The organism is Ruegeria sp. BB10 (genome assembly GCF_056535725.1).
In genome coordinates this window covers 2,191,656-2,249,181 of the sequence record NZ_JBQFIW010000001.1, presented here as the reverse complement: position 1 = coordinate 2,249,181, position 57,526 = coordinate 2,191,656, and the positions used below count along the sequence as shown (strand labels likewise).

At 54.2% G+C, this 57,526-nt stretch carries 54 protein-coding genes (2 of these 54 only partly in view); 27 read left to right on the top strand and 27 right to left on the bottom strand.

All coding sequences use genetic code 11. The annotated features are described in order from the left end of the window. On the top strand, window positions 1-55 hold the final stretch of the coding sequence (locus ACR3EP_RS11575; protein ID WP_170352067.1) for a GlxA family transcriptional regulator. Its footprint begins 977 nt before the window's first position; the window shows 55 of its 1,032 coding nt (coding positions 978-1,032); the start codon falls outside the window, past its left edge; its stop codon occupies window positions 53-55. On the opposite strand, the gene ACR3EP_RS11570 is transcribed toward ACR3EP_RS11575, so the two are convergent. From ACR3EP_RS11570 to ACR3EP_RS11540, 7 genes are read right to left on the bottom strand one after another with little or no spacing between them, the layout of a single operon-like run. Next, window positions 33-965 (bottom strand): 3-hydroxyacyl-CoA dehydrogenase NAD-binding domain-containing protein, encoded by a 933-nt coding sequence (locus ACR3EP_RS11570; protein WP_480637927.1) that lies wholly within the window; start codon window positions 963-965, stop codon window positions 33-35. The genes ACR3EP_RS11575 and ACR3EP_RS11570 overlap by 23 nt on opposite strands. After that, complete coding sequence (locus ACR3EP_RS11565) at window positions 965-1,699, bottom strand: SDR family NAD(P)-dependent oxidoreductase (protein ID WP_480637926.1); 735 nt, start codon at window positions 1,697-1,699, stop codon at window positions 965-967. Before ACR3EP_RS11565 ends, ACR3EP_RS11570 begins: the two co-directional genes overlap by 1 nt. Further along, window positions 1,699-3,117 carry an aminobutyraldehyde dehydrogenase gene (locus tag ACR3EP_RS11560; protein WP_480637924.1) on the bottom strand — a complete coding sequence of 473 codons (1,419 nt, stop codon included), beginning with the start codon at window positions 3,115-3,117 and terminating at the stop codon, window positions 1,699-1,701. The genes ACR3EP_RS11565 and ACR3EP_RS11560 overlap by 1 nt, the downstream gene beginning before the upstream one ends. 10 nt (window positions 3,118-3,127) lie before the next feature. Beyond that, window positions 3,128-4,060, bottom strand: coding sequence for a 3,5-dioxohexanoate:acetyl-CoA acetone transferase (gene kce, locus ACR3EP_RS11555; protein WP_170393431.1), 933 nt, complete (start codon window positions 4,058-4,060; stop codon window positions 3,128-3,130). Continuing rightward, complete coding sequence (locus tag ACR3EP_RS11550; RefSeq protein WP_480639020.1) at window positions 4,060-4,851, bottom strand: SDR family NAD(P)-dependent oxidoreductase; 792 nt, start codon at window positions 4,849-4,851, stop codon at window positions 4,060-4,062. Before ACR3EP_RS11550 ends, kce begins: the two co-directional genes overlap by 1 nt. Continuing rightward, window positions 4,851-6,386 (bottom strand): choline-sulfatase, encoded by a 1,536-nt coding sequence (gene betC, locus ACR3EP_RS11545; RefSeq protein ID WP_480637922.1) that lies wholly within the window; start codon window positions 6,384-6,386, stop codon window positions 4,851-4,853. The genes ACR3EP_RS11550 and betC overlap by 1 nt, the downstream gene beginning before the upstream one ends. Then, complete coding sequence (locus ACR3EP_RS11540) at window positions 6,383-7,504, bottom strand: aromatic ring-hydroxylating oxygenase subunit alpha (RefSeq protein WP_480637920.1); 1,122 nt, start codon at window positions 7,502-7,504, stop codon at window positions 6,383-6,385. The genes betC and ACR3EP_RS11540 overlap by 4 nt, the downstream gene beginning before the upstream one ends. 651 nt (window positions 7,505-8,155) lie before the next feature. Here ACR3EP_RS11540 and ACR3EP_RS11535 point away from each other — a divergent pair. Continuing rightward, the gene (locus tag ACR3EP_RS11535) at window positions 8,156-8,503 is read left to right on the top strand and encodes a DNA polymerase beta superfamily protein (RefSeq protein ID WP_480637918.1); all 348 of its coding nucleotides are present in this window, start codon (window positions 8,156-8,158) and stop codon (window positions 8,501-8,503) included. Here the strand turns inward: ACR3EP_RS11535 and ACR3EP_RS11530 are convergent. The 6 genes from ACR3EP_RS11530 to ACR3EP_RS11505 all read right to left on the bottom strand — a co-directional run bounded on the left by ACR3EP_RS11530 (window position 8,449) and on the right by ACR3EP_RS11505 (window position 10,906). Then, entirely contained in the window at window positions 8,449-8,661 is a 213-nt protein-coding gene (locus tag ACR3EP_RS11530) for a hypothetical protein (protein WP_480639046.1), read from the bottom strand. The two genes, ACR3EP_RS11535 and ACR3EP_RS11530, sit on opposite strands and share 55 nt — an antisense overlap. Further along, complete coding sequence (locus tag ACR3EP_RS11525) at window positions 8,642-8,788, bottom strand: YdhR family protein (RefSeq protein ID WP_480639019.1); 147 nt, start codon at window positions 8,786-8,788, stop codon at window positions 8,642-8,644. The genes ACR3EP_RS11530 and ACR3EP_RS11525 overlap by 20 nt, the downstream gene beginning before the upstream one ends. Before the next feature lie 47 nt (window positions 8,789-8,835). After that, window positions 8,836-8,955, bottom strand: a complete 120-nt coding sequence (locus tag ACR3EP_RS11520) for a YdhR family protein (protein ID WP_480637917.1) — start codon at window positions 8,953-8,955, stop codon at window positions 8,836-8,838. A 30-nt stretch (window positions 8,956-8,985) separates the two neighbouring features. Continuing rightward, a complete protein-coding gene (locus ACR3EP_RS11515; RefSeq protein WP_480637915.1) occupies window positions 8,986-9,363 on the bottom strand; it encodes a hypothetical protein in 378 nt (125 codons plus the stop codon). Window positions 9,364-9,585: 222 nt separating this feature from the next. Then, window positions 9,586-9,813 (bottom strand): hypothetical protein, encoded by a 228-nt coding sequence (locus ACR3EP_RS11510; protein WP_480637913.1) that lies wholly within the window; start codon window positions 9,811-9,813, stop codon window positions 9,586-9,588. 439 nt (window positions 9,814-10,252) lie between these two features. Further along, window positions 10,253-10,906 (bottom strand): GntR family transcriptional regulator, encoded by a 654-nt coding sequence (locus ACR3EP_RS11505; protein ID WP_170378491.1) that lies wholly within the window; start codon window positions 10,904-10,906, stop codon window positions 10,253-10,255. Between the two features lie 213 nt (window positions 10,907-11,119). Between ACR3EP_RS11505 and ACR3EP_RS11500 the strand changes: the two genes are divergently transcribed. The 12 genes from ACR3EP_RS11500 (at window position 11,120) to ACR3EP_RS11445 (ending at window position 25,191) form a co-directional block, all read left to right on the top strand. Then, window positions 11,120-12,205, top strand: coding sequence for a Gfo/Idh/MocA family protein (locus ACR3EP_RS11500; protein WP_480637911.1), 1,086 nt, complete (start codon window positions 11,120-11,122; stop codon window positions 12,203-12,205). An 88-nt stretch (window positions 12,206-12,293) separates the two neighbouring features. Then, entirely contained in the window at window positions 12,294-13,304 is a 1,011-nt protein-coding gene (locus ACR3EP_RS11495; RefSeq protein ID WP_480637910.1) for a sialic acid TRAP transporter substrate-binding protein SiaP, read from the top strand. A gap of 30 nt (window positions 13,305-13,334) precedes the next feature. Beyond that, complete coding sequence (locus ACR3EP_RS11490) at window positions 13,335-13,910, top strand: TRAP transporter small permease (RefSeq protein ID WP_480637908.1); 576 nt, start codon at window positions 13,335-13,337, stop codon at window positions 13,908-13,910. After that, the gene (locus ACR3EP_RS11485) at window positions 13,907-15,202 is read left to right on the top strand and encodes a TRAP transporter large permease (RefSeq protein ID WP_058282995.1); all 1,296 of its coding nucleotides are present in this window, start codon (window positions 13,907-13,909) and stop codon (window positions 15,200-15,202) included. The genes ACR3EP_RS11490 and ACR3EP_RS11485 overlap by 4 nt, the downstream gene beginning before the upstream one ends. Beyond that, window positions 15,202-17,094, top strand: a complete 1,893-nt coding sequence (locus ACR3EP_RS11480) for a bifunctional sugar phosphate isomerase/epimerase/4-hydroxyphenylpyruvate dioxygenase family protein (RefSeq protein WP_480637906.1) — start codon at window positions 15,202-15,204, stop codon at window positions 17,092-17,094. The genes ACR3EP_RS11485 and ACR3EP_RS11480 overlap by 1 nt, the downstream gene beginning before the upstream one ends. Continuing rightward, window positions 17,091-17,927: a citryl-CoA lyase gene (locus tag ACR3EP_RS11475; RefSeq protein WP_480637904.1), complete on the top strand. Its 837-nt coding sequence runs from the start codon at window positions 17,091-17,093 to the stop codon at window positions 17,925-17,927. Before ACR3EP_RS11480 ends, ACR3EP_RS11475 begins: the two co-directional genes overlap by 4 nt. After that, window positions 17,917-19,104, top strand: a complete 1,188-nt coding sequence (locus ACR3EP_RS11470; protein WP_480637902.1) for a Gfo/Idh/MocA family protein — start codon at window positions 17,917-17,919, stop codon at window positions 19,102-19,104. Before ACR3EP_RS11475 ends, ACR3EP_RS11470 begins: the two co-directional genes overlap by 11 nt. Then, complete coding sequence (locus ACR3EP_RS11465) at window positions 19,094-19,768, top strand: hypothetical protein (RefSeq protein WP_480637900.1); 675 nt, start codon at window positions 19,094-19,096, stop codon at window positions 19,766-19,768. Before ACR3EP_RS11470 ends, ACR3EP_RS11465 begins: the two co-directional genes overlap by 11 nt. Beyond that, on the top strand, window positions 19,761-20,951 hold the full coding sequence (locus ACR3EP_RS11460; RefSeq protein WP_480637899.1) for a Gfo/Idh/MocA family protein: 1,191 nt from the start codon (window positions 19,761-19,763) through the stop codon (window positions 20,949-20,951). The genes ACR3EP_RS11465 and ACR3EP_RS11460 overlap by 8 nt, the downstream gene beginning before the upstream one ends. Before the next feature lie 154 nt (window positions 20,952-21,105). Next, a complete protein-coding gene (locus ACR3EP_RS11455) occupies window positions 21,106-22,020 on the top strand; it encodes a sugar phosphate isomerase/epimerase family protein (protein ID WP_480637897.1) in 915 nt (304 codons plus the stop codon). Next, window positions 22,001-23,410 carry an aldehyde dehydrogenase family protein gene (locus ACR3EP_RS11450; protein WP_480637895.1) on the top strand — a complete coding sequence of 470 codons (1,410 nt, stop codon included), beginning with the start codon at window positions 22,001-22,003 and terminating at the stop codon, window positions 23,408-23,410. The genes ACR3EP_RS11455 and ACR3EP_RS11450 overlap by 20 nt, the downstream gene beginning before the upstream one ends. After that, window positions 23,410-25,191, top strand: a complete 1,782-nt coding sequence (locus tag ACR3EP_RS11445) for a thiamine pyrophosphate-binding protein (protein WP_480637893.1) — start codon at window positions 23,410-23,412, stop codon at window positions 25,189-25,191. Before ACR3EP_RS11450 ends, ACR3EP_RS11445 begins: the two co-directional genes overlap by 1 nt. Window positions 25,192-26,027: 836 nt before the next feature. On the opposite strand, the gene ACR3EP_RS11440 is transcribed toward ACR3EP_RS11445, so the two are convergent. From ACR3EP_RS11440 to ACR3EP_RS11395, 10 genes are all read right to left on the bottom strand, one after another. Then, a complete protein-coding gene (locus ACR3EP_RS11440) occupies window positions 26,028-27,182 on the bottom strand; it encodes a Gfo/Idh/MocA family protein (protein ID WP_217353337.1) in 1,155 nt (384 codons plus the stop codon). Then, on the bottom strand, window positions 27,182-28,237 hold the full coding sequence (locus ACR3EP_RS11435) for a sugar phosphate isomerase/epimerase family protein (RefSeq protein WP_480637891.1): 1,056 nt from the start codon (window positions 28,235-28,237) through the stop codon (window positions 27,182-27,184). The genes ACR3EP_RS11440 and ACR3EP_RS11435 overlap by 1 nt, the downstream gene beginning before the upstream one ends. A 27-nt stretch (window positions 28,238-28,264) precedes the next feature. Beyond that, window positions 28,265-29,323, bottom strand: a complete 1,059-nt coding sequence (locus tag ACR3EP_RS11430; RefSeq protein WP_425082605.1) for a LacI family DNA-binding transcriptional regulator — start codon at window positions 29,321-29,323, stop codon at window positions 28,265-28,267. Window positions 29,324-29,330: 7 nt separating this feature from the next. Further along, window positions 29,331-30,953, bottom strand: coding sequence for a dihydroxyacetone kinase subunit DhaK (locus ACR3EP_RS11425; RefSeq protein WP_480637889.1), 1,623 nt, complete (start codon window positions 30,951-30,953; stop codon window positions 29,331-29,333). 11 nt (window positions 30,954-30,964) lie between these two features. Then, window positions 30,965-31,957, bottom strand: a complete 993-nt coding sequence (locus ACR3EP_RS11420; RefSeq protein WP_480637887.1) for an ABC transporter ATP-binding protein — start codon at window positions 31,955-31,957, stop codon at window positions 30,965-30,967. Beyond that, window positions 31,950-33,047 carry an ABC transporter ATP-binding protein gene (locus ACR3EP_RS11415; RefSeq protein WP_170351996.1) on the bottom strand — a complete coding sequence of 366 codons (1,098 nt, stop codon included), beginning with the start codon at window positions 33,045-33,047 and terminating at the stop codon, window positions 31,950-31,952. Before ACR3EP_RS11415 ends, ACR3EP_RS11420 begins: the two co-directional genes overlap by 8 nt. Before the next feature lie 2 nt (window positions 33,048-33,049). Continuing rightward, a complete protein-coding gene (locus ACR3EP_RS11410) occupies window positions 33,050-33,238 on the bottom strand; it encodes a hypothetical protein (RefSeq protein WP_010442360.1) in 189 nt (62 codons plus the stop codon). Continuing rightward, the gene (locus ACR3EP_RS11405; protein ID WP_425082609.1) at window positions 33,235-34,173 is read right to left on the bottom strand and encodes a carbohydrate ABC transporter permease; all 939 of its coding nucleotides are present in this window, start codon (window positions 34,171-34,173) and stop codon (window positions 33,235-33,237) included. The genes ACR3EP_RS11410 and ACR3EP_RS11405 overlap by 4 nt, the downstream gene beginning before the upstream one ends. Beyond that, window positions 34,170-35,117, bottom strand: a complete 948-nt coding sequence (locus ACR3EP_RS11400) for a carbohydrate ABC transporter permease (RefSeq protein WP_170332156.1) — start codon at window positions 35,115-35,117, stop codon at window positions 34,170-34,172. Before ACR3EP_RS11400 ends, ACR3EP_RS11405 begins: the two co-directional genes overlap by 4 nt. A 79-nt stretch (window positions 35,118-35,196) precedes the next feature. Continuing rightward, window positions 35,197-36,516, bottom strand: coding sequence for an ABC transporter substrate-binding protein (locus ACR3EP_RS11395; protein WP_480637885.1), 1,320 nt, complete (start codon window positions 36,514-36,516; stop codon window positions 35,197-35,199). Window positions 36,517-36,903: 387 nt separating this feature from the next. On the opposite strand from ACR3EP_RS11395, the gene ACR3EP_RS11390 reads away from it, so the two are divergent. From ACR3EP_RS11390 to ACR3EP_RS11375, 4 genes are all read left to right on the top strand, one after another. Next, entirely contained in the window at window positions 36,904-37,683 is a 780-nt protein-coding gene (locus ACR3EP_RS11390; protein WP_480637883.1) for an MOSC domain-containing protein, read from the top strand. A 230-nt stretch (window positions 37,684-37,913) separates the two neighbouring features. Next, window positions 37,914-39,371: a xylulokinase gene (gene xylB, locus ACR3EP_RS11385; protein WP_480637882.1), complete on the top strand. Its 1,458-nt coding sequence runs from the start codon at window positions 37,914-37,916 to the stop codon at window positions 39,369-39,371. Further along, window positions 39,368-40,315, top strand: coding sequence for an aldose epimerase family protein (locus ACR3EP_RS11380; protein ID WP_480637881.1), 948 nt, complete (start codon window positions 39,368-39,370; stop codon window positions 40,313-40,315). The genes xylB and ACR3EP_RS11380 overlap by 4 nt, the downstream gene beginning before the upstream one ends. A 1-nt stretch (window position 40,316) precedes the next feature. Next, window positions 40,317-41,618: a cytochrome-c peroxidase gene (locus ACR3EP_RS11375; protein ID WP_480637879.1), complete on the top strand. Its 1,302-nt coding sequence runs from the start codon at window positions 40,317-40,319 to the stop codon at window positions 41,616-41,618. Here the strand turns inward: ACR3EP_RS11375 and ACR3EP_RS11370 are convergent, their stop codons facing one another. Together ACR3EP_RS11370 and ACR3EP_RS11365 are read right to left on the bottom strand one after the other, a co-directional pair. Next, on the bottom strand, window positions 41,619-43,130 hold the full coding sequence (locus ACR3EP_RS11370) for a CRTAC1 family protein (RefSeq protein ID WP_480637878.1): 1,512 nt from the start codon (window positions 43,128-43,130) through the stop codon (window positions 41,619-41,621). Next, window positions 43,120-44,337, bottom strand: a complete 1,218-nt coding sequence (locus tag ACR3EP_RS11365) for an ROK family protein (protein ID WP_480637876.1) — start codon at window positions 44,335-44,337, stop codon at window positions 43,120-43,122. The genes ACR3EP_RS11370 and ACR3EP_RS11365 overlap by 11 nt, the downstream gene beginning before the upstream one ends. Before the next feature lie 151 nt (window positions 44,338-44,488). On the opposite strand from ACR3EP_RS11365, the gene xylF reads away from it, so the two are divergent. The 4 genes from xylF to xylA all read left to right on the top strand — a co-directional run bounded on the left by xylF (window position 44,489) and on the right by xylA (window position 48,990). After that, window positions 44,489-45,508: a D-xylose ABC transporter substrate-binding protein gene (gene xylF, locus ACR3EP_RS11360; RefSeq protein ID WP_480637874.1), complete on the top strand. Its 1,020-nt coding sequence runs from the start codon at window positions 44,489-44,491 to the stop codon at window positions 45,506-45,508. 63 nt (window positions 45,509-45,571) lie between these two features. Next, window positions 45,572-46,870 (top strand): sugar ABC transporter permease, encoded by a 1,299-nt coding sequence (locus tag ACR3EP_RS11355; protein WP_170685390.1) that lies wholly within the window; start codon window positions 45,572-45,574, stop codon window positions 46,868-46,870. After that, window positions 46,870-47,673, top strand: coding sequence for an ATP-binding cassette domain-containing protein (locus tag ACR3EP_RS11350; protein ID WP_480637873.1), 804 nt, complete (start codon window positions 46,870-46,872; stop codon window positions 47,671-47,673). Before ACR3EP_RS11355 ends, ACR3EP_RS11350 begins: the two co-directional genes overlap by 1 nt. Before the next feature lie 9 nt (window positions 47,674-47,682). Next, on the top strand, window positions 47,683-48,990 hold the full coding sequence (gene xylA, locus ACR3EP_RS11345; protein WP_480637871.1) for a xylose isomerase: 1,308 nt from the start codon (window positions 47,683-47,685) through the stop codon (window positions 48,988-48,990). Window positions 48,991-49,889: 899 nt separating this feature from the next. On the opposite strand, the gene ACR3EP_RS11340 is transcribed toward xylA, so the two are convergent. After that, window positions 49,890-51,224: a tetratricopeptide repeat protein gene (locus ACR3EP_RS11340; protein WP_170399537.1), complete on the bottom strand. Its 1,335-nt coding sequence runs from the start codon at window positions 51,222-51,224 to the stop codon at window positions 49,890-49,892. 99 nt (window positions 51,225-51,323) lie between these two features. On the opposite strand from ACR3EP_RS11340, the gene ACR3EP_RS11335 reads away from it, so the two are divergent. The 3 genes from ACR3EP_RS11335 to ACR3EP_RS11325 are packed head-to-tail and all read left to right on the top strand — an operon-like array spanning window position 51,324 to window position 54,029. Then, on the top strand, window positions 51,324-51,542 hold the full coding sequence (locus ACR3EP_RS11335; protein ID WP_170346907.1) for a hypothetical protein: 219 nt from the start codon (window positions 51,324-51,326) through the stop codon (window positions 51,540-51,542). Between the two features lie 25 nt (window positions 51,543-51,567). Beyond that, on the top strand, window positions 51,568-53,034 hold the full coding sequence (gene gntH, locus ACR3EP_RS11330) for a guanitoxin biosynthesis MBL fold metallo-hydrolase GntH (protein WP_425082620.1): 1,467 nt from the start codon (window positions 51,568-51,570) through the stop codon (window positions 53,032-53,034). 14 nt (window positions 53,035-53,048) lie between these two features. After that, window positions 53,049-54,029, top strand: a complete 981-nt coding sequence (locus tag ACR3EP_RS11325; RefSeq protein WP_170399540.1) for a CobW family GTP-binding protein — start codon at window positions 53,049-53,051, stop codon at window positions 54,027-54,029. Window positions 54,030-55,409: 1,380 nt separating this feature from the next. On the opposite strand, the gene ACR3EP_RS11320 is transcribed toward ACR3EP_RS11325, so the two are convergent. Continuing rightward, complete coding sequence (locus ACR3EP_RS11320; RefSeq protein ID WP_480637868.1) at window positions 55,410-55,964, bottom strand: TetR/AcrR family transcriptional regulator; 555 nt, start codon at window positions 55,962-55,964, stop codon at window positions 55,410-55,412. Window positions 55,965-56,159: 195 nt separating this feature from the next. Here ACR3EP_RS11320 and gntH (ACR3EP_RS11315) point away from each other — a divergent pair, with 195 nt between their 5' ends. Then, on the top strand, window positions 56,160-57,284 hold the full coding sequence (gene gntH, locus ACR3EP_RS11315) for a guanitoxin biosynthesis MBL fold metallo-hydrolase GntH (RefSeq protein ID WP_480637866.1): 1,125 nt from the start codon (window positions 56,160-56,162) through the stop codon (window positions 57,282-57,284). A gap of 153 nt (window positions 57,285-57,437) precedes the next feature. After that, window positions 57,438-57,526, top strand: the start of a protein-coding gene (locus tag ACR3EP_RS11310) for a hypothetical protein (protein WP_480637864.1). 1,720 nt of this gene lie beyond the right edge of the window; only the first 89 of its 1,809 coding nucleotides appear in the window; it begins with the start codon at window positions 57,438-57,440; its stop codon lies beyond the right edge, outside the window.

Sequence of the window (57,526 nt, the reverse complement as noted above, 5' to 3'; positions counted from 1 at the left end):
GTTTCGCGCCTGGCCAATGTTCAAGCCTGACATTAGGTCCGAAGGTGTCTCGTAGCCTTCTGCATAGCTGTGAGCATCTCATCACGCTGCGCTGAGAGTTCCTCGGTGCTTTGCCCGTGTGCATGCGCTGTCATTTCATCGACCAGTTTTCTGATCACATCATCGTCTAAGCGTGGATCACCCAGATCGTCCCACCAGCTGTTGAACGTGTCTTTGAAGTGGTCACAAAAAGCCTGCAAACCGCCTGCGCCCGCGCCCAAGTGAAAAAGAGTGGTTGGTCCCATTGCGGCCCAACGCAATCCCGGTCCGGCCCACATCGCTTTGTCTATGTCTTTGACGCTGGCAACACCTTCAACGGCCATATGAACGGCCTCTCGCCAAACTGCGGCCTGCAACCGGTTGGCTACATGCCCCGGCATGCCTTTCTTGATGCGGATCGTGACTTTCCCGATGTCATTGTAGAACGCTTCTGTGCGGTCCAGAATGTCTGATCCGGTGGCTTTATTCGCTGTCAGTTCCACCAGCGGGATCAGATGCGGCGGGTTGAAGGGGTGGCCAAGAATAAGCGGCGCGGGATCGCGCCACCCTTCTTGGAGCGCTTCGAGCGTCAGACCCGATGTCGAGCTTGAGACAATTGCGTCAGCAGCCAGCGCGGCCTCAATCTCCGCATAGATTGCATGCTTGATGGGCAACCGCTCAGGCGCGTTTTCCTGAACGAATTGCGCCTCTGTGACGGCCTCGGCAGCGGTCGCCACAAAGGTGATGGCGTCAGGTGTCGCGCGCTCAGTTAGGCCTAGGTCTTCCAGCGCAGGCCATGCGTTTTCAACGTAGGATCGCACGGTGTTCTCAGCGTTTTCGTCAGGATCAAAGACAGTTACGTTCCGGCCCGAGGCGAGGAACAATGCGGCCCAGCTTGCCCCGATCACACCGGCTCCAAGAATGGCGGTTCTTTCAATCTGAGACATCAGAACAACCCCGGATTAAGAGGAGAGGCCGCTGTCATGCCACCGTCAACAGTAAACAATTGGCCCGTTGCAAACGATGCATCGTCAGAGGCCAACCACAAAGCCATTGCTGCTATGTCAGCAGGTTTGCCAAAGCGTTTGACCGCGTGCCGCGCCAATGCGTCGGTCTTCGCATTCTGAGGGTCTTGGGCAAGCTCAAACCCTGCATCCAGCATGCCGGTTTCAATCCAGCCAGGACAGATCGCATTGCAGCGAATTGCCGGTCCGTGATCCACCGCGATGGACCTGGTGAGCCCGTGCACAAAAGACTTTGACGCATTATAGAGTGCCATCGACGGGTCCGCGACATTGCCCGAGATCGACCCGATGTTGATAATGGAGCCACCCTCCTGCATTTGCGGAATGAGTGCCCGGCAGACATTGAAAACGCCCTTTGCATTCGCTCCCATAACCAAATCCCAATCGGCATCAGTGCTGTCCACAACAGTCTTTTCAACCTGGACGCCGGCGTTGTTTACGATGACGTCCAATACACCCAGCTTTTGCGCAGCTTCGCCAACGGCGGCGGCATCTGACACATCCAAAGATATCCAATCAGTACTCAAACCATCCGGCTTTGGTCCCCGACCACAGGTGATAACGTCCGCACCCTCGGCCATGAAGGCCTCTACGATAGCGCGCCCAATGCCCTGCCTGCCGCCTGTAACGAAAGCGCGTTTGCCAGCCAACCGCATCAGTGCGCGACCATCACATGGCGCACGGCGGTATAAGCGTCCAAGGCGTAGACCGACATATCACAACCAGTGCCAGAGCTCTTCATTGCGGCCCAAGGCATTTCAGGCGTGGCAACACCATGCGTGTTCACCCACGTAAAGCCATAGCGCAACTTCGAAGACATCCGCATCGCGCGACCGGTATTGTTGGTCCAGACGGATGAGGCCAAACCAAACGGGCCTGCATTTGCCACCTTGAGCGCCTCTTCTTCGTCGCCAAACCGCGAGATGGTCACGACAGGACCGAAGATCTCGTTGCAGAATACCTCGGCATCATGCGCCACATTGATCAGCACGGTGGGTTCATAAAAGAAACCTGGTCCGTCGATCATGTTGCCTCCCAATACAACGTCGCAGTTATCGCGCGCTCGGTCGACAAACCCCGCTACAGCGTTGCGTTGCGCGGCCGAGATGATCGGCCCCATTTCGGTGCCTTCGGCCTTTTGAGCCCCAACTTTGATCTGGCTGACCTGATCAACAACGGCGGCGACGACCTTGTCATAGACCTCATCAGCGACAAGCAAACGGCAGGGCTGTGCACAGTCCTGACCGGCGTTGAAGAACGAACCATAGCGCACAGTTTCGGCAACCGCCTCGATATCAGCATCGTCAAAAACAATGACCGGGGCTTTCCCGCCCAGTTCCAGATGCACATGGCGGATTTGACGAGAGGCTGCAGCCATCGCGGCAGAACCCGTCGCGTTGGAACCCGTGATCGAGATCGCCTCGGTCCGTGGATCGTTGATCATCTGCTCGCCAATCTCACGACCGGGGCCGTGCAGCACGTTTACCACCCCTTTGGGCGCAACACCTGCGATCAGCTCGGCGGCTTTCAGCGTGGAAAGCGGCGTCAGCTGCGAGGGCTTCAGCGTGACCGGGCAGCCAGCTGCCAATGGCGCTGCCAGTTTCCAAGCCGCCATCATCAGCGGATAGTTCCATGGCGCAATCGCGGCTACGGGGCCAACCGGATCTTTGCGGATCATGCTGGTATGACCGGCCACATATTCGCCCGCAGCAACGGCAGACATCGTGCGCGCCGCACCGGCAAAGAACTTGAATGTGTCCAGCGTCAACGGCATTTCGTCATCCAAAGCCGAAGGCCAGGGTTTACCGGCATCCAAGCTTTCCAGCTCCGCCAGTTCCTCGACATGCTCTTCCAAGACAGTTGCGATATTGGTCAAAAGCTCAGAACGTTCTGCAGGGCTGGTCTGGCCAAATGTCTCAAAGGCTTCGTGGGCCCCTGCGGCCGCAGCGCTTGCCTGTTCGGACGTCGCGGAATTGATCTTGCAAATCTCTTCGCCCGTGGCTGGGTTCACGACAAAGATCGGCGCGCCGCCCCCTTCAACCATTTCGCCATTGATTAACATCTTTGTCTGCATGTGGTCCTCTCTAAAACCCAACCCGATCGCCGCCTTTTAGTGCGAGGCGTTCGCGTGCCTCTGCCGGTGTCGCAACTGAAAGGCCCAGATTTTCGATGATTGTGCGAATGCGGCTCACTTGCTCGGCATTCGATGTGGCAAGCTCTCCCTTGCCGATAAAGAGACTGTCTTCGAGCCCGACACGCAGATTGCCACCGCGCATTGCGCTTTGTGTAGCGAAAGGCATTTGGTGTCGTCCTGCTGCCAGTACAGACCATTCATAGTTTTCAGCGCCAAAAAGTTTGTCCGCCGTATTGTGCATATGGGTCAGATGGTCAGGGTCAGCGCCAACGCCTCCTAAAATGCCAAAGACCATCTGGATGAAGAACGGCGGTTTGATAAGCCCTTGATCCACGAACCATTTGACGTTGTAGAGATGGCCCAGATCGTAGCATTCAAACTCAAACTTGGTGCCATGATCACCCCCCAGTTTCTCAATCGCATATCGAATGGTCTTGAACGTGTTGGGAAAAATGAAGTCTTCCGTCATCTCAAGGAATGGACGTTCCCAATCGTGCTGAAATTCCGTGTATTTCTGAAGCATCGGGAAGATGCCAAAGTTCATGCTGCCCATATTGAGCGAGGCCATTTCCGGGCTCGTCGAAGTCGCGGCCAACAGACGTTCGTCCATCGACATGCCCAATCCGCCGCCGGTTGAGACATTCACCACCGCGTCAGTGGATTGTTTGATCACAGGCAGAAATTGCTGAAACAATTCAGGTCTGGGATCTGGCTTGCCGGTCTCGGGATGTCGCGCGTGCAGATGGATGATAGACGCGCCAGCCTCTGCCGCTTCAATGCTTGCTGTTGCAATTTCGGCAGGTGTGATCGGCAGGTGGGGCGACATTGACGGCGTGTGAATGCCGCCCGTTGGCGCACAAGTGATGATGACTGACTTGGGCATTACAATTTCATCTGTTGCACTTGCGCAGACAGCCCCCCGTCCAAAACCCAAAGCTGGCCAGAGGCATAGCGCGCCTCGTCGCTGGCCAGCCAATTGACCAGATTGGCAATGTCCGTTGGCGTTCCGTAGGTACGCATCGGGTGCACGTCCCGGACAGCTTTTTGAAGTGTTTCGATGTTGCCCCCCCCGCCGCCAGATCCGTCGCCGTTGAAGAAACTCTGCAGCATAGGAGTATCAATATAGCCGGGGCAGATCGCATTGACGCGGATACCCTCAGGGCCATGGTCGCAGGCCATTGCACGGGTTAGCGCATGCACCGCCCCCTTGGTTGCACAATAAGCGGCAAGGCCGGGGTCAGCGATGAACCCATCGTAAGACCCAAAGTTGATCAAGCTAGCGCTGTTGCCAGATTTCGCGGCTTCGCGCATCAATGGAATGGCGTATTTTGAGGTTAGAAAAGTACCCGTGGAATTCACCGCAAAGCTTTGGTTCCATTCCTCCAGCGTGGTGTTTTCGACCGTCTTTTCAATCTCGATCCCTGCCGCGTTCACCAAGACGTCAAGCTTGCCATGAGCGTTGCGGACCTGATCCATCGCGGCGATTGCGTCCGCCTCCTGTGTTACGTCGAGCTTTAAAAAGTGGCTGCCGTCATCGTCATGCCTGTCCAGTGACCCTTCGAGCGTCAGGTCTGCGGCGTAAACTGTCGCACCTTCTTTGACGAAACGCGCCACAATCGCACGTCCGATTCCACCCCTTGCCCCTGTAACGAGGGCAATTTTTCCGTTCAGCATCATTGGTCTTGGTCCTTCAAAGGGGGATAACGGTAACGCTTGGCCGCAATGGTCCAATCCATATCGTTACGCACATATTGCTTGCTCGCGTCGGATGGTGGGTTGTAGTCCCAAGGCACACTTGCGCCTGCTTCCATCGCGGCATGCAGCGCGCGGCGGGATTTTTGGGTTGCAATGATCTTTGTACGCAATGCCTTGCCATCCCACCGCGCGGCAACTTCATCAGCAAAGGCTTGAGCAGCCTCATTGTAACTGAGGTCGGAGGCCAGATTTCTTGTCTCCAACGGATCAACGCTCAGATCATACAGCTGTGGTGGATCGCTATCGCAGTGGATGTATTTCAATGAACCACGCCGGATCATGATGACGGGAAAGCCCGTCATTTCAGCGCAATACTCGCCGATTGCCTCATCAACGGGGTCGTCCTCGCCCCGCGCCAAGGGCATAAGGCTTCGGCCATCTATAGGTTCGCCGATCATGCTTTCACTACCGCCAGCGATCTCAATAAACGTTGGCAACATATCCACGAGCGACACAGCGTTTCGCGCTGTCCCAACCGCCACGCCAGGTCCCGCCATGACCAACGGCACGCGGGCCGAATGTTCAAAGAAATTCATCTTGTACCACAGCCCACGTTCGCCCAGCATGTCGCCGTGATCTGCCGTGACGATCACGATTGTATTGTCCAGCTCTCCAATCTCTTCGAGCGTTTGAACCAGTTCGCCGATCTTGCTGTCAAAGTAGCTGACATTCGCCAGATATGCGCGGCGCGCGCGGCGCACCTCTTCCTCTGTCAGCGGCACATAGGACGCTTCGATCCCATCCATCAGGCGGCGCGAGAATGGGTCCTGATCATCCAAAGCAGGCGTAAAGGCCGGCATGTCGATGTCGTCGTCTGAATAGAGGTTCCACCATTCGGGGCGGGCGACATATGGATCATGCGGATGTATGAAGCTGGCAACCATCGCAAAGGGCGCATCATGCCCTAGCGCTTTGTCACGTGCCGCATCGAAAAGCCACCGTTTGGCGGCAAAGCCAACCTCATCATCGTAATCAATCTGGAACGTCGCATGCGCCAGACCGCTTTCCTTGACGGTCTGCATGTTATGATACCACTTATCGATCCGCTCATCGGGGGCTTCCCAGTCGGGCGTCCATGCAAAGTCCGACGGGTAAATATCGGTCGTCACGCGGTCTTCGAACCCGTGCATCTGATCAGGGCCGACAAAGTGCATCTTACCTGACAGGCACGTGCGATAGCCCAGCGACTTTAGGTAATGCGCGAAGGTAGGAACAGACGCCTTGAATTCTGATGCATTGTCAAAGGCCGCGATACGGGAGATGTGTTGGCCCGACATAAAGGCGAACCGCGACGGCGCGCAAAGCGGCGAATTGCAATAGGCCGCATCAAAGCGCATCCCGCGCGCCGCTAGCGCATCAAGATGCGGGGTCTTGGCAACGCTATGCCCGTAAGCCCTCGTGAAATGTGGGGCCAACTGATCCGCCATGATCACAAGGATATTTGCCCGCGTCACGTTGCACCCTTGGCGTAGGCATCCAGAACCAGCCCATGAAAGTGATGCACCGCATGCTCAGATTTGCCCGACCCATCCGGGTCATTGACGATCCTGCCTTGAGTGAAAGCAGGTGTGCTCATACCGCGCTGCACAGATTCGACAAGACTGATGTCTTCAACCTGCAGCACCTCATCCAAATAGCGAATGGCATCCAGCTCCATCGCGTCGGGCTCAGGCGTTTCGAGGAAAAAGTCATAGGTCTCCAACGTCCGGTCCGGCCCGACAGGGATGATGTTGAGCACGATCATGCTGGACCGACCCGGATACCGCATCAGACAAGTTGTCGGATAAAGCCACCAAACCGCATGGGTTTTGACCGTAGCGTTCGACACGTCATATGCGGCATTGGGGCTGTTTCCCGCATCGGCCATGTGACTGGAATAAATGCCATAGGTTGTGACCTTGTAAGTATCCATGTCAACAAGATCACAGAAATCCTTATGCGCCGTCGGGCAGTGATAACACTCAAGAAAGTTATCAACGACGTTCTTCCAGTTTGATTTGATGTCATAGGTCAATCGGTGCCCGAAGGTCAGTTGATCCACGTCCGGTGCCCAGTGGCGCACTTCAGTTTCCAGATTGCCTGACTGCTGCGCCAAAGAGGGTGCCTTTGGGTCCAGATTGACGAATACAAATCCGCAAAACTCTTCGACTTGCACCGCGTCGAGGCAAATCTCATCGGTGCGAAAATCTTCTAGGTTCTCGGTGTGGGGCGCGCGGGCCAACTGCCCGTCCAACTTGTAAACCCAAGCATGGTAAGGGCACATGATCCGAGTTGTGTTTCCTTCGCCAGAAAGCAGTTCGTGGGCGCGGTGCTTGCAGACGTTGTAGAAAGCGCGCAACGTGCCCTCCTTGTCGCGCACAACGGCAATAGGCTTCCCTGCAATCTCGATTGTAACGTAGGACCCTGGCTCGCGGGTTTTTTCCACATGACAGACCCACTGCCAAGTCTTGGATATGATGACCTTGAGATCAGCGTCAAACCACTTTTCTTCCGTGTAGGCCTCCGCTCGCAGTGAACTGGAACGCGATGGATCGTGATCATAGCCAAGAGAAATCGTATCAGAATCTGTCATGTGGTTCCTCCAGTGTTGGCATAGAGTATTCCATTTGCGAATCTGAGATATGCATAATTGGTCAGAATTTTGATGTTTTTGGATTGAGCCGGACGGCCGAAATCATAGTCAAGACATTGGTTGCATTTGCGGGTCCAGATTTCACTGGTGACTACGGAGCGGTCATTTGTTCAAAGCGCAGCACCGGTGAGTATGAACTTTATTGAGACCTTAGCCGCAGTGTTGATGAAGGACCGCTATTCAGATTGGGTCAGAAATGCTTGACGTTTGGGTCAGAATTGAATGACGCGATTTACAGAATTATTGAGGTTTTGGCTGTCGATTGAGCCAAATATCAGTGACGTTCCACAATTCCTGTGTCAGGCGACACATAGTTCTGCCACCAGCGACAGAACCTTGCCATTTTCGCCTCACTTCCTTCATCCAGCACCTAGACCGATTTCAATGATCCTGACTTCCTTTTTGGGAAAATCAGGGCTGATTTGCAGATCAGACGCCGAAGGCGCCTGTTCCTGCTGATCTGCCACGTGGCGAACGCGGATGGGGCGAGGCAATGCTATTCGACAATAGTGGTGCGGCCCGCAGGCGCAGCCGAGGACACGGTGTTGTCTAATAGGGTTGCCCGAGGGGGAAGGCAGCGTCTTACCCCTGATGGCCAGGGGCGTTTGGCTTGTCCAAATCCCGCTGGCCGAAAAACAGGTACGGCGGTGCGGGCTACTGAGCTTCAAAACGTATTTCTACACACTTAGACCCGCCTTGGCGATCTCCTGGATCAGGCAGATACCAGACACGCCACCGCCGATGAACCTGCATGATCTCATTAAAGATCAGGACCTGTCACCTAACCTCATTGGGCATATTGACAGGCTTCTGGTGTCAAAAAACAAAACCAAGGAAATGGGCCGCGGACAGCGCATAGCGATAATTGACGATTACATACAAGATCAAATGGCGTGGGCAGTTGTGGTGAAAAGAACAAAGATCGTCACGAACTCATGATCGAGGGTAATAGCTTGCTGAGGCACATCGTTTAGGAATTTGCCAAGGCTTAAGATGCCATTCAGCCGTGCGAGGCGTCCGGTTTGCGCAACAAACCGGACATCAACTCTTACCATGCCAATGTCCGGTTCTTTTAAGTCAGCTTTCAAGCGGTGCATTGTTGATGCGGCTGACATCCTCCATGATATCGAACACATGGTTGGCGGTCACCGTGATCCCAATCGCTTCAAGTCGCTTCAGGTGCATACTCTTGTAACTTTCAAGATATTCGCGGTTCCGAAACAGGTATGTGGACCCATAGTGATTGGTGCCATCTTCGACAGTCCAGATTTTCAGATTACTCCCGGCTCCTCCGCAATACTCTCAGCTAGTTGCTCGGTTCCGGCGAGAAATTCTTCGGTTATTGGACCATCGTAGGTCATATGCAGGTCCCAGATTTTCAGCGTGCTCATATTCAGCTTCCTTTGCGAGGTTGAAGAGGTTCAGCGGTTCTTCCCAAGCTGGACAACGCTCAGGACCGCAAGCAGTGCGAAGAAGATGGGATCAGACCAACCAAACCCGGTGAAGACCCCTGTCAGGCAGGCATAAAGCGTGATGATGACACCGAGCAGATTGGTCCACATCAGTCCCGAAAGAATGGCCAGAGCGGCGTTACTGCCATGTTCAGCATCCCGAAATAAAAAGCTGATGATCCCGATGCCACCCAGAAAGATCGAGTTATGCTGTGACAGGAACACCGCGTATTGGTCGTTCAACTGCAGGCCGTAGTTCGGCCAGAGGATGGCCGGGGCAAAGAACAGCGCGAGCGCGAAAAACATGTAGATCACGCCATGCGCGGTCAGGAAGGTTTTGTTTGTCATGTCAGGTCTTTCTAAGGTTGAGGCAGCTTTTTCGGAGCTGGTTGAGTGTCTTAACCGTCTGGCGCTTATCCTGCGCGCTGAGATCTCCAAATATCTGGTCCAGAGCATGATTGTGGATTGGTAAGAACTCGGCCACTTTTTGTTGTCCGGCTGCAGTTAGGCGCAGAACGCGCGCCCGTCTGTCAGTTTCATCGACGCTCTTTTCCACCCATCCGGCTTGGATCAGGTTTTGACGACATCCAGATTACCAGAGGTAGATAGGGTCAGTCGCATCAAATCATTGATCGACAACGGACCCTTGTTGCTTAGCGTTTCAAGTGCATCCCATTGCGGCGCAGTAAGCCCCGCCGAACGAAACGCTGGTACCATGGCGCGCATGAACAATTGCTGACTTCGAAGCAGGGCCAGCACCAGGGCCTGGTTCTCTCGGGTTTGATTATAGTGTCTCATATCGCGCACATATCCCTAGTTAGGGATAAATTCAAGTGTGCCCCATAGATTTGACCTAAACCGCTCATTCGCTTGATGTACAGCATTGTGTAAACTTGGTTTCATCGCTGACGTTCTCTGCATACGGGATCAATGTCTGCTGCCAGGCAGACTGAAGTGATTGTGCGAGGAAACCGCAGATCGGCCATCACTTAACCAGAGATCGCTTCACATAAAACCGCTTCAAGGATGTTCGCGGTTTGTTATGGTGGTGCAAAGCAACCCTTGGTTGCGGAAGCTTAGCGTTCTCATCCCTGTTTAAACGGCTGCCTGATGTAGCGGGTTCGGATGTTGAATCATAAACTTACGGAATTCGTCTGGTAAGCACAGTAATTAAACTTGCCTTTCAGGTCCCGTGCCGCTGATTCAGGTGATGGAGATAGGCGGCAACAACAGCGAGCTACATAGCCTCCAGCGTATGTGAAAGACCGTTTCGGATGTGATCTACCAACAGCTTCTTAGCGGTGCCCGCGTCTCTGGCCAATGCGGCATCGAACATGCCCTTATGCTCCTTGACGGCCTCTTCGCCGCGATAGGTCAGCACGAGCATCTGATACCGCAAATACTTGTCGTAGATGATCGAGTGCAGAGACAGAAGGTTCTTGGAGTTGCAGGCCGCGATCATCGCTTGGTGAAACTCCCAATCATATCGTTTCCAGGTTTCTTTCTCGGACTCGTCGCCCTTGAGAAGCTGCTGTTCCATCAGGTGCAATTTGTGGTGCGCGGCAACGAGGTTGCCTTCCCAGTCCGTGTCGCCATTCGCAATGGACAACTCCAACGCGTGGCATTCCAGCAGGACACGCAACTCTGATATCTCGGTCAGGTCTTCGCGAGAGACCGGCGTAACCAGGAAGCCTCTTTGTTCGGGAGCTTCGACAAAACCGTCGCTGGCAAGCCTGTTCAGGGTTTCACGAAGTGTCGAAAGGCTTGCCGAATACCGGTCTTTTAAGGCGTCCAGTTTCAGTTTGGAGCCAGGCTGCAATTCTCCAAAGATAATATCTCGCTTTATGCGCTGATAGGTGCTTGCACCTATCGTAGACGGCTGTTTCGCCATGCGTTTCACCCGATATTTTTAGATTCCTCCTTCAAATACCACTTTACAGAGTTATCAGCAATCCAATGTGATGTATGGTAGAAATAAAAATATCATACATTATTGTGGAATCGCAAAAACCCCAATACGGTCGAGTTCAAGTTGGGCAAAGCAGCTCAGTCATAAACATTGGTTTCGGAGTTTCTGAACCCTCTGGAAGGAAGCAAATTGTCAATGAACTTTCGCATTGCCATTGTCGGCATTGGCCTTGTTGGACGCCGCCACGCAGACGCGATACGCGCGTTGCGTCATGTCGATCTTGTTGCGGTTGTTGATCCCAGTGACGAAGGGCGCACCTACGCTGCGGAGCATGGCGTTGCGTGTTACGAGACCCTCGAGGATATGTTTGCAAATCAGACGCCGGACGGAGCTGTGCTCGCGACGCCCACGACGCTTCATGTCGAACAAGGGCTCACATGTGTTCGGCATGGTTGTCCCGTACTCGTCGAAAAACCGATCGCCGTGGAAGCCTCCGCTGCACTGGAGCTTGTCCAAGAAGCGGAGAAGGCCAATGTGCCACTGATGGTCGGACATCATCGTCGGCACAATCCTCTGATCAAGTCAGCGAAGGAAGCCATTGTCGATGGGAAGATTGGAGATGTGCGCGCTGTCCATGCGAATTGCTGGTTTTACAAGCCCGATGAATATTTTGACGCCGCACCCTGGCGTAAGAAACCCGGTGCGGGGCCCATCTCGGTCAATCTTGTCCATGATGTCGATCTTCTGCGGTACCTGGCCGGAGAGGTCGTGACCGTACAGGCGCAGTCGGCTACCTCGCAACGCGGCTATGACAACGAAGATGTCGCCGGAGCGCTATTGACGTTTGAAAGCGGAGCGATTGGGACCATTAGCGTATCCGACAGCATTGTTGCTCCGTGGAGCTGGGAGATGACGTCTCAGGAATATCCAATCTATCCGTCGACCACTGAGAGTAGCTACATGATCGGTGGCTCTCATGGGTCGTTGTCTGTCCCCGATCTAAGACTATGGACCTACCAGGGTGAGGAAAGGGATTGGTGGATTCCAATTTCGTCAACCGCGCTGAAGAAGGGTTCCTCTGACCCACTGGTCAATCAACTTGGGCACTTTGTTGACGTTGCTCGGCACGAAGCAGATCCGATTGTGTCCGGATGGGAAGGCTTCAGAACACTTCAAGTCATTGAAGCCATTCAGAATTCCTGCAGAACTGGCGAGACTGTCAGGATAAGAAACCTTCAGGAAATGCAACAACAGAAATTGCAGGTAATGAAAAATATCTGATATTTTGCAAAAAATCTTGCAAAAAGTCCAAAATAGGTCAAAACTCAGAATCGGAAAAATGCATCATGATGTCTCAGGGAGGAGCAAAGTGATTACCAAACTTACCCGCCGGGCTGCTGTGTCAGCCCTGGTTGCAACCGGTGTTCTGTTTAGCGCAACAAGTGGTGCGCTGGCGGAAGACAAAGTGCAACTTCGCCTCGCAACATCAGGATCGGAGACCGACCAGCGTTCGGTTGCCATGGCCGAGGTTTTCGCGCCCATGGTCGCCGATTTCGCAAATTATGAGCCCAGCTATAACGGCACGATCTTCGCGCAAGGCACTGAGCTGGACGCTATCAGTCGCGGCAATCTGGAGATGTCGATCACCTCGGCGCAGGAGCTGGCACAGTTCTTCCCCGAGTTTTCGATCTTTACCGCAGGCTATGTCCACCAGGACGCCGCGCATCAGGTGGCTGTCTTCAACGATCCCTTGATGGATGCCTTCAAGCAAAAGGCCGAAGAAGAACTGGGCGTCAAACTGCTGTCGGTCATGTATCTGGGCCGTCGTCAGGTGAACCTGCGCCAACCCAAGGATGAACTGACCGTCAGCACTCCGGCTGATCTGGAGGGTGTGAACCTGCGGATGCCGGGCACCGATGCGTGGCAGTTCCTTGGCAAAGCGCTGGGTGCCGCACCGACACCAATGGCCTTCTCCGAGGTTTATACCGCGCTGTCGACCGGTGCCGTTGACGGTCAGGACAACCCATTGCCGACTGTGGTTGATGCCAAGTTCTACGAAGTAACCAATCAGATCGTCCTGACATCGCATCTGGTCGACCTGAACTATATCGCCATCGGCAAAGAGGTTTGGGACGGTTTGACCCCGGAACAACAGGCAAAAGTTCAGGAAGCGGCAGATGCTGCGGCTGAATCGGGACGCCAGAAACAGCTGCAGAAGGAAGAGGACCTCGTCAGCTTCCTCAAGGAGCAGGGCATGGAGGTCTACGAACCCGATCTCGCAGCGTTCCGTGATCAGGTACAGACCATGTATCTGGAAAGCGAATTTGCCGGGTCATGGCCGGATGGCGTTCTCGAGCAGATCAACGCTCTGGGCAACTAAGACCACTTGGACAAGGGAGGGAGAACCACAATGAAAAAATTCATCAAGGGGTTCTCCCGATTGACCGAAGCGATTGCCGGCGGGATGCTGGCGGCAATCTTCCTGATCTTCCTTCTGCAAATTCTATTGCGCTATTTCTTCACCCCTGCCGGATGGACGCTAGAACTAATCGGCATCCTCTGGGTCTGGGTGATCTTCTTTAGCTGCGCTTTCATCGTGCGCGAGCGGGATCACGTAAAGTTCGACATCATCTACCTTTCGGTACCGATGCGGGTGCGCCAGGTATTTGCGATGCTGGCGGCCGCGGCAATCGTGGTCGGGATGCTCTACAGTTTCCTGCCGACGTGGGATTACATCGATTGGATGAAAATCCGCAAGACCGCGACGGTACGCAATCCCTTTTCGGGTGAGAAGATACCGCTGCGCACCGTGTTCTCGATCTATGCCGTGTTCATGCTGGTCGTAGCCGCGCGGTATGCATGGCTGTTTTTTGACATCATGCGCAACGGCCCACCAAAAACCGAACTTGAAATGGTCGTGGGATACAACGTGGTCGACGAACATCCCCGTGTTGATGTGGAAGACGACGAGGACGCAAGCAAATGAGTTTCGAACTTCTTTCCTGCCTGCTCACACTCTTTGTTCTGGCAGGCATCGGGACTCCTATCGGGTATTCCATCCTGCTGGCGTCACTTATGTATCTGGGTGTTGCTGGTCTGGACGTTGCACTGGCGGGTGAGAAAATTCTGCAAGGCTTCTATAAAAGTACGATCCTGCTTGCCGTGCCTTTGTTCATCGTTGCCGCCAATATAATGAACGCGGGATCGATCACCGACCGGTTGCTGAACTTCTGTGTCGCTGCGGTCGGGCGCTTCAAGGGTGGTCTTGGGCACGTCAACGTTGTGGCGTCTCTGATCTTTTCCGGCATGTCCGGTTCGGCTGTCGCGGATGCCGCGGGAATCGGCAAGATCATCATTGAGATGATGACCAAAGATGGTCGCTACAGCCGAGGCTATGCTGCTGCGATTACTGCGGCATCGGCAACAATCGGCCCGATCATTCCGCCGTCGATCCCGATGGTTCTGTATGCGCTGGTCTCAAAGGCGTCTATTGGGTCGCTGTTCCTTGCTGGCATTCTGCCGGGTCTGATCATGGGCATCGTCCTGATGGCGATGAACTATTATCTGGCCGGAAAGCGGAACTTTGCATTGGAAGAACCTGTTCCGCTGCGCGAGTTGCCGGCTAAAACCGCCAACGCGTTCCCGGCACTGCTGATGCCCGCAATTCTGCTGTACGGCATATATGGCGGCGTCACTACTCCGACAGAGGCCGCCGCAGTTGCTGCATTCTACGCCCTGCTACTGGCAGCGTTGTTCTACCGCGCACTGACCTTCCGTGGCCTTTACCAAGTGTTCGTCGACAGCGCGCGCTCTTCCGCCGCCGTCGGGGTGGTCATTGGTGGCGCGTTCATTCTGAACTTCATCGTCATTCAGGAACAGATTCCACAGTCGATCTCGGCCTTGCTGGAGGGTTCGGATGTCAGCCCGATTGTGTTCCTGATCCTCGTCAACCTGCTAATCCTCGCACTAGGGTGCGTATTGGACGCAACGACGATCATTCTTGTGATTGTGCCCCTGTTCATTCCCACCTGCGAAGCGCTTGGGATTGATCTGGTGCATTTCGGAGTGCTGGTCGTCGTGAACTCGATGATCGGTCTGATCACGCCGCCCTATGGCATTCTACTCTTTGTGATCAACGCCGTGACGGATATTCCGCTGCGCGAAATCATCTCGGAAATCTGGGCCTTCCTGGCGGTTCTCATCTTCGCCTTGGTGATCATGATGCTGATGCCTGATCTGGTCCTGTGGTTGCCGCGTATGTTTGGATATCAGGGATAATGTGCCTTTCGGTTTCGACAACGTCGATCCCCGGTGACCTGGCTGAAAAGCTGAGTGCTATCGCTGACGCGGGATTCGGGGGTGTCGAACTACACGAACCGGATTTGACCGCTTTTGATGGGCCGCCATCGCAAATCCGGAATATTGCATCAGACCTCGGCCTGAAGATTTGCCTGCTACAACCCTTCCATAACCTCGAAGGTCAATCCGGCAGCGGTCGGCAGCGCGCTTTTGATCGGCTAAAGCGCAAACTCGACCTGATGAGCGAGTTGGGAACAGAATTACTGCTAATCGGGTCTGCTTACGAGGTCGATGCCGCTGCAACCGAAGAACAGGTAATCGCGGACCTTGGCGAGGCGGCCAAGATCGCGAAAGAGATGGGGTTGTGTCTGGCCTATATGGGCTTGCCATGGTCGAATCTTGTTCACTCGGATGAGCAGGCGTTAGGCGTCGTTGAAGCCATCGACAGCCCTCATTTGGGGTTGGCCTTGAACTCATTCTTCTCGCTTGCCGACGGGTCCAAACCCGCCCGCCTTCGGGACATTCCCGGAGAGCGGCTGTTCCATGTGCAACTGTCAGATGCACCCCGGCTTGAGATGGATATACGTCGGCTCAAACGGCACTTTGGGCTTCTGCCGGGGCTCGGATCGCTGAACCTTGCAGGTTTCGTGCGGGTGTTGTCCCGCGCCGGGTATAAGGGGCCTTGGTCCATTGCGCGCGTCAACGAAGCAGCTCCTCAACCCGGTGGCCGAACACTGGCCCGAGACAGCTATAGGTCGCTGGTGAACCTCTTGGACGAGGTGTCGCGGACCGAGCCCGGAACGAACTTTGGTATCCCGAAGTTGCCTGAACGCGTTTACGCCTCAGGCTTCGAATTCGTTGAGTTTACAGCCGACGAAACTAGTGGGACCCAATTGGCAGACATGCTGTCAGCAATGTGTTTTCGAATGGAGCGAAAGCACGTCAGCAAGTCCGTCGAGCTGTGGCGGCAGGGGGCTATCAACATCGTAGTAAATACCGAAAAGGACGGTTTTGCCCAGTCGGCGTTCCTGGGCCACGGCCCCTCGGTTTGTGACATGGGATTGCGTGTCAAAGATGCGGATCAGACAGTCCAGCGTGCGACCGCGTTGGGCGCTCCGAATTTCTCGCAGCCGGTGGGAACAGGAGAGCTGGATATTCCGGCCATCCGTGGTGTCGGCGGCAATGTCGTCCATTTCATTGATGAGAAATCCGATCTGCATCGGGTTTGGGATATCGAATTTGAGCCGGTAGCGAAAACCAAAGCGACCCAGCCCGCCGGTTTGCGCCGTATCGACCATCTGGCACAGACGATGAGCCACGATGAAATGCAAAGCTGGCTACTGTATTACATCTCGACTTTTGAGATGGAGAAGTCGCCTATCGTGAATGTCGCCGACCCGTCCGGCGTCGTGCAAAGCCAGGCCATCGAAAGCCCCGAAGGCGAAGTGCGCCTGAACCTGAACGGGGCAGTTGGTCGCCGAACTCTGGCGGCTTCGTTCCTTGAAGATGGCTTTGGGGCCGGTGTTCAGCACATCGCCTTCCAGTCTGACGATATATTTGAAACTTCAGACCAATTGCTCAACTCCGGCTTTCCCAGCCTGTCCATCCCAGAAAACTACTACGCTGATCTGCAAGCGACTTTCGGATTGGATGACGATTTGATCGCCCAACTGCGCCGAGGCAACATTCTCTACGATCGGGCAGCAGGTGCCGAGTATTTTCAGATATACAGCCGCCCCATCTTTAACGGCTTCTTCTTCGAAATTGTTGAACGCCGCATGGGCTATGCCGGTTATGGCGCGCGTAACGCACCCATTCGCCTCGCCGCGCAAAGCAAAATCCAGACCGCGAAAGAGGTGCAAACTCAATGACTGTGCTGGATGAAAACATGACTATGGATGAGCGCGCCGTTCGCCAATGGTGGCGCACATCCATCGTCGACATGAAACCCGGAAAGATCGCTTTTCGTGGCAATGCCATAGAGGACCTGATCGGGAACGTATCTTTCCCGCAAATGATCTGGCTGATGGTACGGGGCGGTTTGCCCAGCGACGCGCAAGCGCGCCTGTTCGAGGCCGCTTTGGTCGCAGGCGTGGATCATGGTCCACAGGCTCCCTCGATCGCGGCTGCGCGTATGGCCGCCACCTGCGGGGTGGGTCTCAATAATGCGATGGCGACTGCGGTGAACATGCTGGGCGACGTGCATGGTGGGGCAGGAGAGCAGTGCGCAGAGCTGTACTATGATATCGCGGCCCGCATGGATGCGGGAGCTTCACTGAATGACGCTGTTCGGGATGGCTTGGACAGCTGGCGTGAGACCTACGGCAAGATCGTTTCGGGCTTTGGTCACAGGTTCCACAAGCCCACCGACCCACGTGCACCCCGGCTTATGCAACTAGTTCGAAATGCGGCAAAGGAAGGCACAGTTTCAGGCCGGTTTGCCGACATTGGCGAAGAGGTTCAGGCCGAACTTGCCCGTCAACGCGGAGGTCGACCGATTGCCATGAATATTGATGGCGCGACAGCTGTGATCTTCTGTGAGCTTGGCTTTCCTGCGCCCTTGTCACGAGGGCTGTTCTGCCTGTCCCGCTCGGTCGGAATACTCGCCCACGCTTGGGAGCAGATGGGGGAGGGCGGTCGGAACAAAGGACCGATGCCCCCGAATTACTTACCCCTCTACGAAGACAGGAATGATGACACGTGAGACACCGAAATCCTTCCGGGTCGGCCTTATCGGCTGTGGTCGTATCAGCGATATCTATTTAAAAACACTATCTAAATTCTCCAGCGTCGAAGTCGTGGCTTGTGCAAGCCTTGATCCTTTGGAAAGCCGCGCCAAAGCGGATCAATACGGTGTCGCCAAGGCCTGCACGCCAGATGAAGTGTTTGACGATCCGACGATCGACTGCGTTCTGAATCTGACAATTCCGGCGGCGCATGCCGAAATCAGCCTGCGTGCGTTGGAGGCGGGCAAACACGTCTATTCCGAGAAGCCGCTGGTTATGAATCGAACGGATGGTAAGGCGATCCTGCACATGGCCTCTGAAAAGGGGTTACTGGTCGGCTGCGCACCCGACACGTTTCTGGGCGGTCGCTGGCAGACCGTTCGGCGCTTGATCGACGAGGGTGCTATCGGGAAACCAACAGGGGTTTTTGCCCATGTCGGGACCCACGGGACGGAGCGCCACCATCCCAACCCGGATTTCTACTATCAGGCCGGTGGTGGGCCGTTGCTGGACCTTGGCCCATACTACCTGACCGCCATGATCTGCTGTCTTGGACCAATTGACCGGGTCGCTGGAATGGCACGGAGGACCTTTGAGCAGCGTATGATCGAAAACGGCCCGCGCAACGGCGAATGGATGGAAGTCGAGGTCGACACGCACTCCCTGAGCCTGCTGCAGTTCTCATCCGGAGCTATAGGGTCGATGACCATGAGCTTCGACATTTGGGACAGCGAAACCCCACGGTTCGAAATCTATGGTGAAAACGGAACCATCAGCATCCCTGACCCTGACCCGGTTCATGGTGCCAATGTCTTTCAGGGGGATGTCTGGTTGAAGACGCGAGACACCTCGCGCTGGTCTTATCAGCCCCGTCCAGCCGGTCGCGAAGACTGGCAGGTTGTCGAAAACAAACATGGGTTCAATGAAGACAGCCGCGGGCTCGGCCTTTTGGATCTGGCCCTGGCGGCACAAGAAGGACGCCAACCCCGTGCAAGTGGAGCGCTTGCCTACCACGTTTTCGAGGTCATGGACGCGATTGAACGAGCGCCGAAATTCGGCGCCTATCAGACGATAGAAAGCCGTAGCGTGGCTCCGGAGCCTCTGCCGGTCGATTTTCTGAACGATGAGAAGAAGGAGCTGGTTCATGCCGATTGAGACACTCGACTTTGCCCAGCCATTCTTTCGTGTCCAGCACATTACCGATGAAGACAGAATATCTGTCGAGGGTCGCGCCATTGTTCTTAACCTTGGGGGACTGGAACTCTCGGTCGAGGATCAGGCCGTTGCACCGCTTTCGTCTGTGATCGTGCAAGATAGCGCGCTTATTGGCGTGGAACGCGCAGTAATTGTCCACGGTTTCGACGCCCATGCCGATGACAACGAGTTGTTTGCACGGGTGAAAGATACATGGCCATCTGCTTTTGTTGTTCGCCAAGAGGAGCGTCTGCGTGGTGTCAGCCACTACATGTCACCAAAGGTCTTCGTGGGTAACGTTGGACTGACCATGTACCACTCGGGCTCGGTGCCGCTGAATGTCGGATTGCACAAGGATCATCCGTTCTGCCCGGTACCGGGGTTTCGCGAAGTGCATACGCAAATCGTAGGCTTTGGCAAAATGCAGCAATGCCGCGAACGGGACGTTGAAACCCTTTACCTCGAAGAATTCATGGCCCCCGGCACGACGCACAAGCCGATGTATGACGCTGAAGGCAACTATCCCTGGCATCAATACGAGACAATTACCCCCAGCATTTTCATGGCGGTGGAAATGCTGCCGGAAGGCGTACGGGTCCCGGAAATGAAGGTTCAGAATGGCTGAGAGACTTTTACCCGAAGACCTGAACTTTGACGGACCTTTCCCCCGGTTGTCTCGCCGTTTGCGGCTGGGCGTTGTCGGCGGCGGACGGATCTCTGTCACGCAGGCAACGGCCGCGCGGATGACCGACCGGTGGGAGGTCAACGCAGGAGCGCTCAGTTCTGACGCCGCGCGAAGCAAGGCGCGCGGGGCCGAGTGGTTCTTGCCGACCGATCGGTGCTACGCTTCGTTCGAGGAGATGGCACAGGCCGAGGCGGCGCGCCCGGATGGCGTAGATGCCGTCATGATCACTACCCCGAACCACGTTCATTTCGAAGCGGCCAAAGCGTTTCTGGAGGCGGGCATTGACGTGCTGTGCGACAAGCCTTTGACCAATGAAGTCGCCGAGGCCGAGGGGCTTGAGAAGATCACCGCGCGAACGGGGCAGGTCTTTGCTGTCGGCTATGCGATGTCGTGTTTTCCAGTGATCCGGCAGGCCAAACAAATCGTGGCCGAAGGCGGCATCGGCAAAATCAATCAAATCCATGTTGAGTTCATGCAAGACTGGATGACGCCCGAAGATGTGGCTGATGCGCCTCATGTAAAGTGGCGGCTGGACCCCAAGATTTCAGGCCCGACCAGTTGTGTCGGCGATATAGGCACGCATGCCGCGCATCTTGCCAGTTTTGTCTCGGGCGTGCCGATGACCGACGTGAGGGCCGAGTTTCATGTCTGCGGTGCGCCAAAGCCTTTGGAAGACACAGTTTTCATGTTCACCCGTTACCAAAATGAAGTCCCCGGAACCTTGATGTCAACACGCCTTGCCCCCGGAAATCGGGGTGGGTTGCGGTTGCGGATATTCGGGAGCGAAGGCGGTCTTGAGTGGGGCTTGGAGAATTCGGAACAGCTGAAGTTCAATCGGTTCGGTGAGCCGGATCGTATCATCAGCCGAGGTCACGGGCACGGCATTGGCCCCGGCGCGGAACGTCTGGTCCGTACCGCGCGCGGCTTCCCTGAAGGGATTATCGAAGCTTGGGCCAACCTCTATACGGAATTTGCCATGGCCGTAGCTGCGCGTCGAGATGGCGTTACAGTTCCGGCCGATTGGCTTGCTTATCCCAGTGTCGAACAAGGCGCAGACGGTGTCCGATTCATTGATGCCTCTGTACGCTCTCACCAGTCCGGAGGCGACTGGGTCACTATCTAAAGCTTTGCCAAAACGAAGGTTAAACACGCCCGGGCCATTGCCCGGGCGTTTTCGTTTCCTGCTTAGCATTAAAAGTTGATATTTTAAAAAATATCTGATATTTTTTATTACGTGTGATGAAAATGAGATTCGCAGACGCTTGGAGCTGTCGTTCATGGTGAAACCCGAAGAGGCTGGCGCAAGCCCCTCTCTCTATTCCTTGGCGCATCTGACGCTGATCGGCTGCACGCCGCCCGAGTTGGTCTATATCGCCGCGCGGGCCGGTTACGATGCTGTCAGTCCTCGGTTCATTCCGATGCATGTGCCCGGTGAATTCACTCAATCTCCAATCGACAAGGCGCAGGTGCAGGCCACCAAAACTGCTCTCTCTACCACCGGCTTGAAGGTCCTTGATGTCGAGCTTGCGCGCATCACGGAAGATGTCGACCCGCGCGGTTTTGAGCCTTCGTTGGAGATCGGTGGGGAACTTGGCGCCAAGCGCATGATCATGAGCGCGTGGACCAATACCCGTGATGATCGTGATTTTCTAATCGACGTCTATTCTGAAACCTGCGCACTGGCCGCGCCCTATGGGCTGACGGTGGATCTGGAGTTCCCAAGTTTCTCTCGCTTACGCACTCTGGATGACGCGCTTGATATCGTGCGTGCCTCCGATCAGCCGAATGGCGGTATTCTGGTCGATACACTCTATCTGCACCTCAGCCGCGTGGATTTGGGGGAGCTCTTGCACGTCCCCTCGGACCTGTTTCACTTCCTGCATATCTCAGATTGCCTGCCCGGCATCGCTGATACGCGTGAGGGCATGATCCAACTGGCCCGTGACGCAAGGTTGTACCCCGGCGAAGGCTGGATCGATTTCACCGGCATCATCGAACGGATGCCACCCGTCGACTATTCCATCGAACTGCCCAACCAAAGCCGCGTCGCCGAGTTGGGATATGAAGAACACGCGCGTCGCTGTCTCAGCCACGCCAAGCGGACATTCGGCGCGGCGCGATCTCAGCGTCGTATGACCGATGCAGCAATTCCAAAACACCAAGAGGATCATCATGGGCAAAGAGCTCACTGAGAACGACCGCAACATGGCGGCCGATATGCTGGCGCGCGCCCGCGCTGCCATGGCCGAAATCGAGGATTGGGATCAGGACAGGCTGAACCGCCTGTCTCAGGCCATCGCGTGGTATGCGGGGAACGAGAAAACTTTCACGCGTCTGGCCCAGCAAGGGGTGGACGAAAGCGGTATCGGAGATCGCGAAGGGCGTCCTGCGAAGCGATTCAAGATTCACATGGTACTACGTGATGTCTTGCGTGCGCCTTCGACGGGGATCGTCGAAGTCGACGAAGAAAAGGGGCTGGTGAAATATGCCAAACCTGCCGGTGTGATCGCGTCACTGATCCCCATGACTAACCCAGCGATGACACCACCGGTGACCGGCGTATCCGCCGCCAACGCCCGGAATTCGGTCATCTTCAGTCCACATCCGCGAACCGCCCATACCACCTTTGAAATGGTCGAGGTCATGCGCGCAGCTTGTCGTGCTGCCGGTGCCCCCGAGGACTTGTTTCAATCCATTCGCAAACCGTCGATCCCATTAACGCAACATCTGATGGAGATTTGTGACCTGACGCTGGCGACGGGTGGCAAGCCCATGGTCAAAGCAGCCTACAGCTCGGGACGTCCGGCTTATGGCGTCGGCGCGGGCAATTCTTCCATCGTCATCGATGAGACAGCCGATCTGGATGTCGCCGCTCAAAACACTCGTATTTCCAAGACCTCCGACTTTGGGTCAGGCTGTTCGGCGGACGGCAACATCATCATCCAGCGCTCGGTTTACGACGATATGGTCAAGGCACTTCAAGCCGAAGGCGGTTACCTGTGTTCGGACGAAGAGAAGGCAATGCTCGAAGCGGCCATGTGGGATGAGAAGGGCAACCGTACCTTCCCGACTATCGCCTGTCCGCCTCAGCAAACGGCCAAGGTCGCCGGTTTCTCGATCGCCGAAGATCGCAAATTCCTGATGGTCGAAAATCAGGGGCAAATCGGGCCGCAGCACAAATTCTCCAGGGAAAAACTGACCACGCTGATGGCGCTATATCACTTCGACACATTTGATGACGCGCTGGAAACGGTCAGCCAGATCTACAACACCGGGGGCAAGGGCCATTCCTGCGGCATTTACAGCCACAATGACGATCACATTGACCGGTTGGCACGTCTGGCTCCGGTCAGCCGCATGATGGTGCGACAGCCACAATCCAAGGCCAACGCAGGTGCCTGGACCAATGGGATGCCCATGACCAGCAGCCTGGGTTGCGGCATCTGGGGCGGCAACATCACCAATGAAAACGTCACCATGAAACACATGATGAACTACACCTGGGTCAGCCGTCCGATCCCCGAGGATCGCCCCTCGGAGCCGGACCTGTTCGGTGAGTTCTTCGGGCAGGAGGTCGCGTGATGGACGGAGCGAAACTGGACGGAAAAACCGTAGCTGAACACATTGTCGACTTCCTTGAACGCCGTGAGGTGAAGCATGTGTTCGGCCTATGCGGCCATACCAATATCGCGGTTTTAGCTGCATTGGCGGAAAGCCCAATTGATTTTGTAACGGTGCGTCATGAACAAATCGCCAGCCACGCGGCGGACGCATATGCCCGCGTGACGGGCAAGGCCTCGGTGGTGTTGTCCCATCTCTCCCCGGGGCTGACCAATTGCGCCACCGGGGTCGCCAACGCCGCACTGGACTGTATCCCGATGGTGGTGATCGCGGGCGATATTCCCACGCACTACTACGGCAAACATCCTCATCAGGAAGTGAACCTGCATGCAGATGCCGCTCAGTGGGAGATCTATCGACCCTTTGTAAAACGCGCCTGGCGGGTCGACCGCGCAGATTTAATGGCCGAGATTCTTGAAAAGGCGTTCCATCTGGCTGAAAGCGGTCAGCCTGGCCCCGTGTTGGTCAACGTGCCCATGGATATCTTCTCTGAGGTGATCCCGTCGGACAGTTTCGACCGTATCCGCGACAACACGCGGGCGCTCAGGAAACCGTCGATAGACGATGAAACGGCGCGTGAAATCATTGAGACACTGGTACAGGCCGAAAACCCGGTCGCTTATGTCGGCGGGGGTATCCTTCTGGCACAGGCCAGCGAAGAGTTGCGCAGGTTCGTGGAGCATATGGGGTTGCCCGTCGCACATTCCCTGATGGGTAAAGGCGCGCTTCGGGACGACCATCCGCTGGTACTGGGAATGACTGGGTTTTGGGGTACTGATTTGGTCAATCAGTCCTGCCTCAAGGCGGACTACATCTTTGCTGTGGGCACTCGGTTCAAAGAGGCCGATTGCTCCAGTTGGTATCCTGGTTATACGTTCAACATTCCCGGTTCCAAGGTCATTCACATCGACATTGAACCGCAAGAGATCGGCCGCAACTATCCCACCGAGATCGGCGTCGTTGCCGACGCCAAGGCCGTTTTGCGCGTCCTCAACCGGGTTGCCCGCGAGATGTATCCGGACGGTTTCAACCGCCCCGCGCTGGAAAAAAAGATCGCTGACTTCCGAACAAACTTCAAAACGCGCAATGTGGAAATGGCAACTTCAACTGCGTTTCCGATGATGCCCGAGCGCATTCTTGCAGATACCCGAAAAGCGCTGCCTGAAGATGCCATCATCACGACGGACGTTGGGTGGAACAAAAACGGTGTCGGACAACAGTTTGATATCCTGACCCCGGGCTCAATCCTGACCCCGGGTGGTTTTGCCACGATGGGTTTTGGCCCTCCGGGTGCGATCGGCGCGAAACTGGCGGCACCTGATCGTGTGGTGATCAGCCTGGTTGGCGATGGTGGTTTCGGTCAGAACCCGTCAATGCTGGCAACGGCCGTTGAACTTGATCTGGGCATCATCTGGCTGGTGATGAACAACAACGCTTTCGGCACCATCGCGGGCCTTCAAAAGGCACATTACGGTCTGACCTATGGAACAACTTTCCCCGGATCAGCCGCCGCACCCGCAAACGGACCGGGCTATGCCGACATAGCGCGAGCCTACGGCGTGGAAGGGCACAGACTCAGCGCTGCCGACGAACTGTTGCCCGCACTGGAAGCGGCAATCGCCAGTGGCAAGCCAACCGTGCTCGATGTGCCAATGATCAACAACCCGACACCAACGACCGGACATTGGAACATCCTCGACATCTATTCGCCAGACAGGGATGCTTCGCACGTTGCAACCTAAAGCAATTTAGAGTGTGCGATCCGCCTATGCATACGGCTTTTGCCTGTATCGGTTAAACAGAAGGGCAATTGCCGCTGTGCGATGGCTTCAGCTTGATGGAAAACCTTTGAGTCGCAAATGGCAAGACTCGTGCGTCGTGCTTTTTAAGGGAAATTAAAAATCAAAGATTTAGATGTCGCCGAGTGGCAAAGCTATGTGTCGCCTGACATTCCTGTTGAACGTCACACGAACCTGACCCAACCGTCACAGTTGGACCAGAAGAGCAGTGAACGTTCGACATCAGAAGGCGCCCCCAATGTTGGACATCAGTTGAATTTGATCTTTGAGTCATCACCTAACTCGCCGTCCCGATTTCATACTCCCGCAGACATTTTGGTTTGATCTGACTTCCATATCGGAAAATCAGAGCTGATTTGTAGGTCAGACAGCGAAGCTGGCTGTTCCTGCTAATCTGCCACGTGGCGAACGCAGGAGTGGGCGAGGCAACGCTATTGGGCAAGGGTGGTGCGGCCCGGAGGCACAGCCGAGGACACGGCCCTGTCTAAAAGGGTTGCCTGAGGGGGAGGGCCGCGCCCTCACCCTGACGGCCAGGGGCGTTTGACTTGTCTAAATCCCGCTGGTCCACGAAAGGAAAGTGAGGGGAAGAAGGCCCGCCGCCATTAGCGATTGTATAATTCTGCCAAACTGCAAAATACAATAGGGCCACATAGCTGCCGTTCAGAGACGTTCGCGGTTTGTTGTTCCGGAGTGTTCATCTAGAGGTTGGGTGCGCTTCGGTTTTTGGCAGATAGCCGTGCTGCCTTCCAAGATTTCTGCCTTATGCCCACAATCAGATTTTAAGTTAAGCTGACCCAAGCCGCATTCCTTGAAGAGCTTTGCACGCATGCGGCCACAAATTTAACACCATTGAGCCCGTCATGAACCGTTGGATAAACAACCGACCCGTCAGGTGAAATCCCATTTCGGAAGGCTTGGATTGCCTCTGCGGCCTCTCCATAGATATTCGCGAACCCCTCAAGATATCCCTCTGGGTGTCCCGGAGGAACTCTACTCAACCGATTGGCTGCGTCACCAGCACCAGCACCATTTCGGGTGATCAAACGCTTGGGTTCGTTGTATGGCGTAAACCAAAGATAATTGGGATCTTCCTGAGACCACTCAAACCCACCTTTTTCGCCATAGACGCGTAAACGAAGTGCGTTTTCATTGCCGGGGGCCACCTGAGACGACCACAGCATACCGCGCGCTCCACCTTCGAATCGAAGCAACACGTGCGCGTTGTCATCGACTTTGCGCCCCGGCACAAAGGCCTGCAAGTCCGCCGCCAAGCTTTCCGCCTTCAGCCCGGTTACAAAGCAAGCGAGGTTGTAAGCATGAGTCCCGATGTCACCGGTTGATCCACCCGCGCCCGAGCGTTCGGGATCGGTTCGCCACTCAGCCTGTTTGAAATCCTGCTGCTCGGTCAGCCAGTCCTGGGGGTATTCAACCTGAACCACGCGGATCTTGCCAATTTCTCCGTTAGCAACCATTTCACGTGCCTGCCGGACCATTGGATAGCCCGTATAGTTATGGGTCAGTATGAATAGGGCATTCGCGCTTTCCGCTGCTTTGACCAGCTTTTTTGCATCGGCAAGGGTCGAGGTGAGTGGCTTGTCACAAATTACGTGAATACCGCGTTTCAGGAACTCGCGCGCGGATGCATAGTGGACGTGATTTGGCGTGACAATTGAGACCGCCTCAATCCCGGATTTCAGTCGGGCTTCCCTTATCGCCATTTGTTTGAAGTCTTCATAGACCCGTTCGAGGCCCAACGCCCGACCACTTTCAAGAGATTTCTCTGGCGTCGAAGACAAAGCACCGGCAACCAATTCAAACTTGTCGTCCAGTCGCGCCGCTATTCGATGAACGCCACCTATGAAGGCGTCGTTCCCGCCGCCAACCATGCCAAGTCGAATGCGGCCCGAGGTTTCTTCATTGCGTCCTGTGACCATCATTCAATCCCCAGCATTTTACGATTGGCTGCTTCGTCTGCGCCACCATCAGCGAAATCATCAAAGGCTTTCTCGGTAACACGGATAATGTGATCTGACACAAACTTAGCGCCTTCACGCGCTCCATCCTCGGGGTGTTTGAGGCAGCATTCCCATTCGACAACTGCCCAACCATCAAAGTCATTCGCCGCCATTTTTGAAAAGACCGCCCCGAAATCCACCTGGCCATCACCAAGCGACCGGAAGCGCCCGGCACGGTCAACCCAGCTTTGATACCCGGAATAAACACCCTGCCGGCCGGTCGGGTTAAACTCGGCATCTTTGACATGGAACATCCGGATCCGATCTTTGTAGATGTCGATATTGTCCAGATAGTCGAGGCATTGCAGCACGTAGTGCGACGGGTCGTACAACATGCAAGCGCGTGGGTGATTGCCTGTCCGTTCAAGAAACATCTCGTACGTCACGCCGTCGTGGAGGTCCTCACCTGGGTGAATTTCGTAACAGACGTCAACGCCGCATTCCTCGGCGTGATCCAGTATTGGCACCCAACGACGAGCAAGCTCCTCGAATGCCGTTTCGATCAAGCCAGCAGGGCGCTGCGGCCAAGGATAGACATAGGGCCATGCCAATGCGCCTGAGAATGTCGCATGCGCTGTAATACCCAAGTTTTTCGAAGCAGATAGCGCTTTTTTAACTTGGTCTACCGCCCATTCTTGCCGGGCTTTCGGGTTTCCTCTGACGCTTTCGGCTGCAAAACCATCAAACGCGCTGTCATAGGCCGGGTGAACGGCCACAAGTTGGCCCTGAAGGTGGGTTGAAAGTTCAGTGACTTCGACGCCATTTTCCTTGGCTTTGCCTTTGAAGTCATCGCAATAACTGGCGCTGGATGCGGCTTGTTCCAGGTCGAACAACCGGCCATCCCAACTAGGAACCTGAACGCCCTTGTATCCACAGTCAGCCGCCCATTTAGTGATCGCGTCCCACGAATTGAACGGCGCTTCGTCCCCCGCGAATTGCGCAAGAAACAATGCTGGACCTTTGATTGTTTTCATAAAATTTCCTCCCCAAAACCTGAGCCTCTATGGCGGTAAATTTTCCTTTAGATAGATGTCGATACGGATACGTTCCTGTGCTTTGTTGAACGGAACCTTGTCCGAAGTTGCGCGTAATAGACGGACGGCAGAACGAACAATGTGCCCGGTATCTTGCGAGATTAAGGCGTCAAATGTGCCAAGCCTAAGCGCCTCACGACTGAGCGGAGTAAGCTCATGAGCTATGATCACCAGATCTTTGCTGAGTTTGTTCTCTGAAAGAAATTGAATCAGGCCCGCATTGCCCGCTGCTGACGAGTATATTCCGACCAGATCCGGATAGATTTCAAAGATTTCGGGCATCATCCTGTAAATCAGATCCGGGTCATCCCGGCCCTCGACAGACGCTACGACTTCCAGGTTCGGAAATTCCTCAGCCACAACAAGGTCAAAGCCTTGACGACGCTCCAGATGGTCGCGCGCCAAACGAGATCCTGTAAGAACCAAGACCTTGCCTTCGCGATGGACAAATCTTCCCATCAGCTGAGCGGCGGTTCGTCCTGCCGAAACGTTATCAATTCCGACAAAGTGGTCTCGCTCAGAACTTGGCAAGTCAGACACCAAGGCAACAACCGGAACGCCTTTGTCCCTGAGCCTTTTTACAGCGTCGCGGACAGAAGGCGTTTCGGGCCCGAAAACGGCGACTCCGTCAACGTCCAAACTGTCGACAGCATCTAAAATGTTGACGATATCTTGCGGCTCGAACGGAGCGACGTTCTTTACTGCAATGCGCGTCCGTTGGATAAATTGGTCACGTGTTTGTTCACCGATTTGACTGCTTATTGCCTCCACAAACTCGTTGTCCGTGTCTGGTAAAACAAAGAGGAAATTGTAGACGCGGTTTCGCGCCAGATTGGCTGCGGCGGTGTCGCGCACATACCCCAGCTGATCAATCGCCTTCTGTACTTTCTGTACAGTCACTGCTCGCACGCCGGGGCGCCTATTCAAGACCCGATCAACGGTCGCCAGGCTGACACCCGCCACGCGAGCGATGTCATTAACGGTTGGCTTTTTCACCAATTCTATTTTTTGTTTTTGATCTTCCACGTGTTCTTCAGCCCTCAATCTCCCGTGCCAAGCCTTCAAACAACAAAGCAACAGCTTCAGCGCCGGGATCGTTATGTCCAACTAGGTTTTCTTCGGGAACATAGGCCGCGCGGCCCGCCTTCGCACGACGAATATTTGCGGTGTTGTTCGCGCCTTGGCGGGCAGCCTCCGCTGCATGCGTCAGACCAGATGGTAGTGCGGCAAGTGCTGGTGCCAGGGCGTCAATCATTGTCCTGTCACCGACCTTGGCACCCCCAACCTGGCTGACACGATTCAAGCCTTCGACCAGAGACTTCGATACCGAAGCTCCGCTCGCACAGGCATCGCCAGCTGCGTTGAAGAAAATTGCGAGTATCACGCCAGAAGAACCACCCATTGTCTGGCTTAACTCATTACCTAATGCCGGAAACAGTTGCGTCAGATCAGCAAGCGGCATGCGGTCAAGGCTACCTTGCAAAGCTCTTGCGGCAGTGGCGAGTGTGCTTCCCGTATCCCCATCTCCGGATTTCGCGTCCAGCTCGTTCAGGTTCTTCTCTGCGTTGATGAGCAGTTCAGACAACCGGGTGATCGTTTCCCTTGTGGAGGGATTGTTCGAAGGAATTGGATCGATTGGAGTCAAACCATCAGGCAAAGGCGCTACTTTTATCGAGTCGATGGAATTGACGCCGGGCCAAGCCGCCAGGTCAACAGGCGCTTTAAGCGCCGATAAATCGTCCTGATCTACCGGCAGAATAGAAACAGAAAACCCGTGCATATCCAGCGATGTCATCATTGGGGCCGGGCCAATGATATGGTGGGCAATACCAGTTTCGGACAACGCATGCGTGAGGACAGCCATTTCCAGCGGCGTTGTAGAACCCAGGTTGTTGACCAACGCTACACAATCCCCGGACTCTACCCTTTGCTTCAGCTTCTCCACCACTGTGGACATGGCCGATACAGCATTTGAGAATTCGACTTGCTGTACACCGGGCTCGCCATGTATACCCAAGCCAAGCTCTGCTTTCCCGGGGGCGATCCTGTCTTCTTTCGGAGATCCCGGAACGGTACAGGTGTCCAGGCTCATACCAATGCTGACGACCTTGGCTATGGTGCGTCTTGCTGCGGCGGTGACGGTGTCCAGATCAGCACCACTTTCTGCAAGCGCTCCGGCTATTTTGTGCACGAACAACGTACCTGCCACGCCACGTGGTTGCGGAAGGTCGGGCAGGGCGATGTCATCATCAACGACGACCATCTCTACCTTGCGACCCAATGCACGGGCGCGTTCAGCCGCTAGTCCAAAGTTCAGCCGGTCACCGGTGTAATTCTTGACGATCAGCAGGCACCCAGCTTCACCCGTGACCGCAAGAATGCCCGCCAAAACCGCTTCGACTGATGGGGATGCAAAGACTTCCCCGCAGACCGCGGCCGTAAGCATACCAGCACCAACAAAGCCCGCATGGGCGGGTTCGTGGCCAGACCCTCCACCAGAAACCAAGGCGACTTTCGACTTGTCCCAATCCGACCGGTAGACAACCTTGATATGCGGGTATCCGTCCAATCGGGTAAGTTGCCCTCCGGAGGAGGCTAGAAGACCATCAATGGCCTCTGTTACCAGGGTTTCTTTTGTGTTGAGGAACTGGGCCATGCTTTTGCTCCTTAATTCACTCGCGCGCCGGACGCGTCAAAATACAATGGGTTGTGTGGGCGGATTTTTATAGATTTTCCAGATGGATAGTCCTGATGGACATCAATCAAGGTCACAACCGGGTGACCGTTTAAGTCCAGGTGCAACCGCGTTTGATCCCCAAGATGTTCAGCGCGTATCACACGCGCTTCACTGCCTTCGCCTTCAATGATGTTTTCCGGGCGCAGGCCAATCTGCGGGCCTTTGTGATCGCCTCCGAACAATTCGGACGGCAAGATGTTGATCCGAGGCAGACCCAACCGGCTGGCTACGTAAACACTGCCCGGGTTTTCATAAATGTCCCGGGGTGTTCCGTACTGCACCAACCGGCCGTTTTCCAAAACCCCGATATGCGTCGCCATTGTCATGGCTTCGACCTGATCATGGGTCACGTACAGCAAAGTCGATCCCAGATCTGCCTGAATTCTCTTCAGTTCTACCCGCAAATCCGCCCGTAGTTTGGCGTCCAGAGAGCTGAGCGGTTCGTCCATCAGAAATATCTGGGGGTCGCGCACAAGCGCCCGTCCAATTGAAACGCGCTGCATTTCACCGCCAGACAATTCAGTGGCTTTGTTGTCCAGTTTGTGCGGGATCTGGAGGATCTCAGCGACTTCGTTTACCTTCCTCGTAATCTCATACTCTGGTGTTTTCAGGATCGGCGACCGCAGAGGGAAAGACAGGTTTTCCCGCACTGTCATATGCGGGTACAGCGAGTATTGCTGGAAGACCATTGCTACATCGCGCTGCGCGGGAGTGTCTATTCCAACGTCACGCCCGGCGATGCGCACTGTTCCTGAATCCAGTTTCTCAAGCCCTGAAATCAATCTCAGTGTCGTTGTTTTTCCCGCGCCAGTCGGACCCAACAACACCACAAAGGCACCGTTGGGGATCGTCATTGAGATATCATCCACCGCTGTGACGTTGCCGAATGACTTCGAGATGTTCTCCAAAACGACTTCAGCCATTGCTTAGTACCTCGTCGTTCAGAGCGGACCTCAACGCGCGCCCGGTAGATTTTTCAAACAAAGTTACTGCGGGGGAGCGGAACTCCAATCCCACTGTCTCACCGGGACTGACGACCTCGCGTGCATCAATGCGGGCTTTCAGTTCTCCGTTCGGACTTTGCAATGTTACGATCTGGGTGGTTCCAAGGTATTCTGCGGCCAGAACCTTGGCCCTGTATTCGCTCGCATCCGACAGAAAAACATGTTCGGGGCGAACGCCAAAAACCAAGTCACCTTCCGCCCCTTCCATCAATCTCGGTACGGCTTCGTCATGGCCGTTCAGTCGAACCGTTTCCGAGCCGGGTTCGACCTTTCCCTGAAACGGCAGGAAGTTCATCGAAGGAGACCCGATAAAATCCGCCACAAACATCGTCGCCGGTTTGTCGTAGATTTCCTGAGGTGTGCCAAATTGCTCGATCACAGCATTATTCATCACCACGATCTTGTCGCCCATTTGCATGGCTTCCAGCTGATCATGCGTGACGTACACAGTGGTCGCCCCCATGCGATCATGAAGCGCACGCAACTCTTCGGCCATGTGTTCCCGAAACTCAGCATCCAAGGCACCAAGGGGTTCGTCCATCATGAACGCCTTGGGCTCCCGAACAATCGCGCGACCCAGCGCTACGCGCTGTCTATCGCCACCTGAAAGTCCACCCACTGGGCTATCGAGGATGTCGTTGATCCCCAGAATTCCTGCTACTTCCTCTACTTTGGCTTTGACAGCAGCACGCGGCATGCCCTGCGATATCAGGGGGTAGCTGATATTCTTGCGCACGTTCATGTGGGGATACAGCGCGAACATCTGGAACACGAAGGCAATGTCCCGTTCTGATGGCGGCCGCTGGCTGATCTCTTCACCGTCCAGATAGATTTCACCCGACGTTGGAAGCTCCAACCCTGCAATCATCCGCAGTGTCGTCGTCTTTCCGCAGCCAGATGGCCCGAGCAGCATGAAAAACTCACCATCCTCAATCGTGAACGAGCTTTCACGGACAGCCGTGAAGTCGCCGAACATCTTCTTTACGTTTTTGACTACGATCTGGGCCATTTCTACTCCGGGAAATGGCTGACGATGATGAACATGACGGTTCCGATCAGCGTGACGATGAAAGAGTAGGTGAAGGCCCAAAGGACAAAGGGCTGCATCAGCATAAAGACACCCAGTGCGATAAGGATGGTTGCGACCATCTCCCATGGGCCGCGGCGGAGCCGCATCAATCCGGTTAGAAAGTCGCTCATTTGCGCACGGCTCCGAATGTGATCCCACGCAGCAAATGTTTGCGCATCAGGATGGTGAAAATCATGACTGGGATGAGGAAGATCGTTGCACCGGCCGCCACGGCAGGCCAGTCCAGACCGCCGATACCGATAATGGTCGGGATGAACGGTGGTGCAGTCTGTGCGTTCGCGGATGTCAGCAGCACGGCAAACGCGTACTCATTCCAGGCGAAGATCAGGCAAAAGATAGCTGTTGAGGCTATGCCGGTCGCGGCTTGCGGCAGCACCACTTTGTAGAATGCCTGAAACCTCGTGTAGCCATCTATGAGGGCGGCCTCTTCGTACTCTCTTGGGATTTCGTCGATGAAACCCTTCAGCAACCAGACCGCCAGGGAAATATTCACACCCGTATACAGCAGGATCATTCCCAGATGCGTGTCGCTCAGCCCAAGGTTTCTGAACATCAGGAAGATTGGGATGGCAACGGCGACCGGGGGCATCATCCTTGTACTGAGGATGAAGAACAGCAGGTCGTCCTTAAGTGGGACTTTGAACCTGCTGAAAGCGTAGGCGGCCAGCGTGCCAAGAAAGATACTCAAGAACGTCGAGCCGAATCCGATGATAACTGAATTCATAAAGCGCTCACCGAATTTGGATGGTCCGACAATCACCATGTCGTATTGGCGCACGATCTCATCGGCCCAGTTCTGCGGTGGGTTCGCTTCCAGAAATTCCTGCGTCTGCCGCGTGCGTGTGGTGAAGAGATTGACGTAGCCTTCAAGCGTTGGGTCAAAGACGATCTTGGGCGGGTAGCTGATCGCATCGGCTGGAGACTTGAAGCCAGTTAGCAAAATCCAAACCAGCGGGATCATCGTGATCAGCGCGTAAGTAATAACCAAGAAGCCTGCGATCCACTTGGACCGGTTCGAAGGTTCAGTGACGGAAAAACTACTCATCTCTGTTTCACCTTGTTCAGGGCTTTGACGTAGATCGACGCAAGGCCGAACACGGTGACGAAAAGGATGATCGCATAGGCCGAGGCATAGCCCGTACGCCACTTTTCAAAAGCCTCCCGCTTGAGATTGATTGAAGTGAGTTCCGTAACAGAACCGGGCCCTCCACCGGTTAGCTGAACCACTAGGTCGAACATCTTGAAGTTCTCGATCCCTCTAAACAGCACGGCCAGCATCAGGAACGGCAACACCATCGGGATGGTGATCGTAAAGAACTGCCGCAGCTTGCTGGCTCGGTCGATCTCAGCTGCCTCGTAGATGTAGTCTGGAATGCTGCGCAGACCGGCCAGACAGATCAGCATCACGAAGGGGGTCCACATCCAGGTGTCGACAATCACGATTGCCCACGGGGCCAACGTGACCGATCCCAGCATTTCAAAGCTCGATGGGTCCTTGCCGGTAAACCAGGACACGATGTAGTTAAACAGGCCGATTTGAGGTTGATACAGGAACTTCCAGAAGTTCCCGACGACTGCAGGAGACAGCATCATCGGCAGCACGATAATCGTGGTCCAAAGATCGTTGCCCTTAAATTTCTTGTTGATCAACCATGCCAGAGTAAACCCGATCAGGACCTGGAAAAAAATTGTCCAGAACAGGAAATGCGCCGTCGCCTGCATATTCAGCCATGTGTCCGAGTCTGTCAGGATACGCTCGTAATTCCTGAGCCCGACATCTTTGACTTCACGCCCGATCCGGTTGGCCTTGTAGTTGGTAAAGCTTAGTTGGATGGTCCAGATCAACGGAAAGATGTTGATCGCCAGCAATAAGAAAATCGTTGGTGAGATGAATATCCAGGCGATCGCGCGGTCGGATAACCCTCGGATTTTTCGCGCAACTCGCTCGGGCGTTGCCTGCGCAACGCGATCTACGGTCCTGTCAGACATCTCTTTGCCAGTTCTTTTTGGTTTCGGACTCACGGGTGAAGGTGGAGCGGGAGTGCACCCGCTCCTAGCTGCCTCCAGACTACAGCTTGCCTTCGTCTTCGAAGACTTCCGTCCAATCTTCGATCAGAAGATCTAGCGCTTCTTGAGCTGTGCCTTGGTCGGCAACCACGTAGTCGTGGATGCGCTTCTGCATTGCCAGCAGCAGTTCCGCATAGGCGGGCTCTTGCCAGAAATCCTGAACTCCAGCCATTGCTTCCAGAAAGTCACCGGCAAACGGTTGGCTGTCTACGAAACCAGGATCTTCCAGAACCGAGTTATGTGCCGAATAGCCTCCAAGTTCCCACCATTTGGCCTGAACTTCCGGCTGTGCAAACCACTTAATGTACTCAAGTGCGGCGTCCTGTTTGTCAGAGTAGCTGACGACAGAAATACCTTGTCCGCCGAGTGTCGAGCCTGGCTGATTTTGTGGTGGGTTCACGAAGAAGTCGATCTTGTCACCACCTGTATTGGGATCGGCATATAGACCAGGGAAGAACGCAAACCAGTTCATCGCCATAGCGACCTGACCGGACTTAAATGCATCCAAGCTCTCACCCATGTAGGAGTTGGTATATCCAGGAGGCGTCGCCGTTTTGTAGAATTCTTTATAGAACTCCAGCGCCTCAACCGCTTCCGGTGAGTTTACTGCGCCTTCCATATCATATGAGCCCGGGGTGTTTTCGTATTTGAAGCCCCAAGGATACAGTGCTCCGGTCACACCCATGGTGATCCCTTCCGAGCCGCGCTCGGTAAAGATTGCTGCCCCATAGACGGTCTTGCCGTCGATCTCACGACCTTGGAAGAACTGCGCGATCTGCAATAGTTCTTTTTGAGACTCGGGCTCGCGTAAATCCTGACCAGTTGCTTCTTTGTATGCGGCTTGAATTTCGGGGTTTTCGAACCAGTCCTTGCGATAGAACCAGCCATTCGCATCGCCCATCGCAGGCAGTGCGTAGTAATTTGGTGTGCCCTTAGGCCAAGTCGAATAAGCATAGACCGTGGCCGGCGCGAAATCGTCCATGCTGATGCCTTCTGCATTGAAGAAGTCGTTCAGCTGGACATAGTGGCCGTTTTCGGCGCCGCCGCCGATCCATTGGCTGTCACCAATCAGCAGGTCGCAGAGCTTACCCCCAGAGTTCAGTTCATTCAGCATCCGGTCCGCAAAATTTGGCCAGGGAACAAATTCGAAGTTCATCGAGTGGCCGGATTCTGCTTCGAATTCTTTTGATAGCTCAACAAGCGCGTTGGCCGGGTCCCATGCAGCCCAACAGAGTGTCAGATCTTCAGCATTTGCCTTGGTAGAAAGAGTAGTAGCGGCAAAGACTATTGCGCTGGCCGAGGCCAGTTTTGTGTAAGTCATCCATTCCTCCCTTTTTTGCGCCGTCAATCGAGGATGTGCGAATCGCGGCATACATCCAAGGCTATTTGAGGTACGCACCTCAAGTCCAGATAATTTTGAGGTTCGTACCTCAAGAGACCAGCGGAGATCGCAAATTTTGTCTCTTAGCTATTGATTCCTAGAGAAATTGTTCTTTGAACTTGATGCGCATGTATTTTTGGCAGCGAGGTATTGAATAGTCATATCGACTTAAATGGGCGCAGCCGTCATGCGGCCAACAGGTTTAGCGAACCCGCTTCTGAAGCGTTCAAAGATTATTTGGTCGATACCTTTGAGAATTCGAGATAGCGTCAAACAGCGCTGACAACTCGGGACCGTGCATAACTCTTTTTGGTTAGGTGTTGACGTATGAGCAATCTCTCCATCGTCCGATTGAACCGCTACCCTATAAAAGGCTTGAGTTCCGAGCCTATGCGAACTGTGACGCTGCGAGCAGGAGAGGGCATTCCGGGCGATCGCCTGTTCGGATTTGCTCGCTACAACTCCGGTTTCGACATGCAGAACCCAATGCCTCTGCCGAAAGATCGTTTTGTCGTATTGTTGAACGAGGCTGCACTGGCAGGCATTCAGACCGGTTTTGAAATTGAATCTCAGGCACTTGAGATCAATGCGAACGGAAAGACACGACGCTTTGATATGCGAGAATCTGAAGATCGGGAGAAGGCGGCAGAGTTCCTTTCTTCAGAGATCGACTTAAAAGATCCAGAGCTGCCAAAGTTTGTTTCTTCTACTCCTCATAGGTTTACGGATGTATCTGTCGTATCGCCGCAAATGATGAACGCGATATCCGTTTTGAATCTGGCCTCTGTGAAAAAGTTGGGCGAACAACTGAACGCAGAAATTCACCCGGCGCGCTTCCGAGCGAATATTGAGATAGACGGATTACCTTCGTTTGCTGAGCTGGATGCAGTTGGATCAGTTTTAAGATTTGGCGATGTCGAGTTGAAGATACTCTCACGTACGAAAAGGTGTGCAGCAACTGAAGTGAACCCGAAAACGGCCGAGCGCGACTTGAAAGTACCGTACCTTATTCGGAAATTGATGGGGCATATGGATATGGGCGTCTATGTCGAAGTGGTTAATGGTGGAACGCTAACGGTCGGTCAAACTGGGGAAATATTCGCCTAAACCTTGCCCCCGTCAAAGTGGCTTTTCTAAGAGGTTTGAGCCATGTTCGGGCAGACGATTAAACTCAACTCTTGCTCTGTCTTTCTTTTGGCTATCGGGGGTATCGAAGAACGTTGCGTTCGTGCTTTCTGATCAAGATACGATTGGAGGGCACTCCTTTGACGGAGCCTTGACAAGATTCCTTTTTAAAATAATTTTAATCATTAAAATATTTATGCAGGTGGTCCTCAATGTATCTGGGCTTAGATTTGGGAACGTCAGGTCTCCGCGGGATTCTGGTAGATGACTCAGGACACGTTGTCGGTGATGCCGAAGTCAGCATTTCCACCTCGACGCCCAAGCCTGGCTGGTCTGAGCAGGATCCTTTGGATTGGACCAACGCTTGCGTCGAGGTTGTTGGGAAGCTTCGCGTCGGCAACCAGCAAGCATTCTCAAAATTGCGAGGTATTGGCCTAAGCGGACACATGCACGGCGCTACACTACTGGATTCTGATGGCAAAATATTGAGGCCCTGTATTCTTTGGAACGATACACGGTCAGCTGATGAGGCGAGGATACTGGATCAATCGCCAGAGATGCGCGCAATATCGGGGAACATCGTATTCCCCGGGTTTACGGCGCCGAAACTCGAGTGGTTGCGCAGCCACGAGCCGGATGTGTTTTCAAAGGTAGACAAGGTACTGTTGCCGAAAGATTATTTGCGGTTTTGGCTTACTGGCGAATATGTCTCAGACATGTCTGACAGCGCAGGAACATCCTGGCTGGACGTTGACACTCGGCAGTGGTCAGAAAGGGCGCTGGCCATAGGTCACATGCGTGTCGAGCAGATGCCAAGCTTGGTCGAAGGCAGTGATCCGGGTGGAGAGTTGAAGGTCCGTTTGAGGCAGGAGTGGGGGCTTTCGAATCCGGTTGTCGTGGCTGGAGGTGCTGGCGACAATGCTGCCGCTGCCTGCGGGATCGGGAGCATCAACGACGGCACCGGTTTTGTCTCACTCGGAACATCTGGCGTGTTGCTTGTTGCGCGGGAAGCCTATGCTCCTGATCCGGAAACAGCCGTACACTGTTTTTGTCATGCGGTTCCTGATCGGTGGATACAAATGGGTGTCATGCTTTCAGCAACGAACAGCATGAACTGGCTTGCTCGCAATCTAGGCGAACCCGTGGAAAGACTTGCTGCAGCTATGCCAGGAGAAATAAATGGACCTTCTGCGATCACCTTCCTGCCATATCTGTCAGGAGAACGGACACCGCATAACAATAGCCATATCCGAGGTGCGTTTTTGGGCGTGGACATCTCGTCGGAACCCGCTGAGTTGACCCAGTCCGTAATAGAGGGTGTTTCTTTCGGAATGAGAGATTGCCTGGAAGCACTGAAGAGCACCGGAACCCAGCCAAATAACCTTATGGCAGTTGGAGGAGGTGCGCGATCTCGGTTCTGGCTGGAAACCTTGGCTACTGTTTTGCAAGTTCCGCTGGAATTGCCAAAAGGCAGCGAATTCGGTGCCGCAATGGGCGCTGCGCGCCTCGCGATATGTGCAGCCAACGATGCGGAACCAGCGCAAATCATGACGCCGCCGGAAATTCAGGAACGCATCGAACCACGCGGCGATCTGATTGACGCCTACGAAAACGAATACCGGAGATACAAGCAATTCTATCAGGCTCTTGCGCCGCTGGCAGCAAGATGAAACCAGAAACGGGTAAAGCCTCTGGGATTGAAGCTGCTATTATCACGGACGGGGATATGCGTGTTTCGGTCCTGAACTATGGGGCTATCACACAGGGTTGGTGGTACAAGGACGTCCCGCTCATTCATGGGTTTGAGGACCCAAATGAGTATCTCGCCGATACGCGTTACCTGGGCGCAATTGTTGGGCGCGTTGCCAACCGGATCAGCGGCGCGGCGTTTGACTTGGATGGCGCCAGTTTTGAACTGAACGCCAACGAGGGCAAAAACACCCTGCATGGCGGCGACGATGGGCTGTCTAAACAGTTTTGGGAACTCGAACAGATTGCACAGAACGAGGTTTTGCTGAGCTACGTTTCTCACGACGGAGAGGGCGGCTTTCCAGGGAATATCAGGTTCGAAGTCAGGATCTGCCTACAGGGCTCACGCTTGGTCTATTCAATAACTGCACAGCCTGACCGGCCGACGCCGATAAGCATTGCGCAGCACAACTACTACACTTTGGGTGCTGCAGATGGCGTAGACGGGCATAAGCTGAAACTCGCTTCAAATCGGTATCTGGAAATCGACGATCAGGGTATTCCGTCAGGCAAGGTGCTTGCGACCAACGAAAACCGTTTGGATTTTTCGACGCCCAAAACGATTGGAAGTGCTGCTGAAGGGATCGATCACTATTTCTGCTTTGATCACGATCGCGGCCCAAAGGCTCCGGTGGCGGAACTCACTTCACCCTCTGGCCTTGCGTTGACAGTCTACTCTGACCAGCTCGGAGCACAGGTTTATTCAGGCTATGAGCTGACGAAACCACGTTGCGCTTCACGTGGTGTGTGTATCGAGCCATCGGGTCATCCCAACGCACCGAATATCTCGTCGTTTCCTTCAATCATCTATACTCCGGAGAATCCGTATCGGCAGGAACTTATTCTAGAAGTTTCTGAGGAATGACATGAGAGCAGTTTCGCTATTCTTGATTATCGGCTCAACAATCTCAGCGGTGGGTGGTGCGCGTGCCCAATCGCTTGGTACTTTGCCGGAGTTTCTTGATCCTGACTTTGGAAGTGCTGAGCTGGGGCGTTTGCTGTTCTATGACCCGATTTTGTCTGGCAACAAGAATATCAGCTGCGCGACCTGTCATCATCCCAGGCTTGGCACGTCCGACGGTGTTTCCCTTGGTATAGGGGAAGGGGGAATTGGGTTGGGTCCAGAGCGGACATTGGACCCAGAGAATACCCCGGAACAACGTATTCCTCGAAACTCACCGGGGCTTTGGAATCTTGGAGCCACTGAGTTCACGACGTTTTTTCATGATGGGCGACTAGAGGTAGACACAACGCAACCTGATGGTATCAGAACCCCGTTGGGTACTCATATGCGGTCTGGTTTCAAGTCCGCGCTGGCCGCACAGGCGATGTTCCCGGTTTTGTCGCCAGACGAAATGGCGGGTCACTATTCTGAGAATGACGTGAGCAAAGCGGTTCGCCTCGGATTTCTGACACAGCAAGGCGGTGCGTGGGATTTGATTGCAGAACGTGTTGCGGCCATTCCAGAGTACGAGCAGAGGTTTGAGGACTTAGCGCCGGATGATGAAATTACGTTCACGGCAATTGCCAACGTAATCGCGGACTTTATCGCGTTCGAGTGGCGCGCGGATAACAGCCTCTTCGATCGCGCGATGCGAGGTGAGGCTGAATTGCCAGAAGAGGCCGAAGTTGGCATGGGCCTGTTCTACGGAAAAGCTGGCTGCAGCAACTGCCATTCGGGCTGGTTTCAGACGGATCACAAGTTTCATTCGATGGCACTGCCGCAGATCGGTCCGGGAAAGGCGGCGCGATTTGAAAACCATGTCAGGGACGACGGGCGTCTTCGCGTGACTGGTGATCCCGGCGACGCGTTTGCCTTCCGCACGCCATCTTTGCGCAACGTGACTCTGACAGCTCCGTACGGACACAACGGAGCCTACGCTGAACTTGAGGATATAGTACGTCATCATCTGGACCCGGTGGCGTCCTTGCGAAACTACTCGATCGAGATGGCCACCTTGCCGGACTTCCCCGGCTCTCACGACCAAAGGGCAATGTCGGATAATCAGCACTTGGGTGCGATTGCCCAAAGCAACAGCTTGTCGAAAGTAAGCCTGACGGATCAGGAAATCGACGCTCTTCTCAGATTTCTGGCAAGCCTTGAAGACCCGGCAGAGCGGCTAGGTGTGCCCGACCAAGTTCCAAGTGGGTTACCGGTTGAAAAGTAATCAGCGGTGAAGACGTATGATTTGGTTGGGCTGATAGTCCGACCACTCGCCTTTCGAACTATCCGGCCAGATCATACGAACCTGCACCTGGTCCTCACTCCCGAGCCCAAAATGCTGAAACCCAGCGATGCCACCAGCGTGACCGCCGCCGATTGTTAGCTCGCGGGTCTGAACACCCAGCGAGGTTTTGACTTCAACAAATCCACCAATCGCTGCGTGATTGGATTGATCCTGAGTGACATCCAGCAATAGCCAGTTGCCACCTTGAGAAGTGTTCTGGCTGACTTCTAGCTCAGAACCTCGGTTGACGACCACCAGATCCAGCTTCCCATCGTTGTTCAGGTCAGCAATCGCCGCACCACGAGACTTAGCCATCGAGGCAGCACCGGCATCTGCTGCAGCTTCAATAAACTGTCCGTCGGAGTTCTGTAGTAGTAGGTTATTGGGGTCGTTCAGAGCTGCATCGGGCATCTGTTCGACGTTTCCCTTGGCCACGAAAATATCGTCCCGGCCGTCGTTGTTGACGTCGCCAAACTGTGCGTGCCACCCGGTGGATGGCCTTCCGTCTCCGCCGATATGCGGTCTATGAGCGGTCGTACCCTTTTCGTAAGTTGCATCGAGCCAGGTCGGGCCGTTTGTCACTGGGTCAAAAATCTGGAGTTTCTGGTCGCCCATCGAGGTCAGATAAACTTCGGGAAATCCGTCTCCTGTAAGGTCGCGAGAGGCGATCCCCATTCCCCAGATCGAAAATGGAAGCCAGCCTTCGTCTTCCGAGTATTGCCGAGGCTCAGCCTCCATCGCCCATAACTGCTCGTGACCGCCGCGAACATAGTAGTGACGGTCGTTGCTGACGCGAAGATCAGCACGGCCAGTTCGGGCCCAGTCCGAAAACAAAATAGAAAGTGAGCAGTAGCCGGGCTCAAGATGCAATGGCTCGTGATACAAGTCGCCTTCTGGGCGGTACAAAAGGGTTGGCCCGCAGGATTCAAAAGGACCTTCGGGATCAAATCGATCAACATAAGTGCCAAACGCCAAGGTCGGTAAAGTTTGCCCGCTTTCCCATGTTGCCGAGAAACCTGTGGTCCAGTGATCCTCGGACTGAAACCCGAGTTCAGTGAAAGGGCTGAATTGGCAGTCGGTATCGCCCCGAAGAAGCAGGTCTGGGCCAACACGCAAAATCGCCAAATCCACTATGCCGTCGCTATCAACGTCGAGAGGGTAGGCGCCGGTCACACCGGCCAGCGAAAGATCTTCAGGCGTCTTTGCCTGAAATGCTATCTGTTTCTTCGAGGTATTGATGAACAGTTTAGACCGGTTGGAACCGCCAGACAAAAAGAGTTCTGGCAGCGAGTCCCCATTGCAATCGAAAACGGCCACACCACCGCCGACAAAATGCTCCCACCCGCCATCATAGACATGTTTTGGTACATCCACATTTGTAAACTGGGGAATAACAGTGTCCGCATTCGCAACTGTGCCCAAAGTCGCAAATATCGCAAACTCAAGACGCATTCGCCGTCAGCTCCTTGACCTTGAGAATTGAGATTTGTTCAATTCCATAGGCCGCCGCCCCCTTGGCCCACATCATGTCACCCCAGTGATGAACTTTGATCTGGGGCAAAGGTGCATCGACATTCACAACGCCGTTTTGAATGCGGGTCATAACTTCGTTGGAACACAAATGCTCAAAGCTCATTTGTGCCCCCGAGACGATAATGCACTCTGGGTCATACAAGTTGATCAAGTTGGAAATCCCGAGGCCAAACATCTGACCTGCGCGGGCAAGCACTGACGAAGCTCTGTCGTCACCTGAGTTGGCGCGGTCATGTATGTCGGAAACGGTTTCCATGTCGTTGGTATGACCGGTGACTGTCATCTCGCGGATCAAAGCATAGTCGCCCACATAGGCTTCTAGACATCCGCGTTGACCGCATTGGCAAAGGGCTCCGTCAAGTTGAACTTTGGTATGCCCAAACTCAGCGCCGCAGCCTCGTTCTCCACGGTATAGTTTGCCATCCAATACGATGCCAAGGCCAACACCGTGTTCGATCGTAACAACGAGGAAGTTCTTTAAACCCTTACACAAGCCAAAAAGCTGTTCGGCCTTGGCGACAAGATTGGCGTCGTTGTCGACGAATGCGGGGCAGGGCAGCTCATTTGAAAGCAAGTGGCTGAAATCAATATTTCTCTCAGTAATTGAGGATGACCAGTGGACAAAATTCTTGTTTGCATCGACCAGTCCAGCCACCCCGATAGAAACACCTGCCAAATGAGCGACAGTACGATCGATCTGACTGCAGGTTTCTTCAAGAGCTTCGCGGATCGCCGAAACAAATACTTGCGGCGACATTCTGGCGTGATCCAGAGCATATTTATGGGATGCGACTTCGTTACCTTCAAAGTCGACCAAGATAACGGAGATTACTTGCCGAGCCACCTTGAGGCCGGCCACAAGGTGCATCTGGCCGTCCAATTGCAGCAATACTCTGGGTCTGCCTCTCTTCCCCGACTTTGACTGTGCTTGGCTTTCAGTCTCCTTCACCAGCCCGGCCGAGATGAGATCAGCCGTGGCGGCGGTGACAGTCGCAGGGCTGGTTTGCAAGGCGGATGCAATATCGATCCGCGAGACGGACCCCTTGGCTCTGATGTGCTCCAATACCCGTAAGCGGGTCGTATTTCTTTGTTCCAAAGAAACCGGAGAGGCTTTGCTTTTCAGCATCTTGTCCTCGCGAATCTTGCTGTTGGCCCAATCTATTTGAATTTGAGTGCCTCTTGTAGAGTAAATATTTTACCGACTGAAATAAATATGGTATTCAAATTTGTGAGAGCCGCGAATCGAAATGCGATGGCTCGGCAAATGGGAGAAAATCATGAAGAGAATTCTCAGCTTTTCGGCTGTGGCCACTTTGTTGGCTTCGACCGCATTCGCAGAGCCAGTGGTCGGTGTAAGCTGGTCGAACTTTCAGGAAGAGCGTTGGAAAACAGACGAAGCGGCCATCAAATCGGCGCTTGAAGCAGGGGGTGCCGAGTACATCTCGGCAGACGCGCAATCGTCTTCCGCAAAGCAGCTTTCGGACATTGAAAGCCTGATCGCCCAGGGCGTGGACGCGCTTATCATTCTGGCGCAGGACGCGCAGGCAATCGGACCGGCTGTTCAGGCTGCGGCGGACGAAGGTATTCCGGTCATTGCTTATGATCGCCTGATTGAGGACGACCGCGCGTTCTATCTGACCTTCGACAACGTGGAAGTCGGCAGAATGCAGGCCCGGGCTGTTTTTGAAGCCATGCCCAAGGGTAACTACGTGATGATCAAGGGCTCTCCTACTGATCCGAACGCGGATTTCCTGCGGGGTGGACAGCAGGAAATTATCGGAGCAGCAGTGGACAGCGGTGACATCGTAATCGTTGGTGAGGCCTATACGGATGGCTGGTTGCCCGCGAACGCGCAGCGGAACATGGAACAAATCCTGACCGCGAACGAGAACAACGTGGATGCGGTCGTTGCGTCGAATGACGGTACTGCAGGTGGCGTTGTTGCGGCTCTGACTGCGCAGGGCATGGAAGGCATTCCGGTGTCCGGTCAGGATGGCGACCACGCAGCGCTGAACCGTGTCGCGTTGGGCACTCAGACGGTTTCAGTATGGAAGGACGCCCGCGAACTTGGAAAGGCCGCTGGCAAAATCGCTGTCGCATTGAGCGGTGGGACAAGCCCTGCTGATGTCGAAGGCGCAGTTAGCTGGACATCACCGGGTGGGACCGAGATGAACTCGGTTTTCCTAGCGCCTGTTCCAATCACTAAGGACAACTTGTCCGTGGTTGTGGATGCCGGATGGATCCCGCTGGAAGATCTTTGCCAAGGCGTTGAAAACGGACCTGCCCCTTGTAACTAAACCACTCAGCCCTGGGCCTCTTAGTCTGGGCCTGGGGCAAATGCTGAATATGAAAGATCGGAAATGACCGAAACTTCGTCTCAGCCGATACCTGAAAAAGCGAAACCCAGCCTGTTCCAGCAACTGGAACTGGACATGCGACTTTTGGGAATGATCGGCGCGTTTGTCATCCTGTGCATCGGATTCAACATCTTCACAGATGGAAGGTTCCTGACGCCGCGCAATCTATTCAACCTGTCCATCCAGACGGTTTCAGTAGCCATTATGGCTTGCGGAATGGTGTTCATTATCGTCACGCGACACATCGACTTGTCGGTTGGCGCACTATTGGCAACAACCTCGGCTGTGATGGCAATGACGCAAACCGAGCTTTTGCCGCAGGTACTTGGTATGGGTTTGAACAACCCGGCAACCTGGGCGATCACAATCGTTGTCGGACTGTTTGTCGGCACACTGATTGGTGCATTTCATGGCTGGATGGTCGGCTATCTGACGATACCGGCTTTCATTGTCACACTTGGAGGGTTTCTGGTTTGGAGAAACGTAGCGTGGTATCTGACTAGCGGCCAGACGATTGGTCCTCTGGATAGTACATTCCTGATGTTTGGCGGAACCAATGGAACATTGGGAACGACGACAAGCTGGCTGTTCGGCTTGTTTGCTACCGCAATCGCGATCTGGGCGTTGTGGAGTGGCCGACGTGCAAAAGCAGCACATGGTTTTCCTGTGAAACCTGTTTGGGCCGAGGCCACTTTGGCCGGGATAATCGCAATCGCCATCCTTGGGTACGTTTACATCGTAAACAGCTACGCCATACCGACGCGCCGACTGCAACGTATGTTCGAAGCGCGCGGAGAGACAATGCCGGAGGGGCTGGTCGTCGGATACGGCATACCAATTTCTGTCCTCATACTAATCATAGTCGCGGTTACCCTGACGATCGTGGCACGGAAAACCCGGTTTGGTCGGTACATCTTTGCCACTGGCGGCAACCCAGATGCGGCAGAGCTTTCGGGTATCAACACTCGGCTGCTGACCGTTAAGATCTTTGCTTTGATGGGTTTCTTGTGCGCCGTTTCCGCGGTGGTCGCCTCGGCCCGCTTGGCAAACCATTCGAACGACATTGGTACGCTCGACGAACTTCGGGTCATCGCCGCTGCAGTGATCGGAGGAACCGCATTGTCGGGCGGCATCGGTACCATCTATGGCGCGATCCTTGGTGCATTGATCATGCAGGCGCTGCAATCGGGCATGGCAATGGTTGGCGTTGACGCGCCGTTTCAGAACATCGTCGTCGGCAGCGTCCTCGTGTTGGCCGTCTATATCGACATTGTTTACCGCAAGCGACTGGGGGCCAAGTGATGCAAGCTCAGGATACTCAGAAAAAAACTTCCGGCACTGGGCGTGGGTCAGGCGCGCCGCCATTGGTCGAGATGCGCGATATTTCGATTTCCTTCGGTGGGATCAAGGCCGTCGACCATGTGTCGGTCGATCTCTATCCGGGTGAAGTCGTTGGCCTGCTTGGCCATAACGGGGCCGGGAAGTCCACTCTGATCAAGGTTCTGTCCGGCGCCTATCAGATGGATCACGGTAAGATCCTGATTGATGGCAAGCCAGTCGAGATTGGCAATACCCGTGACGCCCGGGCGAATAACATCGAAACGATATATCAGACGCTCGCCTTGGCCGACAATCTGGACGCGACATCGAACCTGTTCCTGGGGCGCGAGATGACGACGCCTTTTGGTTTGGTCAATGACGCAGCCATGGAGGCCGAGTGCCGAAAGATCATGGCTCAGCTCAACCCGAACTTTCAGAAGTTCAATGACCCGGTCTCCGCCTTGTCGGGCGGGCAAAGACAATCAGTGGCGATCGCTCGGGCTGTCTACTTCAACGCACGTATTCTGATCATGGATGAGCCGACAGCAGCGCTCGGGCCGCATGAAACTCAGATGGTGGCGGATCTGATCCACCAGCTAAAGGCGCAAGGCATCGGGATATTTCTGATCGATCACGACGTGCATGCCGTCATGGAACTGTGCGACCGCGCCTCGGTCATGAAGAACGGAAAACTGGTTGGGACGGTCGATATCGCAGACGTAACTGATGACGATCTATTGTCGATGATCATTCTCGGCAAGCAGCCAGCACAAAAAGCAGAGTAGGGGGCAGAAATGCCAAGTGGATTTTTTGAAGGGATCGAGAAGGTCCAGTTTGAAGGCGTGGACAGCAAGAACCCGTTGGCCTTTCGTCACTACGACCCGGATGAAATCATCATGGGCAAGCGTATGGAGGACCATCTGCGGTTTGCGGTGGCCTGGTGGCATTCATTCGCGTGGGAGGGTGGAGACCCCTTTGGTGAACCTACGTTCGAACGCCCATGGTATCCTCAGGACGATATGGACCGGGCCCGCCAGAAGGCAGATATTGCATTCGAATTGTTTGAGCTTTTGGGGCAGCCATTCTTTTGCTGGCACGACGCTGATATCCGGCCTGAACAGGGAAATTTTGCCGATAACCTGCGCACATTGGAAGAAATCACCGATTATATCGGTGAAAAGATGCAAGTTTCTGGCACCAAACTGCTTTGGGGTACGGCCAATATGTTCAGTCATCGTCGCTGGATGTCTGGCGCCAGTACCAATCCTGATCCCGACGTTTTTGCGTTCGCTGCAGCGACAGTGAAATCCTGTATGGATGCAACTCACAAACTAGGCGGTGAAAACTATGTTCTGTGGGGTGGTCGTGAGGGCTACGAAACCCTTCTGAACACAGACCTGAAAACCGAATTGGACCACATGGGCCGTTTTCTGAACATGGTCGTAGAGTACAAACATAAGATCGGGTTCAAAGGCACCATTCTTGTGGAGCCGAAACCTCAGGAGCCTTCCAAGCACCAGTACGACTATGACGCAGCTACTTGCATCGGTTTTCTCAGGAAGTATGGGTTGGAGAACGAAGTGAAACTAAATCTCGAGCAGGGCCACGCGGTCCTTGCCGGGCATAGCTTTGAGCATGAAATTGCGGTTGCGGCTGCTGAAGGGATGCTGGGTTCGATTGATATGAACCGCAACGACTACCAATCCGGATGGGATACAGACCAATTCCCGAACAATACACCGGAAGTTGCCCTAGCTTACTATTACATCCTAAAAGCTGGTGGTTTTACCACCGGCGGAACAAATTTCGACGCCAAAATTCGCCGGCAATCGATTGACGCTGTCGATCTGGCGGCGGCTCATATCGGCGGAATGGATATATGCGCACGTGGTTTGAAAGCAGCGGCTGCAATGATTGAAGATGGAGGTTTGGAAAACGCGCTTTCGCAACGCTACTCCGGTTGGAAGTCTCCCAAAGCGGAGGCCATGTTAGGCAGTAGTCTGGATGATATTTCCGCTCGCGTCTTAAATGAAGGAATAAACCCAGAGCCGCAATCTGGACGCCAGGAAATACTAGAGAATTATGTGAACAGATTTGTCTAACTGCCAAACTTGGGTGTTTTCCACTGCTGTCAAAAGTCATGCCAAGCCGTCTTTGGTGCTGAGGGCACGAATGGAGGTTTTGTTCATAACCCGTCCATTTAGACAAAACCCCTCCTTATTATGGTCGAATGGCCTCAATTCGTTTTGGGTCACAAATGCTTGACGTTTGGGTCGCAAATGAGTGACGTAAATGACCGATTTATTGAAGTTTTGACCGTCGATTGAGTCAATTATCAGTGGCGTTCCACATTTCCAGTTGAACGTCACACGAACCTGACCCAACCGTCATAGTTGGACCAGAAACGGGATGAACGTTCGACATCAGAAGGCGCCCCCAAAGTTGGACATCAGTTGAATTTGATCTGACTTCCCTTTCGGAAAACCAGAGCTGATTTGCAGGTCAGACAGCGAAGCTGCCTGTTCCTGCTAATCTGCCACGTGGCGAACGCGGGAGGGGCGAGGCAACGCTATTCGACAGGGGTGGTGCGGCCCGCAGGCGCAGCCGAGGACGAGGTCTTGTCTAATAGGGTTGCCCGAGGGAGGGTCGCGCCCTCACCCAGACGGCAAAGGGCGTTTGGTTTGTCCAAATCCCGCTGGCCCACGAAAGGAAATTGATGGGATGGAGGGCCCGCGGCCATTTGCGATTGAACCCTTTTGTCAAACTTTAAAAAGTAATAGTGGCCACCAAGCTGCCGTTCGCCGCGGCAGCAGCACTGCACCTCACGAGCGGCGGCTATATAGCATAAGCAGACTTTGCAAATCTGCAAAGCCCATCCTCAATCGACAGACGGCGTGGTCCGGCTCAATCACCGATTTTATCAACGCCGTGTGATTTCAAAGCGGAATTATATGAATTGATTTTGACGCTCGTTTCTAGGCAATAGGCGCGATACGTTTCGTCAGTATCTACTCAGCGTCTCCAGTATTATGTTCCGCGTATTGACGTCGTTGTGGAAAATCCTGCCGGCGAGAAACTCGGACGGAAACTCAGGCCATGTCCTGCGCATTTCAGCGACGAGCCGTCGTGCTTCTTCTGAATTTCCCAACTGATCATACGCAACGGCTTGGAATAAGAGCGAAGGCGCACTGACTGGCGCTCCGGCAGCTGGCGCTCCCTGAAAGGCTTCAACAACACTTTCGTAGTTCCCGAGCATTAGTTGTGAAACGCCCCAGATGTTTCTCGCACCAAACCTACCAGATCCTGATTTGGGTCTCTCCGGGTTGCTAACCTCGGCAGCAAGTTCCGGGGCGTTAGCCAAGATGGCGGTCATACCTGCAACGTCGAGAATATGGCCATCCTTCGGCGCCAGTTCGACGGACATTCTAGCGTATTTCAATGCCTCGTTTGGCTGGTTTTTGACAGCCAGCACCCAACCATTTGCGCCGTTTGCCCACGCATCAGAGGGGGACAATTCAAGCGCTTTTCCAGACATTTCCGAGGCTTGATTGAAGAGATCATCCCTTTGTGCTTCATCCGGCGACAACACTGCCAGGATCGCCAAGACCTGCGCTGATCCGGCATAGCCGTCGGACAGAGCCGGGTCGAGTTCCCTAGCGTGCTGGAACATTCCCAGCGCTATTTGCTGACGCTTGACATCAAAAACGGGGAAAAACATGCCGCGGGCTTGATCCGCAAGGTTGACCGCCTGGAGTCGTGTCAATGATTGTTCACCAAGCGCCACACGTTCTGCTTGTTCGATGGATCGAGTTGTTGGCACAACCTCCCTGCTATCCTGGCTCATCCAGATGCCAAGCACAGCGACCAATGCAAGAACACCCAGTCCTGCATGCAGCAGTTGCCGCGAACGCCAACGGCCAACTGGATTGTCGCTCTTCAGTTCACTTGATGTGCGGTCTTCGATTGCAGGTTCGAATGAAAACCGCGGCTTGTATCCGCCGGGGTCAACAAAAATGCGAACTCCATTGCCGTCCCAGTGATCTTCGTAGAACTGATGCAAAAGACGACGCAGCCGCCTTGCCTCAACGCGAACCAGGTTTTGACCACCAGTACCATCTATGCGCCGCCCATAGACCTCAACAGCGATAGCTTTGCCTCTAATCTGAGTGCTTCGACCAGATAGAGATTCCTCGACTATATAGGTGAGAAATTGCGTGAGTCGTGGTGAAGCTTGAAACCCGTCGCTTGATACGATTCGACTCAGAGCTTCCCGGATGAGTTCCGGAGAAGGCTGTCCAACATGTTGATTTATTGTTAAATCGTTGGATTTGTTCAATGTCAACTCACCCCCAACTCACGGTGACTCACTTGGCCTTTGCGGTCAACCGCACTCATCTTGATTTGAGAATAGATAGTGGGTGTCGGGACTTTTCCAGTGACGGTCGACCTGATTGAAGAAATTCCAGAACTTTCTGATGTGCTTTCGGGGCGTATCGGAACGGATGCGCTACTCGGCGAAGTCATCGAAGACCTGAAGAAAGCATCTGCGTTTTCGAAAGACGCATCGATCTCGGCCTCAGAGCGCGCCGAATGGGCCCACATCAAATCTGAACTCATCAACGAGCTTCGCCGGATGTTGAAGCGCAACCTTTGAGATACTTCCAACTGAGGACCAATCCATGACCAAGGAAGACAATAGAAAAGACCAAAACGACAAACAGGTTCAGGCGTCAGATCAAATTGAAGACCCGTCGCGACGGAGTGTTCTTAAGGGCTTGGCCACAGGAGCGGCTGCGACAGGGGCGGCTGGGTTAGCGGCAGGGAGTGCTGAGGCTCACCAAGGAGACGGCCCCTTGGGAGAAACACTCAAGAACCCATACGGTGGTCGGCCCGCAGGCGGCATCTCGTTGCCGGAGTACTTCCGTCCGACGAAGTACATGACTGGTTCAAATGCGAACTATTTTCCACTTAGTGAGGAGTTGGGGCCAGATGAGATGCGCATCTCATTCTGTGGCTCAACACCATATCCGCCGCGTGAAGATCAGGCGGGTACTTGCATCATGGTGGAGCTGGGGAATGGAAAACGGTTCTTCTTTGACTTTGGATCCGGTTGTGTCCGCAACATCATTGCCATGCAAGTGCCGGGGCAACTGATCAACGATATCTTCATCTCCCATTTGCATGTCGACCACTACGCCGACATTCCTTATATCTATCCGTTCCGGGCCTGGTCTGGAGGGTATACACCATTGCGCATCCATGGTCCCTCTGGTCGGACGCCCGAACTCGGCACAGCCGGAATGGTTAAAGGTATGCAACAGATGCTCAAATGGCATCTTGAAGCTTTCGACGTGTTCCCAATTGGTGACGGCTATGAGATCGAGGTCAACGAGTTCGATTTCCGCCAAGAAGGTGGCATCGTTTATGACCAAGACGGTGTGACTGTTCGGTCCTGGCCGCGCAGTCATGCCAAGGACGGCGCAGTTGGTTATCGGCTCGATTGGAACGGTCTGAGCTTTGTATGGACCGGCGATGGACGCCCGGATGAGCTTTCACGGAAATATGGCGAAGGTGTTGATGTCTTTGTAACCGAAATGTCGGGACAGGATATTGGTCAGTTGATGACCTACAAATACGGTATCCCACAGGATCTCTTTAATTACACTATCGATACGCATCACACCTCCCACTATGCCGTGGGTAAGCTCTTTGCTGACACAAGGCCGCGTTTGGGAATGGTGACACACTATACCCAGGACGAAGACATCGACGCTGAAATGCTGGCTGGTATTCGCGCCCACTACGACGGTCTGTTCCAATGGGGTCTCGATGTAGCCGTTGTGAACGTGACCAAGGATGCAATTTGGTACAGGAAAGCTGCACTGCCCGGAAAATCCGGTACTGTGCCACCATTTCGTGAACTGGCTGCGGCAGCCGAGGCCGGGCGTATTGAGCTTCCGGATGAAATCACATTACCGAATCCGAGGCTCACCCGAGCAGATCAGCAAGACCAGAAGTACCGTGATATGGAGATCGATCCACGCGAATACTACCCAACTGACGTTTTCCGAGCACCCGGCGGGGACTGGCCGCAGGACTTTACCATCAAAGTTTCGGATGTAATCGGCTCGCGTGATGAAGACTGAGAGGAGATCGAACAATGATTGAATTTGGTTCGACTTCTGCGATCCCTGTGACGATCCTTACTGGCTTTCTAGGAGCCGGTAAAACAACGCTTCTAAACCGCATACTGACAGGCAATCACGGGTTGCGGGTTGCGGTTCTGGTAAATGACTTTGGATCTATCAATGTCGATGCAGACTTGGTGGTCGGCCTCGAAGATGACGTCATGAGCCTCGCGAATGGGTGCGTTTGTTGCTCGATACGAGATGACTTGATCGAAACGGTGGAAGCCGTTCTCGCCCGGCCCGAGAAACCGGAATACATCGTCCTTGAAGCAAGTGGAGTGTCGGATCCGTCATCAATTGCAATGACATTTACCGATCAGAAGTTTCGGGACATGATCCGCTTGGACAGCCTTATGTGTCTGGTCGATGCGGAACAGTTATTTGCCGCGCCTGAACAAATGGAGTTGAAGCTCCGTCAAATTGCGTTCTCGGACATGGTTATTTTGAACAAGGTCGACCTCGTCGACAGGGCCGCTGTTCAAAGGGTGCACGATTGGCTCGGGTCTCGCTTCCGTCGCTATCGTTTGGTCGAAGCTGTCAATGCGGACGTCCCACTGGATATACTTCTTTCAGTCGGTCGCTTTGCCGCCGAACAGCTACAAACAGAAATACCCGATCATCATGAACATGGACCGGATTGTGGTTGCCACCACTCTGATCACTCGGACAGCTTCTCAACAACTATGATGAAAGCTGAACACCCCATAAGCCTATCCTCTCTCCGCAGCGCTATTCGGAAGCTTCCCGGTGATGTCTATCGTCTCAAGGGTTTTGTCTTCAGTGAAGAGGATCCGGATCATCGCATTCTTGTTCAGGTCGTTGGAAAACGTATGGACATCGCACGGGATGGAACATGGGGTGACCGCAAACCCGAAACAAGGCTTGTCGCCATAGGCGCACCGGGGGCCCTCTCCGAGGATGTGCTTTCGGATACGCTTATGGAGACAGTCTGAAAGCCATGTTCGATCAAGTATTTTGGCTATAAGCCAACCGTGCTGGATAATGTCATCCAGTTCGGCGGCGGCGGACTGTGAGTGGGCCATTGACGTCATTGCCAACCTGGCGATCTCAAGTGCAAGCCACCCATGAGAAAACGGCCAGCTAAGAGGAGACCGCCTATGAACCTCAGGTTGCTACGCTGCTCCATACTTGCCGGGATTGGTGCCCTTTCTGGTACTGCGTGGGCAGAGTCCCGGGAAGAAGAACTAGCAAAGCAACTTGCTAACCCCGTGGCCGCTCTCATTAGTGTACCATTCCAGCTGAATTATGATCAGAATTTGGGTGCCGACAGAAATGGTTCGCATTGGATATTAAACGTACAACCGGTTGTTCCCTTTGATCTTACGGATGATTGGAACCTCATATCCCGAACAATTCTTCCAATTGCCTCCATAGATGGTGGCCTGCCGGATTCTGGATCCGAGACTGGGCTAGGAGATACTGTTCAAAGCTTATTCCTTTCGCCCAAAACCAAGTGCGGGCGGTTGGATCTGGGGGCTGGCCCCGTTTTCTGCTGCCAACGTCGACAGATAACAGCTTAGGGCTCGGAGAGTGGGGTGCTGGAGTTACCGGCGTGGCACTCAAACAGCAGGGTCAGTGGACATATGGTGGCCTGACAAATCACATCTGGGACATTGATGGTGATACCGACATTAACCAGACGTTCTTACAGCCATTTATTTCCTACACAAATTCGAACGCATGGACGTTCACTTTAAACACTGAGTCCACCTACAGCTGGGAAACCGATCAATGGTCTGTGCCAATCAACGGTGTTGTCACCAAAGTACCCAACTCGGGGATCAACTTATCAGCGTAGGCGGGGAGTACGCTACTGGGCCGACGGCCCCGATAGTGGGCCCGACGGTTGGGGCATGAGATTTGTAGCTACCTTGCTGTTTCCCAAGTAGTTTAGCCTTTCCTGAGAGAATACCGCTTACCGGATGCAGGCATTGCGCTGATGAAAGCAAACGGCGGTTTGCTCCGCATCTCGGAGGATGTAGAGCTCGTAATGAAGGTCCGGTTTGGGCTGCGACCGGTCATTGATGTAAAATGTAGCGAAAGGCGGCAACGAGCCCAAAGTGCAAATTGCTGCACCGTGCATCAAGGCCGGCAATGCGCAGGAAGCGGACTTTGCAAAGTTGAGTGGTCCACTCTCAACCGAACTATCAGACCCGTCGGCTGCGAGCTCGTTATCATCCAAAACCGGTGAATCCTGGGCGGCAGTAGCTTTCGAGACCAACGACGGGGTAAATGCTCCAATAGCCCAAATGAACCGATCAGTTTGAAATCGGATTTGCAAACGAGGTGGCTATTGGAACCTACTAAGAAGACTACGCTACCAAAACGCGCCAGTGTCGGTCGAGAATACCTTCCCAACCTTCAGAATTCTTTAACCCGTTGGTTGTTTCACCCATCAGCGTCATTACCATCATACGACCGCGAATTTCAGCGTCTTGAGGCCCGAAACCGGCCTGTTCGAACAACCAGGCTGAAAACTCAAACCGCCGGTCCATAGCACGCTTATAGCTCAATGCAGCGTCCGCATCAGACTTCGCCCAGACCGCAATGGCCCCGTCTGGTCTGGAAGCGTCTTCGCGAATGACCTGTTGCATCAAGAGCCTGATCCGCTCTTTCGCGGGACCTTCAAACTTTATTGCATCCTCAATGATGTGCCCGGTCAAAGCTTCTTCCCAATAGGTTAAAACGGCGTCGAGTAAATCTTTTAAATTCCTGAAGTGCCAATAGAAACTTCCGCTCGTCAATCCCAACCTACGCGCAATAGCGACGACCTTTACGCCTTCTATTCCGCGCTCTCTCAAAACGTCCAGCGTCGCAAGCAACCAATCCTCGCGCGACGCTTTTTCCTTTTTTTCGATTACTGCCATTCCGCTTTCCATAGAGGCCTCTATTGACATAGAGAAGTCTATGGTACTACCGTAGAGATGTCTATGGTTGACTTGAGAATCACGCTTTTGTGACATGCTTAGCCACGTCTAAAGGGAGGGGGAACTATGAATAGATTACTCATTTCCACGACAAGTGCAGTTTTGGCGCTTGGGCTTGCGGTCAGTGGATCTGCGTTGGCGCAGAATATGCTTCCAAAAGGTCGAACGGCTGCTGCAATCGAAGACGGAACCTATCCGGCGTCCTATTTCCCAAACACTGAAATTCTCGGTGAAAGCGAGATGCGGATCACCGCATTGGGCACGGGAATGCCAAACCAAACAAAAGCGGCCGTGTCCATTTCGTTCCTAGTCGAGTTGGGCAACGGAGATACCTTTCTTTTCGACGTTGGCACCGGATCTACTGGCAACCTTTTTTCATTGCGACCAGATTTCTCAAAGATCGATAAAGTCTTTTTCAGCCATCTGCATGTAGACCATGTCGGTGACTTCATGGGTCTTCACGTTGGAGGCTGGCTCTCTGGCCGCTACACCCCGCTTCGTATTTTCGGCCCGTCCGGATCCGAGGAAGAACTGGGCACCAAGGCATATGTAGACGGTATGTCGAAGGCTTATGCTTGGGACCTTGCGACCAGAACCGGTGCTTTGCCGGATGAGGGTGCGAAACTTGATGTCACCGAATTCGATTACATGCAGGAGAACGAGATCGTTTACCAAGAAAACGATGTCACCATTCGTTCCTGGCCGGCGATCCACAGCCTCGATGGCTCGGTCAGTTATTCCCTTGAATGGAACGGGCTAAAGTACGTCTTTGGCGGAGATACCTACCCGAATAAATGGTATGTCGAGTATGCCAATGACGCAGACTTAGCGTCTCACGAAGCGTTTTTGCCGCCAGATGCGTTGGCACCCTACTTTGGCTGGGACATGAAGCAGGCAACTTATGTCGCCACCCGCGTCCACACCGAACCTGCGGCTTTTGGCAAGGTCATGTCAGCGGTCAAGCCTCGCATGGCACTGGGATACCATTCCGTTCTTTCACCAGAAAACTACCAGGCGATTTTGGAAGGCGTTCGTTCGACGTATGATGGGCCGCTGACGCTTGCGCGCGATCTGCAGGTAATCAATGTCACCAAGGATCAGATTGTCGTCCGGGAGGCCAGCGTGGATGACTATGCCCTGCCACCGGCAGTCGGCGACGAATACATCAAGGCGCCTCGCTCGAAGGAAAAAGAGCCATCTGACAAGGTGACTGCTGGCAAGTGGGAAGGATACACCCCGCCGCCGATGCCGGATCAATAACGACATCTTCGCTGCATCCGCGCGGCCAGATCACAGGTCGCGCGGGACAAAACGGCAAATGTCTTCCCATGAGAATGACGGCTGCGTCACAGACGCGTGTCGAGAGCTGGGGAACTCATTGCCCAGGCAAGTGATGGAACGAAAGCACTGCCAATGAGCTTGTCACGGAACACAGTAAGCAAACCACCGGGCAATGTCAGATGCCTGCTGGCACTTGTGACGGCAATGGTTTTGCCGATTGG

Coding starts and splice junctions, on each gene's coding strand:
- ACR3EP_RS11570 (WP_480637927.1), bottom strand. CDS start 965: ATGTCTCAGATTGAAAGAACCGCCATTCTTGGAGCCGGTGTGATCGGG.
- ACR3EP_RS11565 (WP_480637926.1), bottom strand. CDS start 1,699: ATGCGGTTGGCTGGCAAACGCGCTTTCGTTACAGGCGGCAGGCAGGGC.
- ACR3EP_RS11560 (WP_480637924.1), bottom strand. CDS start 3,117: ATGCAGACAAAGATGTTAATCAATGGCGAAATGGTTGAAGGGGGCGGC.
- kce (WP_170393431.1), bottom strand. CDS start 4,060: ATGCCCAAGTCAGTCATCATCACTTGTGCGCCAACGGGCGGCATTCAC.
- ACR3EP_RS11550 (WP_480639020.1), bottom strand. CDS start 4,851: ATGCTGAACGGAAAAATTGCCCTCGTTACAGGGGCAAGGGGTGGAATC.
- ACR3EP_RS11540 (WP_480637920.1), bottom strand. CDS start 7,504: ATGACAGATTCTGATACGATTTCTCTTGGCTATGATCACGATCCATCG.
- ACR3EP_RS11535 (WP_480637918.1), top strand. CDS start 8,156: ATGGCCAGGGGCGTTTGGCTTGTCCAAATCCCGCTGGCCGAAAAACAG.
- ACR3EP_RS11530 (WP_480639046.1), bottom strand. CDS start 8,661: ATGCACCGCTTGAAAGCTGACTTAAAAGAACCGGACATTGGCATGGTA.
- ACR3EP_RS11520 (WP_480637917.1), bottom strand. CDS start 8,955: ATGAGCACGCTGAAAATCTGGGACCTGCATATGACCTACGATGGTCCA.
- ACR3EP_RS11515 (WP_480637915.1), bottom strand. CDS start 9,363: ATGACAAACAAAACCTTCCTGACCGCGCATGGCGTGATCTACATGTTT.
- ACR3EP_RS11510 (WP_480637913.1), bottom strand. CDS start 9,813: ATGAGACACTATAATCAAACCCGAGAGAACCAGGCCCTGGTGCTGGCC.
- ACR3EP_RS11505 (WP_170378491.1), bottom strand. CDS start 10,906: ATGGCGAAACAGCCGTCTACGATAGGTGCAAGCACCTATCAGCGCATA.
- ACR3EP_RS11500 (WP_480637911.1), top strand. CDS start 11,120: ATGAACTTTCGCATTGCCATTGTCGGCATTGGCCTTGTTGGACGCCGC.
- ACR3EP_RS11490 (WP_480637908.1), top strand. CDS start 13,335: ATGAAAAAATTCATCAAGGGGTTCTCCCGATTGACCGAAGCGATTGCC.
- ACR3EP_RS11485 (WP_058282995.1), top strand. CDS start 13,907: ATGAGTTTCGAACTTCTTTCCTGCCTGCTCACACTCTTTGTTCTGGCA.
- ACR3EP_RS11480 (WP_480637906.1), top strand. CDS start 15,202: ATGTGCCTTTCGGTTTCGACAACGTCGATCCCCGGTGACCTGGCTGAA.
- ACR3EP_RS11475 (WP_480637904.1), top strand. CDS start 17,091: ATGACTGTGCTGGATGAAAACATGACTATGGATGAGCGCGCCGTTCGC.
- ACR3EP_RS11470 (WP_480637902.1), top strand. CDS start 17,917: ATGACACGTGAGACACCGAAATCCTTCCGGGTCGGCCTTATCGGCTGT.
- ACR3EP_RS11465 (WP_480637900.1), top strand. CDS start 19,094: ATGCCGATTGAGACACTCGACTTTGCCCAGCCATTCTTTCGTGTCCAG.
- ACR3EP_RS11460 (WP_480637899.1), top strand. CDS start 19,761: ATGGCTGAGAGACTTTTACCCGAAGACCTGAACTTTGACGGACCTTTC.
- ACR3EP_RS11455 (WP_480637897.1), top strand. CDS start 21,106: ATGGTGAAACCCGAAGAGGCTGGCGCAAGCCCCTCTCTCTATTCCTTG.
- ACR3EP_RS11450 (WP_480637895.1), top strand. CDS start 22,001: ATGGGCAAAGAGCTCACTGAGAACGACCGCAACATGGCGGCCGATATG.
- ACR3EP_RS11445 (WP_480637893.1), top strand. CDS start 23,410: ATGGACGGAGCGAAACTGGACGGAAAAACCGTAGCTGAACACATTGTC.
- ACR3EP_RS11440 (WP_217353337.1), bottom strand. CDS start 27,182: ATGGTCACAGGACGCAATGAAGAAACCTCGGGCCGCATTCGACTTGGC.
- ACR3EP_RS11435 (WP_480637891.1), bottom strand. CDS start 28,237: ATGAAAACAATCAAAGGTCCAGCATTGTTTCTTGCGCAATTCGCGGGG.
- ACR3EP_RS11425 (WP_480637889.1), bottom strand. CDS start 30,953: ATGGCCCAGTTCCTCAACACAAAAGAAACCCTGGTAACAGAGGCCATT.
- ACR3EP_RS11420 (WP_480637887.1), bottom strand. CDS start 31,957: ATGGCTGAAGTCGTTTTGGAGAACATCTCGAAGTCATTCGGCAACGTC.
- ACR3EP_RS11415 (WP_170351996.1), bottom strand. CDS start 33,047: ATGGCCCAGATCGTAGTCAAAAACGTAAAGAAGATGTTCGGCGACTTC.
- ACR3EP_RS11410 (WP_010442360.1), bottom strand. CDS start 33,238: ATGAGCGACTTTCTAACCGGATTGATGCGGCTCCGCCGCGGCCCATGG.
- ACR3EP_RS11405 (WP_425082609.1), bottom strand. CDS start 34,173: ATGAGTAGTTTTTCCGTCACTGAACCTTCGAACCGGTCCAAGTGGATC.
- ACR3EP_RS11400 (WP_170332156.1), bottom strand. CDS start 35,117: ATGTCTGACAGGACCGTAGATCGCGTTGCGCAGGCAACGCCCGAGCGA.
- ACR3EP_RS11395 (WP_480637885.1), bottom strand. CDS start 36,516: ATGACTTACACAAAACTGGCCTCGGCCAGCGCAATAGTCTTTGCCGCT.
- ACR3EP_RS11390 (WP_480637883.1), top strand. CDS start 36,904: ATGAGCAATCTCTCCATCGTCCGATTGAACCGCTACCCTATAAAAGGC.
- xylB (WP_480637882.1), top strand. CDS start 37,914: ATGTATCTGGGCTTAGATTTGGGAACGTCAGGTCTCCGCGGGATTCTG.
- ACR3EP_RS11380 (WP_480637881.1), top strand. CDS start 39,368: ATGAAACCAGAAACGGGTAAAGCCTCTGGGATTGAAGCTGCTATTATC.
- ACR3EP_RS11375 (WP_480637879.1), top strand. CDS start 40,317: ATGAGAGCAGTTTCGCTATTCTTGATTATCGGCTCAACAATCTCAGCG.
- ACR3EP_RS11370 (WP_480637878.1), bottom strand. CDS start 43,130: ATGCGTCTTGAGTTTGCGATATTTGCGACTTTGGGCACAGTTGCGAAT.
- ACR3EP_RS11365 (WP_480637876.1), bottom strand. CDS start 44,337: ATGCTGAAAAGCAAAGCCTCTCCGGTTTCTTTGGAACAAAGAAATACG.
- xylF (WP_480637874.1), top strand. CDS start 44,489: ATGAAGAGAATTCTCAGCTTTTCGGCTGTGGCCACTTTGTTGGCTTCG.
- ACR3EP_RS11355 (WP_170685390.1), top strand. CDS start 45,572: ATGACCGAAACTTCGTCTCAGCCGATACCTGAAAAAGCGAAACCCAGC.
- ACR3EP_RS11350 (WP_480637873.1), top strand. CDS start 46,870: ATGCAAGCTCAGGATACTCAGAAAAAAACTTCCGGCACTGGGCGTGGG.
- xylA (WP_480637871.1), top strand. CDS start 47,683: ATGCCAAGTGGATTTTTTGAAGGGATCGAGAAGGTCCAGTTTGAAGGC.
- gntH (WP_425082620.1), top strand. CDS start 51,568: ATGACCAAGGAAGACAATAGAAAAGACCAAAACGACAAACAGGTTCAG.
- ACR3EP_RS11325 (WP_170399540.1), top strand. CDS start 53,049: ATGATTGAATTTGGTTCGACTTCTGCGATCCCTGTGACGATCCTTACT.
- ACR3EP_RS11320 (WP_480637868.1), bottom strand. CDS start 55,964: ATGGCAGTAATCGAAAAAAAGGAAAAAGCGTCGCGCGAGGATTGGTTG.